The organism is Sphingobium sp. LMA1-1-1.1 (assembly GCF_040676365.1).
Lineage (GTDB): Bacteria > Pseudomonadota > Alphaproteobacteria > Sphingomonadales > Sphingomonadaceae > Sphingobium.
In genome coordinates, this window is sequence record NZ_JBEGHS010000001.1 from 387,017 (window position 1) to 443,308 (window position 56,292).

The window sequence follows — 56,292 nt, forward strand, 5'->3', positions numbered from 1 at the left end:
GAACCGTGCCCGCGACGCTTATGGCAGTGGAACAGCGTGTTGCCGACCCGGATCGCACCGGGGCAGTTCACTGTGTCCATGGGTGAAATCCCCGCCTCCAGCAACGCGAGCGCCACCATCGGCTTGACCGTCGATCCTGGCGGGTAAAGCCCCTGCAGCGTCTTGTTGCGGAGCGGGACATGGTCATCCTTTGACAGCATGTCCCATTCCAGATGGCTGATGCCGTCCGAAAAGCTGTTCGGATCGAAACTCGGCATCGACGCCATCGCCAGCACGTCGCCATTATGGCAGTCGATCACCACCACGGAACCGCTTTGCGTCGCCAGCCGGCGCCCGGCATATTCCTGAAGGCCCGCATCGATGGTGAGCTTGATCGCATTGCCGGGCGTGTCGGGCCGGGTGGTCAGTTCCCGCACGATCTTGCCCCGCGCCGTTACCTCCACGCGCTTGGCGCCCGGCTTGCCCGTCAATTCGCTGTCGAATGCGCGCTCTAGCCCGTCCTTGCCGACCTTGAAACCCGGCGTGATCAACAGCGGGTTCTTGCGCTCTTCATATTCCTTGGCCGACGCCGCGCCGACATAGCCGAGCAGATGCCCCACGGTCGCGCCCGCCGGATAATTGCGGGAAAAGCCCTGGCTTGGCGACACGCCGGGCAGGTCGGGCAGCCGAACGCTGACCGCCGCGAATTGGTCGTAGCTCAGCTTTTCCGCCACCTGGACCGGGCGAAACCCCGCCGATTTGTCGAGTTCCTCCTTGATCCGCTCAACCTCATCATCGCCCAGCGCCAGCAGATGGGCCAGGCTGCGGATCGTATTCTCCGCATCTGTCACCCGTTCCGGGATCAGGTCGACGCGAAAGTCGGTGCGGTTATTGGCGAGGGGGCGTCCATTGCGATCGATGATCCACCCGCGCCGGGGAGGGATCAGCGTCAGGTTGACGCGATTGCTTTCCGACAGGAGGTTGTATTTCTCATTCTCCGCAACGCTTATCCAGCCCATCCGTCCCACAAGCAGCGCGCCGATCGCCCCCTGCAAACCGCCCACCACCATCGCCCGGCGCGTGAAGGTGAAGGACAGGGAGGCTTCGGTAACGGTCTTCTTCTTGAGAAAAGGCAGCTTCATGCCATCACGCGCCAGCGGTCGATCCGGGCGCATTGCCGAACGACGAAGGGAAAGAGCAGGACAGTCCAGACCATTTGCGGTGCGACCAGCAGCAGTTTGATGTCTCCTCCGCCGGTGATCCGCGCGAAGAAGACGCCGCCGGCGATGCAGAAGATAATGGCGATGGCCGCGATTAACCAGTCCTGCCGATAGCTGCGCCAGACCATGCGATGTTCGATGGCGTCGATGCCGATCAGCATTATGGTCCACAGGCACATGGCCGAACCGATGGGTTGGCCGCTGGCGATATCGTCGAACAGGCCGAGCGGGACGCCGATCCAGGTGCGCCACAATTCGGGGCGCAACAACCGCCAGGAAAGCAGCAGCAGCAGACCGAAAGGAGGCATGACGGGCGATTGCGCGATCACCGGCAAAGCCGTCGCCAGCGATCCCAGCATGACCGTGATCACCGGGGTACCCGCCAGCCGAAAACGCGAAGGATGACGGCCAAGGCGCGGCACATGCTGCAAATGGGGATCGATCATGGGGCGGCTGCGTTCTGCGTGGCCTCCGGCACGACCGGAGCAGATGGCTCCCCGCCCTCCGGCCGGGTGACGGCTTCCTCGAAGGAGCGCTCCACCACCACCGCGTCGACCTTGGACGGGTTGGCGAGCGGCACGCCATAAGCGATCTCCCCCGCGATGCGGACGATTACCGCCACGGGAATGTTGGGCTGATAAACTCCGCCCACCCCGGATGTCACGAGCAGGTCACCTGGCTTGAATGGGTTACGCCCCGCAGCCAGCGCGCGAATCTCCAAAGTGCCGTCGCCCAGTCCCGTCGAGATGGCGGGCACGCTGTCATTGGCCCGCCGCACCGGCACGATGTTGCTTGTATCCGTCAGCAGCAGCACTTCGGCCGTATTGGGCGTGGTGGTGTGGATGCGTCCGATCAGCCCCTCCGGCGCGCGCACCGGCATTCCCGGTCGAACGCCCTGCCAGCGTCCGGCGTTGAGCCGCGCCAGCCGCCGCGTGCTGGTGGAGGAAGAGGCGATCAGCCGCGCCGTCAGCAATTCGCTGCCATCATCCTCGACCAGCTTCAGCAGCTTTTTCAGGCGCAGATTTTCCTGCGCCACCGCCTTTGCTTCTATGATGCGGTTGCGATCGTTCTCGACCTGCCGGCGCAGCGCCACATTCTGGGAACCCGCGTGCCAGTAGCTGGCCAGCACCTCGTCGACTGATGAAACGCCGCTCACCATATTCTTGAGCGTGACCGACGCCGGACGAGTGACCTCCGCCGTCGCGATGCGGATCGCGGCGAAGCCCGTCGGATCGAAAATGGCGACAACCACCAGAAGCAGGCCGACGGCGGCGCCCGTCATCGCCACGACATAGGAGGCGAAGAGGCTATATTGCGCCTTCCGGTTATGCCCGGGGCGTCGGCTGGGTGGCCGCGCCATGCTGCCCCCTTCAAGCGGTCTGGAGAACGCCCCGGAAGATCGGGTCCTCCATCGCCCGGCCAGTGCCGATGGCGACGCAGGTCAGCGGATCTTCAGCGATAGTGACCGGCAGGCCGGTTTCGTCACGCAGTTCATCGTCGAGCCCCTTGAGCAGCGCGCCCCCGCCGGTCAGGACGATGCCCTGGTCGACGATATCCGCAGCCAGTTCCGGCGCGGTATTTTCCAGCGCAATGCGGACGCCTTCGACGATGGTGCTGATCGGTTCGGCCAGCGCGTCCGCGATCTGTCCCTGATTGATCGAGATTTCCTTGGGCACGCCGTTCACCAGGTCACGGCCCTTGATATGGATCGTCTCGCCAACACCGTCTTCGGGTGGTTGCGCGACGCCGAACTGCTTCTTGATCCGCTCGGCTGTCGCCTCGCCGATGAGCAGATTATGGTGGCGGCGAACGAAGGAAACGATCGCTTCGTCCATCTTGTCGCCGCCCACGCGAACGGAGGTGGTATAGGCCAGGCCGCGCAGAGAAAGTACGGCGACTTCCGTCGTGCCGCCGCCAATGTCGACCACCATCGAACCAATGGGTTCCGTCACGGGCATGTCGGCACCGATGGCGGCGGCCATAGGTTCCTCGATCAGGAACACCTGGCTGGCGCCGGCATTGCTCGCCGCGTCGCGAATCGCGCGGCGCTCGACGCTGGTCGATCCCGACGGCACGCAGATCACGATCTCGGGGAAGCGCCACGGCCGCGACTTGCCGCCATGCACCTTGGTGATGAAATGCTTGATCATCTGCTCGGCCACGTCAATGTCCGCAATCACGCCGTCGCGCAGGGGGCGGATCGCCTCGATCGAATCGGGTGTCTTGCCCATCATCAGCTTGGCGTCGTCACCGACGGCCTTGACCCGCTTCACGCCGTTCAGCGTCTCTACCGCCACGACGGAGGGTTCATTGAGCACGATGCCGCGCCCCCGCACATAGACCACGGTGTTCGCCGTGCCGAGATCGATGGCCATGTCCTGAGAGGAAAGTTTGAAGAGACGCGAGAAGATCGACATGCCTGTTCCTGTGCAGCCCGCATGCCCCGGCGAAGCGAACCGGGACAGTCGGAAAGTTCGCCCCGCAATTCACATGCCCCGCAGTCGATTTTGGTTGACCAAAATTTATGGGGCTTGCGTCTCGCGGAAAGCGCTCGCTTGGGCTAGTCACTAATCAATGTCAATACGCCGTCTGCCCGAACATCTGGTCAATCGCATCGCCGCGGGCGAAGTGGTCGAAAGGCCTGCCAGCGCGCTCAAGGAAATCGTGGAAAATGCGTTGGATGCGGGATCGCGCCGGATCGCCATTCGCATCTCCAGCGGCGGGCTCGACCGGATAGAGGTAAGCGATGACGGCTGCGGCATGGCTCCCGACGAAATCGCGCTGGCGCTGGAGCGCCATGCGACGTCGAAATTGCCCGACGACGCGATCGAGAATGTCGCGACGCTCGGTTTCCGGGGCGAAGCCTTGCCTTCCATCGCCAGTGTCGCCCGTCTCTCCATCGACAGCCGTCCGCAGGGGCAGGACGGTTGGAACCGCACCGTCGACAATGGCGCTGTTGTGAACGAAGGGCCTGCCGCGCTGCCTCCAGGCACGCGCGTCACGGTCGAGCAGCTTTTCGCCCGCGTTCCCGCCCGCCGCAAGTTCCTGCGTTCGGCCAAGGCGGAATATGCCGCATGCCTCGACGTCGTTCGCCGCCTTGCCATGGCGCATCCGTCTGTCGCCTTCAGCATGGAGCATGACGGACGGCGCGTGCTGGGCGTGCAGGGGGGCGAGGCGCGGGAGGATCGCGTTGCCGCACTCACCGACCGGGCGCTGGCCGACAATCATGTCATCGTCTCGCTGGAAAGGGAGGGGGTGCGCCTGTCCGGCGTGGCCTCGCTGCCGACCTATAATCGCGGGGTGGGCGATCATCAGTTCCTGTTCGTGAATGGCCGTCCGGTGCGCGACCGGCTGCTCGTCGGGGCGGTCAGGGGTGCCTATGCCGACATGCTGGCGCGGGACCGGCATCCTGTCGTCGCGCTTTTCCTGGATGTCCCGCCGCTGGAAGTGGACGTCAACGTTCATCCCGCCAAAACCGAAGTGCGCTTTCGCGACCCGGCGCTGATCCGGGGTATGATCGTGTCCGGATTGCGCAGGGCACTGGATGCGGAGGGCTTTCGCGCCGTCCAGCATGCCGACCCCGCCGCCCTCTCCGCGTGGAAGCCGGAGCCGATCTCGCCCACACCCATCGGCGCGATGCCGATCTTCGAGGCGGTCGGCACGACCACGCCGACCTATTCGGTGGCGGAACGTCGCCCCACTTTCCTGACGCCGCCGCCCCAGGCACGTGCGGAACCCGCCGCCGCGCCAGCGCCGGAAAGCGCGAGTTTCCCTCTCGGCGTCGCTCGTGGACAGGTTGCCCGCACCTATATCGTCGCGGAGGCGGAAGATGGCCTCGTCATCGTTGACCAGCATGCCGCGCACGAAAGGCTCACGCTGGAGCGGATGCGCCGCGCCATGGAGGGGCAGGGCGTCGCCGCGCAGGCGCTGCTGCTGCCCGAAGTGGTCGAACTGGACGAGCCGGCATGCGACCGGCTGGAGGCGCGGATCGAGGAGCTCAAGGAATTCGGGCTGGAGTTGGAGCGGTTCGGTCCCGCGGCCATTCTGGTCCGCGCCACGCCTGCCATGTTGGGGCAGGGGGATGTGCAGGGTCTGGTGTCCGACCTCGCTGATGATCTGGCTGCGTATGACAGCGCCCTTGCCCTGAAGGAAAGGCTGGATCTGGTCGCTGCGACCATGGCCTGTCACGGCTCCGTGCGCGCCGGCCGCATGCTGAGCGTGACCGAAATGAACGCTCTGCTGCGCGAGATGGAGATCACCCCACGCAGCGGCCAATGCAATCACGGCCGCCCGACCTGGGTGAAACTCGGCCATGGCGACATAGAAAAGCTCTTCGGCAGGAAATAGTGCCGATATTCTTCCAGAAGGACTTGCCCTGGCACTCGCCCCTTGCGCCCGCCGCCGGTTGAGGCAAGTTTCAAGCATTGCTTGGCCAGGGACAACGGAAATGAAGCGACTCCTCCTACTCCTGACGGTCCTGCCTCTGAGTGCGCAGGCTGCCCCAGACACCTGCGCCAACCCGCTGCCCCTGGCCGAGCCATGGACAAGCTGGCCGCAAAGCGGCGACGTCATGGCCGGAGCCACGGTTTCCACAGCGCCGCGCATCATCCTCGGCAAGCCGGTGACTGCAACGCTCCGCCCCGGCGCGCAGGTTCAGTTCGCCGTTCGATCCGGCAAGTCCGCTGCGAAAAGCTATGGCGGCCTGTTTACACTGGCGGTCAAGGACGCCGCGCGTATCGGTGTGGCCCTGTCTGCCGCCGGATGGGTGGATGTCGCAACCGGAACGACCGTGCGCGCATCCGTCGGCCACGGCCATGGTCCGGACTGTTCCGGTATCCGCAAGATCGTATGGTTCGACCTTCCGCCTGGCCTGCATATCATCCAGCTAAGCGGCGCGATGGCATCCTCTATCCGCATCATGGCCGCCGACTCCCGCGCCAACCAACCGCGCTAGGTAAAAGATGTTTCCTGCCGATCCGAAACCTGCGAGTGGGGAGAGCCGGGCAATCCAGACCCGGCGGCAATCATTCGGAATCAGCCCGATCGCGTCCGGAACATGGCAATGGGCTTCATCGACAGAACCGGTTCGTCGCGCTGGTTGAACAGGGTGATGTGGGTCTTCACTATTCCCATTTCCGGCCTGCTGCGCGAAGCCTTGAGATCGATCACCTCCGAAACGCCGCGCAGCGTATCGCCTGGCCGAACCGGCTGTAACCAGCGCAACTCGTCCACGCCCAGCGCGCCCAGACTGGCCGCCTGAACGCCGGGATTGCGCTGCCACATCGCCACCATCATCTTCATCGACAGGGCCGTCGTATGCCAGCCGCTGGAGGCGAGGCTGCCGAAGTGGGTTGCTGCCGCAGCTTCATCGGACAGGTGAAAGGGCTGGGGATCGAATTCGCGCGCGAAGGCAATGATCTCCTCCCGGCTGATGGTGACCGGCCCGAACTCGTTTCGGTCGCCCAGCTTCACATCTTCGAAATAGACGATCTCACTCATACCCGTTTCCTTCCGCAACGGGTGTACAGATAGTTTCCGTTTACGAAAACGTCAATTCTTGACGAGCCCGGCCAGAACCGCCGGATCCCCGTCACTCGGACGCACTGAGATGTCCAGCAGGCGCGCCAGAACCGGATAGACATCGACATTGGTGAAGTCGGCGGGCATCCTGAACGCCGTGTCGAAGGCGGGCCCGCTGGCGATGAACAGCGCTTGCATCTCCGGCGCCCGGTCGTCCCAACCATGATCCCCGCCGGTGAAAGGCTTGGCCGGCGCAGTTTGCTGTATGGTCCAACCGGTTTCGGCGAGGCAGAAATAGGGCGGAATGCGCCGATGCGTTCCATAGTGGAAGCGCGTCGGCATCGCGCCCTTGCGCCAGCATTGCATATGCGGCTGTGGCTTCAGCAGTGCAGCTTCCAGCGCTGCTTCATGACCCGGTTGCGCGCTGAGGCTGGCATAAGGTCCGCTTTCCACGATGCGATAGTCCGCCGGGTTCGCAATCTTGTCCAACGCGACGACCCTTTCGCTCGATTTCTGCGCCATGCCATGATCGGAAAGGATGAGAAGATTGGCTGATTGTCCCAGCGTCCTCAACCCGTTCACCAATTGGCCGATCTCGCCATCGACCTCTGCCACCGCCTGCGTCGTCTCCGCCGCATCTGGCCCAGCCGCATGCCCGGCAGTATCTACCGCGTCGAAATAGAGCGTGAGGAAGCGTGGCCGGATCGCAGCGGGACGCCGCAACAGGTCCAGAACGCCATTCACCCGCTGCGTCCCGGAAATGGCCTGGTTGAATTGTGCCCAATCGCTGGGCCGTGTGCCGCCGCTGATCTTGTGCGGCCATTCCGTCGCTTCGGTCCCGCCCCACGCTACATTGGAACCAGGCCAGAACAGTGTCCCTGTCCGAACGCCGGCCTTTTCGGCCGTGACCCAGATCGGTTCGGCTTCGTTCCACCAGAAGGGATCGTCCGTAGCCATCGTGAAGGTTTCACCGGGACGCGAGGCATCCTCCATCTTGTTGGCGACGATGCCGCTGCGGTCGGGCCGGTCCCCGGTCACGATGGCCCAATGGTTCGGAAAGGTCTTGGTCGGAAAGGAAGGCCGCATGGCTGCCGAGACCCCGGCGGCTGCGAGAGCCGACAGATGCGGCGTCACGCTCCGCTTCAGATAATCGGGCCTGAAGCCGTCAATGGACACCAATATCGTCACTGGCTCCCGTTGCTCGACCTGCGCGGCGGCGGATACCGGCCGTTCGCGAGCCGGCGTGCAGCCGGCCAGCGTTGAGAGGATGAGGAGGCTGGCGAGCGAAGAACGGCGTGAAAACATGTCCCGCCTTACCAGACGGACCATGACGGTAAAGTGACGAGCGCCCTATGCGTCCCCAATATGCGGCGCCATCGCCATCCATGCGCTCCGCTTCGCTTCCCGCGACATGCTGGCAAAGGCGCCGCTGGAGGAGGGAAGGTCGATCAGCACCAGCCCCGGCCGCAGCCCGATCTGCCGTCGCCCGTGCAGCGCCGCCGTCCTGCCGTTGAACGCCACCACCTCCAGCGCTGGAAGCCTGTCGATGAAAGCCGCCAGGTCACGCAGTTCCGCGCCCCGGATCGCGCTGTCCAGGCTTCCCTCCCGGTCGGCGCTCTCGATCACGTCCCACAGGCCCACGCGCCGGGCCTTCAATCGTTTCAGCCGCATGGCGTAGGGCTGGCCGCGCAGATCCTCGCCCAATACGTCGCCCATCAGCGCCCAGAAGGCATTGCCACGATGAGCATAATATTCGCCCTGCCTGATCGACGCATCGCCCGGCAGGCTTCCCAGTATCAGCAGCCGCGTGCTTTCATCGACGCTGGGCGGAAAGGCCGCCTTGCGCCTGGCGGGCATTTGTCCCGGCCGCAGCATCAGTCGTCAGACATTGAAGCGGAACAGCATGATGTCGCCATCCTGCGTCACATATTCCTTGCCTTCGGAGCGCCACTTGCCCGCTTCCTTTGCCCCGGCCTCCCCGTTGAACTGGACATAGTCCGCATAGGCCATGGTTTCGGCGCGGATGAATCCCTTTTCGAAATCGGTATGGATCGCGCCGGCCGCCTGGGGCGCTTTCGATCCCTTGGCCACAGTCCAGGCGCGTGCCTCCTTGGGGCCCACGGTGAAGAAGGTGATGAGGCCCAGCAGTTCGTAACCCGCGCGGATGATGCGCGCCAGGCCCGCTTCCTCCAGCCCCAGGGCCTCCAGATATTCAGCGCGCTCCTCCACCGGCATGGTGATGAGTTCCGCTTCGATCGCGGCCGATACGATCACCGCCTTCGCGCCTTCGGCGGCAGCCTTCTCGAACACCCGCGCCGAATGGGCATTGCCTGCGGCCGCGCTCTCCTCCTCGACATTGCAGACATAGAGGACGGGCTTGGCGGTCAGCAGTTGCGCCTGGCGAAAGATGCGCTCCTCCTCATCGTCGGCCGGCTGGGTCAGCCGCGCCGGCTTGCCGTCCCGCAGCAGGTCCAGCGCCTTGCCCAGCACGGAAGCCGCCGCCTTTGCCTCCTTGTCGCCCTGCGCAGCCTTCTTGGCGAAATTGGGGACGCGCTTCTCCAGGCTCTCCAGATCAGACAGCATCAACTCGGTCTCGACCGTATCGGCATCGGCGATGGGATCGACCTTCCCCTCGACATGGGTGATGTCGTCATCCTCGAAGCAGCGCAGCACATGGACGATGGCGTCCACCTCGCGGATATTGGCCAGGAACTGGTTGCCCAGCCCTTCGCCCTTGGACGCGCCGCGCACCAGCCCGGCAATATCGACGAAGGCGAGCTGCGTCTCGATGATCTTGGCCGAACCGCCAATCTTCGCGATGGTCTGCAGGCGCTGGTCGGGTACCGCGACCTGACCGACATTGGGCTCGATCGTGCAGAAGGGATAGTTCGCGGCCTGCGCAGCCTGCGTCTCCGTCAGCGCATTGAAGAGGGTGGACTTGCCCACATTGGGAAGCCCGACGATACCGCAACGAAAACCCATGATAATGCCTTCACGTCAAAACCTATGGCGGCGCCGATAGCGCTTTCGCCGCGGCTTGGCCAGAGCGCGTGCAGAGCCTGTGACGATGTCAGCGGCGGAAGAACAGCGTGACGGACGCGACGTGATTGATGCGCCGGTTGCCGCCTCGCTGGTCGATCAACTGGTTGAGATAGCCGATCTCCGCCGTCGATGCGCCGCCCAGTCCAATCTCGGCCCCGGCAAAGCTGCGCAACTGGTCGAACCCGCCCTTAGCGCCCCAGTCCGTGCTGTTGAGCGCCACAAAGCCCTCGCCATAGATGAGCGCGTTGACAGCCGTCCTGCCCAGCGGCTTTTCGTAACGCAGCATCTCCCGCAGGCGCCACCCCATGTCTCCGCCGTCGGAGCGCCAGCGCTGTTCCAGCCGCGTGCGTGATGAAAGTTCCCCGCCCCAGGGCTTGCCGATCGCCCAATTGGCCTGCTGGAAGCTGCGCTCCTCATTCACGTCACGACCGTCCCTTACCGGCAGCACGACATGGGCATAGCCCTGATAAACGGTGACGCTGGACGAGAGCTTCCAGCCCAGGGCGCCGCGCAGGAGGGTCTGATCGGCCCGCGATATGCCGTCCCCGATGCGCGGCTGAATCTCCGCAAAATAGACGAGTTTCCCGGATATCGGCCCCATGGCGGTGAGGTTCAGCCAGAACTGCTCATCCTGAACGGTCCGGGCGTTGGCGGGCATGGCGGTGGCGAACAGGGCCGAGAAGAGAGAAGGGAGCAGGCGCCGCATCAAATCCTCGAAAAAAGGAAACATGCCGCTCCTGGTGGATATTCCCGCAAAGGCAGGGACACGAAGAGCGCCGGTCATTGCCCGCGCTCTAATGGCCCATTATTTCTCCGTGATTTCCAGAAGGTAAGCTTTGGCGGCTGGCCTCAGGTAATGACGCTCGGCCGCTCCATGCCGGTGAAGCCCGATATATCGGCAACCTCCTGTGCTGCCTTCACCAGCGGCGCGAGCGCTTCGCCCGTCTCCAGCGCCAGATCGCCGTCCTTGCCCACAAAGCGTTCGATATAGACGCGCAGGGTGGCGCCCTCGGTCCCCGTTCCGGACAGCCGGAACACCACCCGCGAGCCATCCTCGAACAGGACGCGCACGCCCTGGTTGCGGCTGACGGACTGGTCGGTAGGATCACTATAGGCAAAGTCGTCGGCGCTCATCACCGTGCCGCCGCTGTTCGTCGTACCCGGCAGCGTTCCCAGCCCGTCCCGCAGCGCCACCATCAGGGCGTCGGCATTGTCCTTCGCGATCGCTTCATAATCATGCCGCGCATAATAGTTGCGGCCAAAGGCGGCCCAATGCTCTGCCATGATCTGGGCGACGCTCTGTCGCCGGACGGCCAGGATGTTGAGCCACAGCAGCACCGCCCAGATGCCATCCTTTTCGCGCACATGGTCGGAGCCGGTGCCGGCGCTTTCCTCGCCGCAGATGGTGGCCATGCCGGCATCCAGCAGATTGCCGAAAAATTTCCACCCCGTCGGCGTCTCATAGAGCGGGATACCCAGCTTTTCCGCGACGCGATCGGCCGCGCCACTGGTCGGCATGGACCGTGCAATGCCCTTGAGGCCCGTCGCATAGCCGGGTGCCAGATGCGCATTGGCCGCCAGCACGGCGAGCGAATCCGAAGGCGTGACGTAACAATGTCGCCCGATGATCAGATTGCGATCGCCGTCGCCATCCGAAGCTGCGCCGAAATCCGGTGCGTCCGGCGCCATCATCCGGTCGTACAATTCCCTGGCGTGAACCAGATTGGGATCGGGATGATGATGGCCGAAGTCGGGAAGGGGGGTTGCGTTGCGCACCGTGCCCGCTGGCGCGCCGAGCCGCTTCTCGAAAATCTCCACCGCATAGGGGCCCGTCACCGCGCTCATCGAGTCGAAAGAGAGGGTGAAGCCTTCCGCAATCATTGCCCGGATCGCGCCAAAGTCGAACAGCTTTTCCATCAGATCGGCATAGCTGGCGACCGGATCGACCACCTCGACCGTCATGCCGCCCAGGGTGGCGATGCCCAACGTATCGATGTCGACATCGTCCGCCTCCCATATCCGATAGCTGTCTATGGCAAGCGTTCGGGCATGAACGGCGTCGGTCACCTTTTCGGGTGCCGGGCCGCCGTTCGAGACATTATATTTGATCCCGAAATCCTCGTCCGGCCCGCCGGGATTATGGCTGGCCGACAGCACCAATCCGCCAAAAGCGCCCGACGAGCGGATCAGATGCGACGCCGCCGGGGTCGAAAGGATGCCGCCGCGTCCCACCAGCACCCGGCCGAACCCGTTGGCCGCAGCCATCTTCAGGACGATCTGGATGACTTCCCGATTGAGGTAGCGGCCATCGCCGCCGACGATCAGGGCGTGGCCTTCGAAACCTTCCAGGCTATCGAACACCGACTGGACGAAATTTTCCGCATAATGAGGCTGCTGGAAAATCCGCACTTTCTTGCGCAGGCCGGATGTGCCCGGCTTCTGATCGCTGAAAGGCTTCGTCGCGATGGTCTGTATCACCCGGATCCCCTTGGAGAGTGGAAAGTCAGGCTTACTCTATGGCGCGGGAGTGCGACATTCCGCAATCCACTCCGGCCATTTTACCGCGAGGGCGGGGCGGGCGGGCGCGCATCGCTGCCATTCGCCGCTCTGGTTTGGGACTGCGGAAGGGCAGGGCGGCGCCTAATCCGCCAATCGCAGCGCGACTTCATTCATGAACCGCGCATCGTCTCCCTGCGCCAGCCACGCCGCCTCGGCCCCGATCGCGCCGAGCATGTCGGCCAGCGCATCCATTTCGCTCTTGTGATAGTTGCCTAGCACATAGCCGTGCACCCGGTCCTTGTGACCCGGATGGCCAATGCCGATCCGCACGCGCCGAAACTCCGCCCCGATATGCGCGTCGGTCGAGCGCAGGCCATTGTGTCCCGCATTGCCGCCGCCACGCTTCACCTTGACCTTCATCGGCGCCAGATCGAGTTCGTCGTGAAAGACGGTCACATCCTGCGGCGCCAGCTTGTAGAAGCGCATCACCTCGCCCACCGATCGTCCGCTCTCGTTCATGAAGGTCGCGGGTTTCAGCAGGATGATCTTCTCCGTTCCGATGCGTCCTTCCTGCACCCAGCCCTGGAACTGCTTCTTAGGCGGCGAAAACCGATGCATGTCCGCGATCAGGTCGATCGCCATGAAACCGACATTGTGCCGGTTCATCGCATATTGGGTGCCAGGATTGCCGAGGCCCACCCAGATCTGCATCGCCTGTCTTCTCCCAAGAAAAATCCCGCCCGCCGGTTAGGCGAGCGGGACCGTGATTTCCAGCCCGGAAAGGCTTGACCGTAAAGCGATCAGGCGCCTTCGGCGGGGGTTTCGTTGTCGCCTTCGGCGCTCTTGAGTGCCGATGGCGCAACGATGGTCGCGACGGTGAAGTCGGTTTCGTCATGCGCGGCCTTGGCGCCCTTGGGCAGCTTCACGGCGCTGATGTGGATCGATTCGCCCACGTCGAGACCGGTCAGGTCGACAACGACATCATCGGGAATTTCGGCCGCATCGACGATCAGTTCGATCTCATGCGCGACGATGTTGAGCACGCCGCCCCGCTTCAGGCCCGGCGAGGCCTCTTCATTCTTGAAGATGACCGGCACATTGACGTGAACGGTGGCATGTTCCGAAACGCGCAGGAAGTCGGCGTGCAGCGGACGGTCGGTCACGGGATGGAACGCAACGTCCTTCGGCAGGGTGCGGACGGACTTGCCGCCGACCTCGACCATGACGACCGAATTGAAGAAGTGGCCGGTGCCGAGCAGCTTGTTGAGGAGTTTTTCCTCGACATGAATCGACTGCGGTTCTTCATTGTTACCATAGATGACGGCGGGTACGCGGCCCTCACGGCGGAGAGCGCGGGAGGCTCCCTTGCCTGCCCGATCGCGTGCCTCTGCCGACAGCGTAAGCTGCTCGCTCATTGCGTGTCTCCAAAAGCAAATTGATGTAGGTGCCCGCCACGCCTCCAGGGATGACCATGCCGGGACCGCGGCCCAATAGCAGAAACATGTGGGAAAGCAAGGGCCGGCACTACTGCACCCGCGTCACCCTGTACCCATCGGTCCGCAACAGGTCGACCAGATTGTCCTTGCCTGCTAGATGCCCCGCACCCACGGCGATGAAGGGGCAGCCCTTTAATGTGGCTACCGACTTCACCCAGCTGCGGTTGCGATCGACGAGCACGGCTTGTTCGACCACCGGATCGGCTTCCTCGCTCAGCCTGTCGACCTTCGCCAGCGCCGGCACATCACCCATGATCCAGGCATGGAGGATGCGGTCGAAGAGCGGCCGCATCTCCTTCGCCTCCCGAACCGTGTCGACCAGCAGTCGCTGCTGCGCGTCAGCAGGGAGCGTGTCGAAGGCCCGGAATTGCCGCTCGACCGTCTCCAGCCCGCTTATCGGCTTGCCCGCTCCTTCGAACGCCGCAATCAGCACCGGTTCCACGCCATGATCCTGGCTGACATGCAGGGACTGCTGCGCCGCTGCCGACAGGAGCATAGCCGCCGCCCAATTTTCATAGGCCGAGAGGGTCTGGGTGCTGGTGCCGCCATCTTTGACGATTGTCTCCAGCGTGGCCCGGTCCTGTTCTGGAACGCGGCTCTCCAACAGTGGCAGTCCCTGGCTCCGTCCCATCTTCTCGAACTGCGCCAGGGTTCGCGCCCGATCGCGTATCTCGGCTGATTCCAGCACCAGCCTGTCGGCCTGTCCGATGGCGTCCCGGATCCGCTGCGTCTGCCATTCGACACCCGCGGGGAGCACATGGATGGTGCCGAACAGCCAGCCGTCGATGCCTTTGCCCTCCACCCGCCAAAGCGCAGGCCCTCCGCCCAGCGGCGGGGCAGGGGGATTTTCCCCACATGCCGACAACAGGCACAGGGCGGCCAGCCCCAGCCAGCACGCCAGAACGCGGATCATCCTATTGCGTCACCCGCGCCGAAGCGACTCCCAGCGCTTTCAACTGCTCCTGCACGCTGCCCTTGCCCGCCAGATGTCCGGCGCCCACGGCAATGAAGACCGTGCCGGGCTGATCGAGCCGCTGCCTGATCCACCTGACCCAATTGGCATTGCGCTGGATCAACAGCACGCGGGCCAGTTCCGGCGTCGCCTCCAGCGATTCGTTCATTTCTGCCGCCAGCTTGTCCGGCTCCCCGCCCTGCCAGTGCGTGACAAGGCTGGCGAATTCCCGGTCCATGTCCGGCAGGCCCTCGACGGTGGCTGTCAGGAACTTGACCTGTTGTTCCATCGGCAGGCCGGCGAAATAGCCCAGTTGCTGCTCCACCGTTTCCAGCGCGCCGACCTTCTTGCCGGACGCATTGGCCGCCGCCGTCAGCACCCTTTCCGCGCCGAGATCAGATTTATAGCCCAGCGTTTCCAGCGGTTTGACCGAAAGGGCCATGCCGGCCATCCAGGGATTGAACATCTCGAACGCCTGCCAGGGAAGCCCGTTCGTGCTCATTGCGGCCTGATAGCTGGCGCGATCCGCGGTGCCCAGTCGATCCGACAGCTTCACGCCATCCCGCGCCAGCGCAGCACCGGCCATGGTGGACGCCAGCCCATTGGGATCTTCCGGCTCGACGATCTCCAGGACCAGTTCGTCCGATCGATCGAAGGCGGATTTGACGCCGCCCTTGAACCAGTCGACGCCCGGCTTCATTACATGAACGGTACCGAACAGATAGATGGTTGTGTCGGCATCTTTAACCTCCCACAAGGCCGGCGTCACATAAGTGGAGCGCGCCGTGGCATCGCGGGCCGAGACGGGCTGTTCGAGCGCGCATCCGCCAAGCAGCATCATGGCGGGCGCCAGCCAACGGAAAGAGAGCCATTTCATCGGAGTTGCGGGTCCGTTTCCTGAAGGGTTTTTACTTCCATGCGTGCCGCCGCCCGCCAGGGCAAGCGGATTTACGGTTAAGGCCGCCCTCTTTTCCTTGACCCTGCGTCCTTGCTGCGCCAAGGCGCGCCGCATCAAACCGTCATTTTTATAGCCATGATTTCTGGGGACCGCCGGTGGCGACAAGCAAAGCGCTTTCCTTTCAGGACCTGATCCTGACCCTGCACGCCTATTGGGGACGGCAGGGCTGCGTGATCCTGCAACCCTATGACATGGAAGTAGGCGCGGGGACTTTTCACCCGGCGACCACGCTGCGCAGCCTTGGCCCCGATGCATGGAACGCCGCCTATGTCCAGCCCAGTCGGCGCCCGACCGACGGCCGCTATGGCGAGAACCCCAACCGGCTCCAGCATTATTACCAGTATCAGGTGATCATGAAGCCGAGCCCGGCCAACCTTCAGGAACTCTATCTGGGATCGCTGGCGGAAATCGGCATCGATCCGCTGGTCCACGACATCCGCTTTGTCGAGGATGATTGGGAAAGCCCCACCTTGGGCGCCTGGGGTCTTGGCTGGGAGGTGTGGTGCGACGGCATGGAAGTCACCCAGTTTACCTATTTCCAGCAGATGGGCGGTTTCGACTGCAAGCCGGTGGCGGGCGAGCTGACCTATGGTCTTGAACGTCTGGCCATGTACATTCAGGGCGTCGACAGTGTGTACGACCTGCGCTTCAACGACGCGGGCGTCACCTATGGCGACGTGTTCCTCGCCAATGAGCAGCAGATGTCGAAATGGAATTTCGAGATCGCCGATACGGAAAAGCTGTTCCGCTGGTTCAAGGATGCAGAGGCCGAGTGCAAGGCGTCGCTGGAGGCTGGCGTTCCGCTCGCCGCCTATGACCAGGCGATCAAGGCGAGCCACGTCTTCAACCTGCTTCAGGCGCGCGGCGTCATCTCGGTGCAGGAACGCGCCAGCTATATCGGCCGCGTGCGCGATCTTGCGAAGGGCGCCTGCGAAAAGTGGATGGAAGTGAACGGGTGGGCCGCGTGATGACCGATTTCCTGCTCGAACTGCGTTGCGAGGAAATTCCGGCGCGGATGCAGTTGAAGGCGTCGGACGACCTCGCCCGCCTCTTCACCGAGGAACTGGCGAAGGCCGGGTTGAAGCCCGAAAGTATCGACAGCTTCGTCACGCCGCGCCGCCTTGCACTGATCGCTCGCAACCTGCCGCTGGAAACGGCGGCTGTCAGCGAGGAGTTCAAAGGGCCGCGCACCGCTGCTCCGGCACAGGCGCTGGAAGGTTTCCTCCGCAAGACCGGCCTGACCCAGGACCAGCTTGAGGACCGCGACGGCGTGTGGTTCGCAACCGTCAACAAAGCCGGCCGCGCAACAGCAGAGGTGCTGGCCGAAGCGATTCCCACCATCATCCGCGCCTTTCCCTGGCCCAAGTCCATGCGCTGGGGCACCGCCTCGCAGACCACCGAAAGCCTGCGCTGGGTCCGCCCGCTGCAAGGCATCGTCGCGATCCTTGGCGAGGATCTTGTGAATATGGAGATAGAAGGCGTCCGCAGCGGCTACGCCACGCTCGGCCATCGCTTCCATCATCCTGGTGAGATCACCATAGGCAGCGCGCATGACTATGTCGAAAAGCTGCGCGCCTGCCATGTGATCGTCAGCCACCAGGAACGCCAGTTGATCATCGAGGCGAAGGCCGCCGACGCCGCTGCCGCCCATGGCTATAGCGTGATCGAGGACAAAGGCCTCGTTGCCGAAAATGCAGGGCTCACCGAATGGCCGGTGCCGCTGCTGGGCGATTTCGACCCGGCTTTCCTTGAGGTTCCACCTGAAGTCATTCAGCTAACCCTTCGTATCAACCAGAAATATTTTGTCCTGCGTGATGCGTCGGGTCAGCTCGCACCTGCCTTCATCTGCACCGCCAATATCGAGGCGAAGGATGGCGGCGCGGCGATCATCGCGGGTAATCGCAAGGTCCTTGCCGCGCGTCTGTCAGACGCCCGCTTCTTCTGGGACCAGGATCGCAAGACGAAGCTGGAGGATCACGCCAGGAAGCTGGAACGCATCACCTTTCACGAAAAGCTCGGCACTGTGGCCGACAAGGTGGAACGGGTCGCAAAGCTTGCCCGCTGGCTGGTGGAAGAGGGGATCGTCAAGGGCGCGGACGCCGATCTGGCCGAGCAGGCGGCGCGCCTTGCAAAAGCAGACCTTGTCACCGAGATGGTGGGCGAATTCCCTGAACTGCAGGGCGTGATGGGCGGCTATTACGCGCGGGCCGAAGGGTTGCCTGATGCGGTGGCGGATGCCATCCGCGATCATTACAAGCCGATCGGGCAGGGCGATGAAATCCCCTGTGCGGCTACGACGGTCGCGGTTTCCCTTGCCGACAAGCTGGATACGCTGGTCGCCTTCTTCGCGGCCGGCATGTTCCCGACAGGGTCGAAGGATCCTTTCGCCCTGCGCCGCTCGGCGCTCGCGATCCTCAGCCTGCTGACGGAAAACGGCCTGCGCATGCCGCTGGCGTCGGCCATCTCCTACAGCTTCGATCTCATTCGCCGCTCCTTTCTGAACACGCAGTTGATGACCGAACTTTCCAAGCTTCGGGGCAAGGATATTGCGGGGAATCAGGAGCATCTGGACCGCCTGATGGTCAGCATCATGGCCGGCTTCAATCCAGATCGGGCCTGGACGGATATGGAACGTGACGCGGCGACGGCACTTGTCGGCGAACTGCTCGACTTTTTCGCCGATCGGCTCAAGGTGCAGCAGCGCGAGGCCGGCGTCCGTCATGATCTGATCGATGCGGTGTTTGCCTTGGGCGGCGAGGATGATCTTGTCCGCCTGCTGGCCCGCGTTACCGCTCTCCAATCGTTGGTTGCCACTGATGACGGCATCAATTTGCTCGCGGGATATAAGCGCGCCGCGAATATCCTGAAAAAGGAAGGCGTCAAAACCGCCGCTAAGGTCGAACTCACCTATGTCCCCGAGCAGGCGGAGGCGGGCCTGATCGCCGCGCTTGATATCGCCGAACCGCGTGCCACGGCCGCGGTCAGGGCTGAGGATTTCGAAGGGGCCATGGCCGCACTTGCAACATTGCGAGCGCCAATCGACGCATTTTTCGAGGCCGTTACGGTCAATGACGCCGATCCGGCCAAGCGCTCTGCGCGCCTGGCGCTGCTTGCAAGAGTGCGCGAGGCGGTTCATGCGGTCGCGGACTTTTCGAAAATTACGGGCTGAAACCGAAAGATACCCGGACAACCGGGAAAATCAGTGAAGTAAGAGAGCAATTATCGTAAAAGCAGGTGCGTTTGTCGCCTGCTTGTTGTTTAAATTTTGTTGCATCGCACAAATACACGGCAATCAGTGCAGGAGAGCCGCGATTATGTTGACAATGGAAGAGGCCAGCATGAGCACGACCGCTACCCGTTATGTTTATCGTTTCGGCGGTGGCGTCGATGACGGCGGCAAAGGTGACAAGAACCTTCTTGGTGGCAAGGGCGCAAATCTGGACGGCATGGCCGCCATTGGCCTGCCGGTGCCTCCAGGCTTCACCATCACGACCGAAATGTGCACCCGCTATTATCAGGACGGCGGCGTCTATCCTGAAAGCCTGAAGGCCGAAGTCGCCAACGGAATTGTGCATATCGAGGGCATCACCGGCAAGAAATTTGGCGACAAGGCCGACCCGCTGCTCGTGTCCGTCCGCTCCGGCGCGCGCATTTCGATGCCCGGCATGATGGACACGGTGCTGAACCTTGGTCTCAATGATGAAACTGTGCTTGGTCTGGCTGCTACCTCGGGCGACGAGCGGTTCGCCTGGGACAGCTACCGACGGTTCATCCAGATGTATTCCGACGTGGTCCTGGAACTCGACCATGGCGCCTTCGAAGAGGCGCTGGAGATCGCCAAGGAAGACCAGGGATACACGCTCGACACCGAAATGACCGCCGACGATTGGAAGGCGCTCGTTGCGGAATATAAGGGGCTTGTTTCAAAGCTTTGGAACAAGCCTTTCCCGCAGGATGTCAATGACCAGCTATGGGGCGCGATCAGCGCCGTGTTCGGATCGTGGCAGGCTGATCGCGCCAAGGTCTATCGCCGCCTGAACTCGATCCCGCATGATTGGGGCACCGCCGTCAATGTGCAGGCGATGGTGTTCGGCAATATGGGCGATAGCTCGGCCACCGGCGTGGCCTTCACCCGCGACCCGGCCACTGGTGAGAATGCCTATTATGGCGAATATCTGATCAACGCCCAGGGCGAGGACGTGGTGGCGGGCATCCGCACGCCGCAATATCTCACCAAGCAGGCGCGCGAACGGGCAGGGGCCAAGCCGCTGTCGATGGAAGAGGCGATGCCGGAAACCTATGCCGAGCTGGCGCGGGTGTTCCATATCCTCGAAACCCATTATCGCGACATGCAGGACATCGAATTCACGGTGCAGCAGGGCAAGCTCTGGATGCTCCAGACCCGGTCGGGCAAGCGCACTGCCAAGGCTGCGCTCAAGATCGCGGTGGACATGGCGAGTGAGGGCTTGATCACGGAGGAAGAAGCCGTGGCCCGCGTTGATCCCGCCGCGCTCGACCAGCTCCTGCACCCGACGCTCGACCCCAAGGCGCCTCGCGATGTGCTGACCAAGGGCCTGCCTGCTTCTCCGGGCGCGGCTTCGGGCGCGATCGTGTTTGACGCCGATACCGCCGAGCGCCGGAATGAACTGGGTGATTCCGTCATCCTCGTCCGCGTCGAAACCAGCCCTGAGGACATTCATGGCATGCATGCGGCCAAGGGCATCCTGACCGCGCGAGGCGGCATGACCAGCCACGCCGCCGTGGTCGCGCGCGGCATGGGCCGTCCCTGCGTCTCCGGGGCGGGCAGCCTGTCGATCGACAATGCCGCCAGGACTTTGCGCATCGATGGCCGGACGCTGAAGGAAGGCGACATCCTCACCATCGATGGTTCGACAGGCGAAGTGATGGCCGGTGAGGTCCCGACCGTGCAGCCCGAACTGGCGGGCGATTTCGGCACGCTGATGGGCTGGGCCGACAAGGTCCGTCGCCTCAAGGTCCGCGCGAATGCCGAAACTCCGCTGGATTGTCAGACAGCCCGGGATTTTGGCGCGGAAGGCGTCGGTCTCTGCCGCACCGAGCATATGTTCTTCGACGCCGCCCGCATCACCGCGGTCCGCGAGATGATCCTCGCCGACACGGAAAAGGGACGCCGGACTGCGCTGGAAAAGCTGTTGCCGGAACAGCGCGACGATTTCGCGCAGATTTTCATGGTGATGGCCGGTCTGCCCGTTACCATACGCCTGCTCGACCCGCCGCTGCATGAATTCCTGCCGCATGGCGAAGCCGAGTTCGAGGAAGTGGCGAAGGCAGCCGGCGTGGGTGTGGAAGCGCTGAAACGCCGCGCCGCAGAACTGCATGAATTCAACCCGATGCTGGGCCATCGTGGTTGCCGTCTGGGCGTCACCTATCCTGAAATCTATGAGATGCAGGCCCGCGCCATCTTCGAAGCCGCGCTGATCATCAAGCAGCGTAGCGGCGACGCCCCGATCCCGGAGATCATGATCCCGCTCGTGGCTACGAAGAAGGAACTGGAACTGATGAAGGCGATCGTCGACAGCGTCGCCAAGCAGGTTTTCGAGGAACAGGGCGCCAGCGTCGAATATCTGGTCGGCACCATGATCGAGCTGCCCCGCGCTGCACTCAAGGCCGGCGAGATCGCTGAAGTCGGCGAATTCTTCTCCTTCGGCACCAACGACCTGACGCAGACCACGATCGGCATCAGCCGCGATGACGCCGGGCGTTTCCTGACGCAATATGTCGACAAGGGCATATTCGCCCGCGACCCCTTCGTCAGCATCGACGTGGAGGGCGTGGGCGAATTGATCGAGCTTGCCGCCGAGCGCGGCCGCGCCACGCGCGACGGCATCAAGCTCGGCATCTGCGGCGAACATGGCGGCGATCCGGCGTCTATCGCCTTTTGCGAAAAGACGGGTCTCGATTACGTATCGGCCTCGCCTTATCGTGTGCCGATTGCCCGCCTTGCTGCCGCTCAGGCAGCGCTGGCGAACCGGAAGTGACAGGAAAGGGGGCGGTTTTCCGCCCCCTTTCCTTTTAAACTGGCGTGGCGCGATGATCATGGTCCCGTGCACGGCCATGTTCGGTGCGTCCATCTAATAATCGGGCCTGTTCCCGCCATTCCTCACGGGAAATAACGCCGGGTTTGAGGCCGAGGCGTGTTTCCAGCGCGGCTTCTTGCTCTGCGCTGATTGCCGCGATCTGGTCATAGCGGTGGTAGCCGGCTTTATTGAGCGCGATTTCGTCCTGTGGCGTAATGCCGCTTATGCGGCTGAAATCGTCCCGGTCATGCGCGCGCTCAATGGTACCGACGGCAGTGCTTCCATGAACAGGAACGGATTGCCGTTCCAGTTCCGCAATCCTCTGCTGCGCAGCGGTCAGCCGGACATCCCGGTCTTTGGCCGTCTGGGCATGGGCAAGCTGTTCATCGCGCCACCAGCGCTTGTACTTGCCACGCCCGCTCATGATAAGGCCCAGCAGGAGCCCGATCAGCAGCGCAATCGCCAGCAGCGCGATTTCGTTGGGGGTAAAGGTCATTTCAGCATCCTTTCCTGCCCGTCGAACGACCGGCGCCGAACAAGGTTGCGGTTGGACATCTCCAATCGGGCAGCCTGCCAAAAAAGTGCAAAAAGAGCTTGCCCAAATGTCTGGTCGCTTCTATCTGCGCCACTCCAACGCACCCGTAGCTCAGCTGGATAGAGCATCAGACTACGAATCTGAGGGTCGGACGTTCGAATCGTTCCGGGTGCGCCATTTCCCTTGTAATCATCATTACCGCTGGCATCCGGCATGAGTTCGCCGGCACTATGCGTGCTCTGCTGCGGCATCATTTTTTTAATTGGGGACGGGCGTGTTTTGGGCTTGCCAGACTGTCCGGCCCCTTCTATCTGCCCATCCACAACGCACCCGTAGCTCAGCTGGATAGAGCATCAGACTACGAATCTGAGGGTCGGACGTTCGAATCGTTCCGGGTGCGCCATTTCCCTTGAAACGTTAAAGCAGGCGCATTCCCGTCAGGCGTTTGCGATCCGGATCAGGCCTTCCAAGTCGGCATGATCTTCCAACTGCATTGCAATCTGGTCCAGGGCATCATTTACAGATGCCTGATAATCGCCGGACGCAGCCTTGTGACCCAATCGCGCGAGAAAGGCGGAGCGCAGCGCGGTGCTGGCGAACAGGCCGTGGATATAGCTCCCCATCACCGTGCCATCGCCGTTTGATGCGCCGTCCGGACGATCGCCCTCCAGCAGCGCGAACGGGTGCAAGCAATCGGGGCCGTCGGTGCGTCCGACATGCATCTCATAGCCAGAAAAGGCCTGCCCCAGCGCGACTCCGTTCGTTCTTTCCAATATCTTGATCGCTGTGAGCCGGGTTTCCACGTTCAGCAGGCCAAGCCCTTCGACGCTGCCGGGCGATCCCTCGATCCCGTCCGGGTCTTCAATCCTGCGGCCCAGCATCTGGTAACCCCCGCAAATCCCCAATATCGGTCGCCCGCGCCGATGATGGGCGCGAATGTCGATGTCCCATCCCTGATCGCGAACCGCCTGCAGATCGGCGATCGTCGCCTTGGAACCCGGCAGGATGATGAGCGTGGCCTCAGCCGGAATGGGCTGTCCCGGCGGCACCATCATGACCTCCACCCCCGGCTCCAGTTTCAGGGGATCCAGATCGTCGAAGTTGGCGATCCGCGGCAGGATGGGGCAAGCGATCAGCAGCTTTTCGTCCAGTCCCCCCCGCCGGCGTTCGAGCACCACCGCATCCTCGCTGGGCAGGCGGCTGGCCTCGCCAAGCCAGGGAATGACGCCAAAGCCCTGCCAGCCGGTCAAATGCTCGATATGGCGATAGCCATCCTCGAACAGCGCCGGATCGCCCCGGAACTTGTTTATCAGAAAACCTCGGATCATAGCCGCATCGGCGGGATCGATCACGGCCTTGGTTCCGGCGATGGCGGCGATCACGCCGCCGCGGTCGATGTCCCCGACCAGGATCACCGGCACATCGGCTGCCCGGGCGAAGCCCATATTGGCGATGTCGCCCGCCCGCAGGTTCACTTCAGCCGGTGATCCGGCGCCCTCCACGACGACGACGTCGCATTGCGCCTGCAACCGATGATAGCTGGCGAGCACAGCCTCCAGCAATTCTCCGCGCGCCGACCGGAAATTCCCGCTGCCGAGCTTGCCGCGAACCTGGCCGTGGACGACAAGCTGTGACGTCCGGTCGGCCTGAGGCTTCAACAGTACCGGGTTCATGTCCGTATGCGGCTCGACGCCCGCGGCCATGGCCTGAAGCGCCTGCGCGCGCCCGATCTCTCCGCCATCACTGGTGACGGCAGCATTGTTGGACATGTTTTGCGGCTTGAAAGGCCGGACGCTATATCCACGCCGAACCAGTGCCCGGCAAAGGCCGGCCACCAGCAAGGATTTGCCGACGTCCGAGCCTGTTCCCTGAAGCATGATTGCAGCCATGGAGCCGCTCCTGCATGGAGCAGGCGGCAGATACAAGTCTGCAGAGAGTTAAAGGGCGCTGCGTCGCAGTTCTACCGCATCCAATATCATGCCGCCGGCCATGAACACGCTGCCGGTGCAGGCCAGGGCAAGCAGATGTCCACCCGTGCCCGGATATTGCTGCATATAGACGAATCCGCGCTCGGTCGCGCCCAAGGCCAGGGCGTAGATCACCAGAAACGCCTCGAACTTCGTCTTGATCGTGAAGAGGCGCTTGATCCGTTCCATTTGGTCCCACCCGGCCTGCTTGCCGTCAGGGAACTAGATCGCCCGAAAGTTGCAAATGGTCAACAAGGGTTAACCATGATTGTTCGATGCGGGCGATCAAACGGGTATCGACAAGATCGTCGGGCACAATGGTTTCGGGCCAGTAATTTCGGACGATGTCGGCAATGCCGTCCAGCTTTGCCTCATCGACCAGGAAGCGGGGATCGATATTCGCCGGATCGGCCACCACGCGCAGGCGAAGGCAGGCGGGACCGCCGCCATTGGCCATGGACTGCCGCACGTCGACGGGGACGAGCCTGCGGATCGGACCGTTGCCCGCCACCATCTGTTCCAGCCATGCCCAGATGGCCGGCATGTCTCGCGCCTCGGTCGGCAGGATCAGCGCCATGCCTGCCCCGGGCGAAGACGAGCCGCCGTCATCGGGCAGGGTCACGAGTTGCGCATTGAAGATATAGCTGCGGATTGCGTCGGAGAGGCTTATGGCACTGGCTGGAACCTCCACGATTTCAACCGACGGCAGCTTGGCGCGGAGATCGGCGTAGAAACGCTCCTTGTCGGCAAAGGCGTGCTCATGGGTGAAAAGCACGCGCTCGTTGGCGACGGCGACGACATCATTGTGGAACGCGCCCGCCGCGATCGCTTCTTCCGACTGCATGACGAACAGGGTGCGATCCGGATCCAGCCGATGCAGCCGGGCGACAGCCTTGCTTGCCTCTATATGCTGGCGAGCGGGAAAGGGGCCGCCCGATTGGCCATAGACGAATATTTCCACTCCCGCTTCGCCATGGCTGTTACACAGGCGCATATGATTGGCCGCGCCCTCGTCGCCAAAGGGGGCGGGGACGGGGCCATGGACGGCAAAGGCCCGGCGGTCGGAAAAGACGAGTCGCAACTGAGCGAGCGTTTGCGGCCATTCATGGCTGCGATGTGGCATGGTGACGAGATTGGCGACGGTCAGATGCGTGCGCCCATCCGCCGTATCGGGAGCGGGTGAGACGGTCGCGGCATTGGCCGCCCACATGGAGGATGCCGACATCGCGGCCGCCCGGATATGCGCCTCCGCATTGCCGACATCAGTCCCCAGCGCCGACAGCCAGGCGCCATCCGGGCGCCATTGGGGCAGGAATAGGCCCTGCGTCAGTCCAAGCCGCAGGTTGGACCGCATCTTTTCTATGCCCTGCAACGCCGCCGCCCTGGGATAGGAGATCGCTCCCGCATTGCGCGCCGACGCCAGATTGCCTGGGCTGAGGCCGGCATAATTGTGGCTGGGACCGACCAGGCCGTCGAAATTGATCTCTCTTGCCCTCATGCCCGTTCCGCCATGGTGAATGACTGGCCCGGCTCCAGCCCCAGCAGTTCCGCAGACGCCCGGTCGAGCGAGATGCCGCCATCGTCGCACTCCATCACGAAGGCGTAGGTGCAGCGGAAATCCGCGAGCCGTCCGGTGGTCACCAGCATCTTTTCTCCGCCCTTCTCATGCACGGCCCCCAATAGCGCATCAGAGGCGTGGGCTATGGTGCGCAGCGCGTTGATCTGCCCCACCATCGTCGGGCCGCCATCGAATATGTCGACATAACCGGGATTGGTGAAACCTTCCGTCTCCAGCATGCGCATGGCCGCGCGGCCATTGGGATGGGGCATACCGATGACGCCGCGGGCACTGTCGGTCAGCATGGCGGTGTAGATCGGCGTCTTGGGCATCAGGTCGGCAATGAACTGGTTACCGTTCACTGCATTGAACTCGTCCGCTTCCTGAAAGCTCATGCCGAAAAAGCGACCCGCGAGACCATCCCAGAAGGGGGAACCGCCCGCCTCGTCGATGACCCCCCGCAGTTCCGCGATGATCCGTTCCCCAAAGCGCGCCCGATGGTTGCGGATATAGAGATAGCGGCTGCGCGCCAGCAGCAGGCCAAGGCCCTCGGCGCGCTCGCGGGGGTGCAGGAAGAGGCCGCCAACCTCCGTCGACCCTTCCAGATCGGTGACGAGCGAGAGCATTTCCGCCCTGAAGGTGCGCGACAGTTCCCGGCTGTGTTGGGTCAAAACGCCCAGCCGATAGGAATAGAAGGGCCAGCTTTGCCCTACCTTGCTGAAAATCTGGCAAGTGCCGCGGACCTGCCCTGTCTGGCCGTTTTCCAGCACCATGACGATCAGTTCGTCCTCAACCCCCTCGCTTTGCCGGGCCAGCGCCTGTTCCGTACGCTCCAGCTTCGCGACCAGCGACTTCCGGTCCGGCGGCAGATTGGTGAAGCCGCCGCCGGTCAGCTTCGCCATTTCATAGAGGGTCTGCAGATCGTCGGCGCGCGCCGTACGCATGAAAAAACTCACGCTTTCACCCCCGTCGTGAAATGTCCTTGCGCAATGCGAAGCAACGTCAGCGCCGATAATTGCGCCCGTTCGGCCAGGCTGTCGACGATCAGATATTCCTTATCGCTGTGAATATCGCCGCCGCGTACACCCATGGTGTCGACCACGGGCACGCCGCAGGCCGCAATATTATTCCCATCGCACACCCCGCCGGTATCGCGCCAGGCAATGGAAATACCCAGATCGGCACCGCATTGCCGGACCAGTCCGAAAAGGGCTTCCGCCTGCGCATCCATCGGCTTGGGCGGCCGGCCGAAGCCGCCATGCAGGTGGAGCATGACTTCGTGCTCCCGCGCGATCATCGCCATGACGTCTTTCAACAGCAGGTCGGCAGCCTGTTGGTCCGCGAAGGTCTTTGGCCGGAAATTGACGTGCAGAACCGCATAATCGGGCACGACATTATTGGGACTGCCACCCTCGATCCGTGCGGGATTGCAGGAAAAGCCGGCACCGCTCGCCGCTTTCAGCCGCAGCGCCAGGTCGGCTGCGGCGACGATGGCGTTGCGGCCCTCCTGTGGATTGCGGCCAGCGTGCGCGCTGCGCCCGGTGATGACAATGGCAAAATTGCCGCTACCGGCGCGTGCCCCCGCCAGCGTGCCGTCAGGCAATGCCGGTTCATAGGTGAGGGCGGCGAGCTTGCCCGTTGCAACCTGCTGCAACAACGCCGCCGATGAAGGGCTGCCGACCTCCTCATCGCTGTTGATGATGACGTCATAGCCCAACTGCATTGCATCCGGTGCGGTTTCCACGGCACGCAAGGCTGCCAGCATGACGGCCAGCCCGCCCTTCATATCCGCCACGCCCGGTCCATTCAGCGTGACCGGATCGATCCATCGCAACGCCTGAAAGCTGTGGTCGGCGGGAAACACCGTATCCATATGGCCGGTGAGCAGGATCTGCACCGGGGCTTCAGGCCTCACCGACAGGCGCAGGTGGCTGCCATGCGCGACCATGGCCAGAGCGCCGTCGGGCCGGACTGTCTCCACCGGCGCTGGATCGACAAGGGAAATGGCGCCAGGAAGGCTGGCAAAGGCGTCGGCGAGCATGGTTGTCATGGCGGCAAGCCCGGGAAGATTGCGCGACCCGCTGTTTACCGCCGCCCATTTTTCAGTCTGGGCGAGCATGGGCGCATCTGCCGCGCTTTCCATGACGCTCTGTTCGAACGACGAAAGACCTCTCATCCTGCGAACCCTATCAGAGCGGAGGGCGCCCCTCCACCCCGCTTCTAAAAGTCGTAGGTAAGGGTCAGGCGGCTCATCGTGTCGGAATCCCGAGCCGACAGCAGCGTTTCCGATTCATATTGCACATTGTAGGAAAAGGCGGCCGACCAGCGTGTTCCGACCTTCGTCACCAGCGAAGTCAGCGAATTGAGCGTGTAGACGTCACTTTCCGCATAGCCGGACGCTGTCTGCTTGAATGTCAGCACCGGCGTCAGTCGCCAGGCGACATCCATCGATGCACGGGCGCCCAACTTGGTTTCCTGTTCACCTGCCACATATCGCGCATGCCGAATCGACGGGCCGGCATCCAGCGCCAGATCGACCGGATCGCTGACAATCAGCTTGTAACCGATACCCGCCGACGCGGTGTATCGCGCGTCATAGCCGATCGATGTGTCCCGTTCGAATTGAGTCAAGCCATAGGCAAAGCCTCTGGGATCGAACTCATAACGCGGCTCATAGCTGGCGGTGTAGCGTTCGCGCGACGTAATCCCGTTGGCGCGACGGTAATCGACGCTGGCGGCCAGCTTGTGCGACCACTGGATTCCGTTGCGCTTGACTGCGGCACTGGCGCTGATGCCGATCTCTCTTGTGGAGCCGGTGGAACGGAATCCGCCCGCTTCGAACTTGCCGGTCCACAAATCGGTAAAGCGCGCTTCTCGGATCACGGCTTCGTGCGTGGCCTTGGTCCGCGCCTTCCAACTGTTGACCATTCGCTGGATTTCGTCGGCGGAACCGGGGTTGGTCTGCTTGGCGATCTTGGCGACGGTCGCGATCTCGGTCTCATTGCCGTTGGCAATCGCGGCTTCCATCATTTCCCGGACCGACGGCGGCAGAAGCACGGGATAATCGGCCAGCGCCGGGGTGGAGAGAAGGAGAGGGAGAGGGGCCAGCCAATAACGCATGCGCCCCTTCATACCGAGACGGCAGAGGATTTTAATCCCTGTTTTCAGATCAGATCCCTGAATTCCTGAAGAATATCCCGATACAGCTTGCGCTTGAAGGGCACGATCAGGTCCGGCAGGCTGTCCGGCTCGGTCCATTTCCATTCGCGAAATTCCGGATGCGCCGTCTGGATATCGATATCCTCGTCCGAACCCAGGAAGCGGGCGAGAAACCAATATTGCCGCTGGCCACGATATTTGCCGCCCCACAGCTTGCCGACCAATTCGGGCGGAAGGTCATAAAAATGCTCTTCGCGCGCCTTGGCTATGATCTCGACATGATCGCGGACGATGCCGGTTTCTTCGTTCAGTTCGCGAAGGGCAGCGGTCTTCATGTCTTCACCGTCATCGATGCCACCCTGCGGCATCTGCCAGGCCTCCACCGCATTGTCGATGCGCTGGCCGACGAACACCTTGCCCTCCATGTTGACGAGCATGATACCCACACATGGCCGATAGGCGAGTTCTGATTCATTTGGCATCGACGCCATCATAGTCCCTGGTCGTTAATCCCGAAAAGCCGGATCCGGCTCGTTGATTGTGCAGTGCAAGAATAGGCGGCAAGCGGCCGCACGTCCATGCCGGAAAAAACCCGACGCGGCGATTTGTGCTTTGCTTCGCTTCAAATGGGCGAGGGCTTGGAACAGCAGGCGGGTCATGGCATGGCCGCGTGCATGTCGGATCCCGTCATCCTCTGGTTTCGCCAGGACCTGCGTCTTGCCGATCAGGCCGCACTGGCGGCCGCCGTGCGTGATGGGCCGGTGATTCCCGTCTATGTGCTGGACGATCACGCGCCGCGCCAATGGAAAATGGGCGGCGCATCGCGCTGGTGGCTGCATCACAGCCTGGAAAGCCTGGACAATGATCTTCGGGAAAAGGGATCGCGCCTGATCCGGAGGCAGGGCAGAAGCATCGATCAGATTATCCAGTTCGCAGAAGAAACGGGCGCCCGCCGTGTCCACGCACTGCATCATTATGAGCCTTGGTGGCGCAATGCGGAGAAGGCGATCGCCAAAAAGCTGGACCTCTGCCTGCATGACGGCGCATTGCTGCTTCCGCCCGGCGCTGTGCGGACCGGCACGGGGACCAGTTACCGCATCTACACGCCGTTTGCCCGCGCCGTGATGGAGCATATGCCGCCGGCCGGGCCGGTTCGGGCACCTTCGCGGATCGATGGGCCACGACATTGGCCCCAGGGTGATTCGCTGGAGCAGTGGGCGCTTCTACCCACGAAGCCTGACTGGGCTGCCGCCTTTTCGCAGGATTGGACGCCGGGGGAGGCTGGCGCGCGGGCCAATGTCGCCGCATTCCTGGATGAGGTGGCCCAATATGACCATGCCAGAAACCTGCCGTCGCGGGAGGGAAGTTCGCGCCTGTCGCCTCATCTTCATTTCGGGGAAGTCTCACCCGCCCATGTCTGGCACCGTGTTGCCAAAGCGCCCGGCGATGCGACGACTTTCCTCAAGGAACTGATCTGGCGCGACTATGCCCATAACCAGATCTGGGCCATGCCCACCTATGGTTCGGAAAATGCGAGGCCAGCTTTCAATCACCTGCCCTGGCGCGATCTCCGCGAGGCGGGAGGCGACTTCAGCGCCTGGAAGACCGGGCGCACCGGCTATCCCATCGTCGATGCGGGCATGCGGCAGCTTTGGGCCACCGGCTGGATGCATAATCGCGTCCGCATGATCACGGCCAGCTTTCTGATCAAGCATCTGTTGATCGACTGGCGGCATGGCGCGCGCTGGTTCTGGGACACGCTGGTCGATGCGAGCTACGCCAACAACAGCGTCAATTGGCAGTGGGTTGCAGGCAGCGGCGTGGATGCCAATATATTTTCCCGGATCATGGCGCCCTTGACCCAGTCGGAGAAGTTCGATGCCGCGGCCTATATCAGGACCTGGGTGCCGGAACTGGCGCATCTGGAAGATGACATCATTCACGATCCCGACGCCCATGATGCCAGACCGCCCGATTATCCGGCCAAGTGCATCGGTCATCGGGAGGGGCGCGAAAGGGCGCTCGCCGCCTGGCGCGGGATCAAGCCATGATTGCGACGCAGTAGACCATTGGGCAGAGTGAAGGCATGAACGTCATGGAACCCCGCCGCGGCCGGGCGGCAGTGCCGATCAAGCGGCCGCTGGAGCGCCGTGCTCACGGCTGGCCGGATCATCTCGTCGCGCGGCAGTTTCACAAACTGCTCGACCGCATTGATTTGGGGCTGGAGCAGGGGGCTCTGCATGCCATTCTGCCCGACGGCAGCCAGCGCCTGCTGGGTGGTCGTGCGCCGGGGCCGGAATGCGAGGTCCATCTTCGGCTCTGGCGTGCGTTGCTTCGTCTGGCCGCGGGAGGATCGGCGGGCTGGTACCGTGCCTGGGCGCGAGGGGAGTGGACCAGCCCCGACCCGGTTCCGCTGTTCGCCCTGTTCATGGCCAACGCCGCCAGTCTGGGCAATGTCGCCCGGCCGCATGGACCAGCGCGCTGGATCGGCCGATCGCTCCATTGGGCAAGGCGCAACAGCCGCAAGGGATCGCGGCGCAACATCGCCTATCATTATGATCTGGGGAATGACTTTTACCAGCTATGGCTGGACAAGGGCATGCATTATTCCAGCGCCCTTTTTCGCGACCCTGATGATCGGATCGAAAGCCTGGAACGTGCGCAACATCGAAAGGTTGATGCCATTCTCGACAGGCTCGACCTTCGTGAAGGGGATGCGCTGCTGGAAATCGGCTGTGGCTGGGGTGGCTTGGCCGAACAGGCGATGGCGCGTTGTCCGATCCGCTATGATGGCCTCACCCTTTCGGTTGAGCAGGCCGATTTCGCGCGTGACCGCCTGGGGTCGGGCGCGAATATCATATTGCGCGACTATCGCGATGCCCAGGGCCAATATGACGCCATCGCCAGCGTGGAAATGGTGGAGGCGGTAGGGCAACGCTACTGGCCTGCCTATGTTGAGGCGATCGAGCGGCTGCTCAAACCGGGCGGCCGGGCGGCGATCCAGTATATATTGATCGATGATGCGATATTCGAAGGCTATGCCAGAGGCGCGGATTTCATCCAGACCTATATTTTCCCCGGCGGCATGCTCATGTCGGAAAGCCGGTTTCGGGCGCTGGCCGAAGCGAAAGGCCTGGTGTGGCGCGATGTACGCCGTTTTGGCCTGCATTATGCTGAAACGCTGCGGCGCTGGCGCGAACGCTTTGATCGAGCTGTGGACAAAGGCTGGTTGCCGCCCGGTTTCGACCAGCATTTCGTCGACCTCTGGCGCTATTATCTGATGTATTGCGAGGGCGGCTTTCGCGGTGGAACTATCGACGTGGCGCAGGTTACGCTGGTGAAACCGGATGAGGTGAGGATTGGCGGATAGCCGGTGCTGTCCGCCGGACATGGCGCGTTACGGCAGAACCATGGCCCAATCCTGCCGGCCCGCCCTCAATCCATGCGGGTCCGAAAACCGCCCGGTGTATCGGCAATCACCAGATCGACGATAGCCTGTCCCACCAGTTCAGGCGCCTTGAGCGCCGACGGATCTTCGCCGGGGAACGCACGTGCCCGCATGGCGGTGCGGGTGGCGCCAGGATCCACGATATGGGTGCGAATGGCAGAGATGTTCTTCACCTCCTCGCCATAGGCTCCCACCAGCGTTTCGAGCGCCGCCTTCGAAGCACCATAGGCGCCCCAATAAGCCCGCGGTTGTGCCCCTACCGAAGAGGTGATCGCCACCACGCGTGCATCGCCGCTCGCCCTCAGCATGCCGTCGAAAGCAGCGATCAAGGCCTGAGGCGCCGCGACGTTGAGGGTGAGCAACCGGGCAAATTCCTTGGCGTCGATGGCCGGGACCGAAGCCAGGCTGCCCAGCGTCGCGGCATTCAGCACCAATATGTCGAGCGCCTGCCACCGGCCGGAAATCGCTTGCGCCAGCCGCCCGATGCTTTCGCCGTCGATCAGGTCGAGGGGCGCGATCGTCGCGCTGCCCCCCGCCCGATGAATGCGCTCCTCCACCTCTTCCAGTCCGCCCGTGGTGCGCGCGGTCAGGATGACATGGGCGCCCGCGGCGGCAAGCGCCTCCGCAGTGGCGGCGCCGATGCCGCGGCTTGCGCCCGTGATGAGGGCGAGCTTACCGGAAAGGGACTGGGACGACATGAATATCCCTCTTGGAATCAGGAAGAAGCGAGCCCCGGAGTGGTAAAGCGCCGGGTCATCGGTATCGAGGTGGGAAAGACGATCAGACCACGCGCTCGGCCAGCAGTTCGAGCTGGTTCTGCACCACAGCTTCATCCTGGTCGGTCAGCGTCGTGGGATAGTCGCCGGTGAAGCAGGCATCGCAATATTGCGGCCGGATGTCGGCGCGCTTCGCTTCACCCAGCGCCTTGTACAAACCATCGATGGATATGAACGACAGGCTGTCGGCATGGATGAAGTCCTGCATCCCGCCGATATCCAGGCGATGCGCCAGCAACTTGGTGCGCTCTGGCGTATCGACGCCATAGAAGCAGCTATGCTTCGTCGGCGGGCTGGCGATGCGCATGTGCACTTCCTTGGCGCCTGCTTCACGCATCATTTGAACGATTTTCAGCGAGGTAGTTCCGCGCACGATGGAATCATCGATCAGGACGATGCGCTTGCCCTCGATCAGCGCGCGATTGGCATTATGCTTCAGCTTTACGCCAAGGTGCCGGACCTTGTCGCCCGGCTGGATGAAGGTGCGGCCGATATAATGTGAACGGATGATGCCCAGCTCGAAAGGAATGCTCGATTGCTGGGCATAGCCGATCGCCGCCGGCACACCGCTGTCGGGCACGGGAATGACGAAGTCCGCCTCGACCGGGTTTTCGATGGCGAGCTGCGCGCCGATGGCCTTGCGGACTGAATAGACGCTGGACCCGTCGACGACGGAATCGGGGCGGCTGAAATAGACATGTTCGAATATGCAGGGGCGTGCATGCGTGTCGCCAAAGGGACGATGACTGCGTACTTCGCCGTCATGGGTGACGATGACGAGTTCGCCTGGGTCGATCGAACGGACATGTTCCGCGCCCACGACGTCGAACGCCACGGTTTCCGAAGCGAAGATGATCGACTCGCCCAGCTTGCCCATGACCAGCGGACGGATGCCCAGCGGGTCACGGCAGGCGACCATGCCTTCGGGCGTCATCACGATCAGCGAATAGGCGCCCTCGACCTGCTTCAGCGCGTCGATGAACTTGTCGAGCAGCGTCCGGTAAGTGGACGTCGCCACCAGATGGATGATGACCTCCGTATCGGAGGTGGACTGAAAGATGGAACCTCGGCGGATCAATTCGCGACGCAGTTTCATGGCATTGGAGATATTGCCGTTGTGCGCGACGGCGAAACCCCCTGAACTCAATTCCGCGTAAAGCGGCTGGACATTGCGGAGCGATGTCTCGCCTGTAGTGGAATAGCGGACATGGCCGCAGGCGGCGGTACCGGGAAGGGCCCGAATCACTTCGTCCCGATCGAAATTGCCGGCCACATGTCCCATTGCCCGATGGGTATGGAAATCATGGCCGTCCCAGCTGGTTATGCCTGCGGCTTCCTGACCACGATGCTGGAGGGCATGAAGGCCAAGGGCGACCATGGCAGAAGCGGTTTCAGCGTTGAAGACGCCGAAAATGCCGCATTCCTCACGCAGTTTGTCGTCGTCGAACGGGTTGGTCGTAAACATGGGTTCTTGATGGTCCACTGCCGATCCTGTCCGCACCTGTCGGGCGGCTTTCGCGCGCATATAGTGCGTCAGGGACAGTTTGTCGCCTGCCTGTCACAAAAAAGGGGGGAGGTGGTTCCGGCCGGCCGCCGTTTTCGGGCGATGAAATTGGGAAAAAGGCCTACTGGCCTTGAGCCCACGGGGAAGCTAATAGCCTCGTCTCATGCATCGTTTCGCCAATCCTGCACGCTTCCTCAAAATTGCCCGGCCGTTGACCGCCTGGCTGTTCTGGCCGGGGCTTGTCCTGTTGCTGACAGGCGCGGCATGCGGCCTGTTCGTGACGCCCGCGGACTATCTGCAGGGCGATACGGTGCGCATTCTCTATATTCATGTGCCTGCAGCATGGCTGGGGATGGGTGGATGGACCGGGATCGCCATCGCGGCCCTCATGCAACTCGTCTGGCGTCATCCTCTGGCGTCGATCGCGGGCCGCGCCATCGCCATGCCCGGCGCATTCTTCACGGCGATCTGTCTCATCACCGGATCGATCTGGGGGCGGCCGACCTGGGGAACCTGGTGGGAATGGGACGGGCGGATGACATCCATGCTCGTGCTGTTGTTCCTTTATCTGGGCTATATCGCGCTCGCCAACGCCAGCGCGCGACAGGGCAACGGCGGAGTGAGCCCGGTGACCGCCATTTTCGGGCTCGTCGGCGCGATCAATATCCCGATCATCAACCGCTCGGTCGTGTGGTGGAACAGCCTGCATCAGGGGCCCAGCATCACGTTGCGGGGATCAAGCATCGATGGAGCGCTTCTCTGGCCGCTCGGCTTTACCTTGATCGGATTCACCTTGCTTTTCGCCGCGATCGTGTTGATGCGCATGCGCGCCATATTGGCGCAGAACAAGATCGAAGCGCGCATGCAAAGGCTGGCGCGGGGGTGAGGATATGAACCAGTGGGCTTTCGTGATCGGCGCCTATGCGCTCACCTTTCTGGGTACGGGCTTAATCAGCCTGCTCAGCTGGCGGGCGATGCAGGGCGCTGAAAGCAGGGCATCGGCGGACAGGCCATGAAGGCAAAGCATCAAAGGCTGGTCCTTGCCGTGGTGGCGCTCGTCGCGCTCATTGGTGCGGGTCTGCTCGCCGCTTCCGCGCTGAAGGATGAGGCGGCCTATTTCTACGCGCCCTACGACGTGAAGACGAAGGGTGTCGAGCCGGGCAAGGCGATCAGGCTGGGCGGAATGGTGGTGAAGGGGAGCCTGAAGCGCGCCAGCGACGGCGTCACCATCCGTTTCAACGTCACCGATGGCAAGTCCACCGTTCCCGCGAGCTTCAAGGGAATCACCCCCGACCTTTTCCGCGAAGGATCCGGCGTCGTCGCTGAAGGAGCGTTCGATGCCGCCGGCACTTTCCAGGCGACAAACCTGCTGGCCAAGCATGACGAACGTTACATGCCTCGTGAGCTGGAAGGCATGAGCTATGATGAGAAGACCCACAAGATGAAGGTGGATCGGTGAAGCGAGGCGCACATGATCGCTGAATCCGGCCTGGCCGCATTATGGTTGGCCGCATCGTTGGCGCTGCTGCAACTGGCTCTCGCGGCGATCGGCCTGGCAGGGGGCAAGAGCGATCTGCTCGGCGCGGTCCGTCCCGTGGCGGTGGCGCAGGGCGTGCTGACGGCACTGGCGTTCGCCCTGCTGATAACCCTGTTCCTGCGGTCCGACATGTCGGTCCTGCTGGTCGCCAGCAACAGTCATTCCATGAAACCATGGCTGTACAAATTCGCCGGGACCTGGGGCAATCATGAAGGGTCGATGCTGCTGTGGGTCACGGTGATGGGCGTCGCTGGTTCGGCCGTCGCCCTGTTTGAGCGCGCCTTGCGACGCGACACGCATATGGCGACGTTGGGCGGGCAGGCTGCGATCAGCCTCGGCTTCTATGCATTTCTGCTTTTCGCCTCCAATCCCTTTGCGCGGATCGATCCGCCTGCCCCGGATGGGCAGGGGTTGAACCCGCTGTTGCAGGACCCCGGCCTGGCGTTTCACCCACCGACGCTTTATCTCGGCTATGTCGGCTTGTCCGTCGCCTTCTCCTTTGCGGTCGGCGCCTTGTTGACCCGGCAGGTCGACGCGGCCTTTGCGCGCGCAATGCGGCCTTGGGTGCTGGGCGCATGGATATTGCTGACGCTTGGTATCACGGCAGGCAGCTATTGGGCCTATTATGAGCTGGGTTGGGGTGGCTGGTGGTTCTGGGATCCCGTGGAAAACGCCTCGCTCATGCCGTGGCTGGCGGCGACAGCGCTACTGCATAGCGTAACGGTGCTGGCAACTCGGGACGCGCTACGGGCCTGGACAGTGATGCTGGCGGTGATCGCCTTCTCCATGTCGATGGTGGGCACGTTCCTCGTCCGGTCGGGCATTTTGACCAGCGTTCATGCCTTTGCCGTCGATCCGGAGCGCGGAACCTTCATCCTGGCGCTTTTGGGCATCTACATTGGTGGTGCGCTGGCGCTGTTCGGCTGGCGCGTGGGCGCAGTCCGCGAGGGTGCGCCGTTCGAACTGGTCAGCCGGGAAACCATGCTGGTCGTCAACAACCTGCTGCTGTCCGTGATTTTAGGGCTGGTGCTGGTCGGCACGCTCTATCCGCTGCTGACTGAGGCCTTTGGGCACAAGGTGTCGGTGGGCGCACCCTATTTCGACCGTATCGCCGGACCCGTGGCGTTGGTGCTGATGATCGCCATGGTGCTGGGGCCGCTGACTCGCTGGCGGCGTGACCGGATGCGGGAGGTGACCCGCCGCATTACCGTTCCAATGGTGGCGGCCGGGCTGGTGTTCCTCGCCCTGGCGGTATTTGCCTGGGGCCGGATCGGCATATTGCCCTTTCTTGGTCTGGTGATCGCTCTGGCCGTCGCGGTGGGCAGCGTCGCACCGCTTTGGAAGCGCAATCTGTGGCGGACGCCACTTTTCACCTGGGGCATGGTGATCGCGCATCTGGGCTGCGCGGTCAGCCTTGCCGGCATGGCTTGCGATTCGGCGTTCACCTTGGAAAAGCTGGTCGCTGCCCGGCCGGGCGATCGGGTGGAGATCGCGGGCTGGACGCTTCGCTTCAGGCAGATCCTGCCGATCGCGGGCGATAACTGGACCGCGCTCCAGGCGGATATGGAAGCCAGTCGAGGCGGTGGGGAGCCGGTCCTTATCCATCCGCAGTCGCGCTTCTTTGCTTCGCCACCGACCACCACGACGGAGGCGGCTCTGCTCACGCGCTGGGACGGGCAGCTTTATGTCGTATTGGGGCAGGAGGCGGACGAAGGCCGCTGGCAGCTTCGCGTCTGGTGGAAGCCGTTCGTGACGCTGATCTGGTTCGGTGGCTTCCTGATCGCCCTTGGCGGAGCGCTGGCGCTGGTCGGACGCGAACGACGCGGATGGCTGCTCAAATGGCGCGCGCGCAAGGCTGCGGAGAATGCCGCATGAAAAAGCTGCTGATCTGGCTGCCGCTGGCGCTGTTTCTTGGATTTTTCGGGCTGTTTGCAAGCGGGCTGCTGCGCCCGGACGATCGGATCATCAGCTCGAAACTGGTGGGCAAGCCATTGCCGGCCTTCGTCCTGCCTGCCGCCGCGAGCGACCGCCCACCGCTGCAAAGCGGGGAATTTGCGACCGGTAAACCGCGCCTGCTCAACATCTTCGCGAGCTGGTGCGTGCCTTGCGCCGCCGAAGCGCCGCAGTTGCTGGCGCTCAAGCGGGCTGGTGTGGAAATAGACGCCATCGCCATCCGCGACGCCCGGCCCGATGTCGATGCCTTCCTCAACCGTTACGGCAATCCCTATTCCCGCATTGGGCTGGATGCACGCAGCGAGGTGCAGATCGCCATGGGATCGTCCGGCGTTCCCGAAAGCTTCATCATCGATGGCAAAGGGCGCATCGCATATCAGCATGTCGGCGACATTCGCGAGGATGACGTTCCGATGATCCTCGACCGACTGAGGAATGCCCAATGAGGATGCTGATCGTCCTCCTGGCGCTGCTGCTGAATGCGCCTGCGCTTGCGCAGTCGGCGCTGCCGCCCGCGCCCTATGCCGACCGGCAGATCGAGGATCCGGCGCTGGAAAGAAAGGCGCGGACGCTGATGGAAACGATTCGCTGCCTTACCTGTCAGAGCCAGTCCATAGCCGACAGTAACGCCAGCATGGCCGGTGACATGCGTTCCCAGATTCGCGAACGCATCATGGCCGGCGAGGCGCCGGAACATATCCGCGCCTGGCTGATCGAACGCTATGGCGACTGGGTGAGCTATGAGCCGACGGCCGATCCGATCCTCTGGCCGCTCTGGGCCGCGCCGCTGATTCTCCTGGGATTGGGGCTGCTGCTGCTGCGCGGGCGGATCAGGCGGAGACGCCGGTCATGATCGGCTGGATCATCGCCATTGGGTTGTTGGCCCTGGTCAGCATCGCGCTGGTCGCAATCGGCCGCATACCGCGGACAGCTTGGGAAATTACGGCCGCTGCGCTGTTGTTGGGACTGGCCGGCTATGCCTGGCAGGGGCGTCCGGGGCTGGCGGGTTCGCCCCGGCAGCCGGCAGCAGAGGGCGCTGTCGCCTTCGACGAAAGACTCGCCGAGCAGCGCCGCGGCCTTGCCGAACGCTATGGCAAGGCAGGCCCGTGGCTCATGGTCTCGGACGGTCTCGGGCGGCAGGGGAAAACGAAGGAAGCGGCCAATGTGTTGCTGTCCGGCCTGCGCGAGGCGCCAGACGACCCCAATCTTTGGCTGGGATTTGGTAATGCGCTGGTCGCGCATGCGGGCGGCGTGCTCTCTCCCGCTGCCGATTTTGCCTATCGCCGGTCGATGGCGATTGATCCTGAAGGGCCAGCGCCGCGTTATTTCTACGGATTGGCGCTGGCCCGCGCGGGCCAGCTCAAGGAAGCCCGGGCGCTTTGGGCGCCACTTGCCGCCAGCGCGCCTGAAGACAGCGAGGTCAAGAAGGAACTCGAAGCCAATATTGCGCGTATCGATGCCATGCTGGCGTCTGGAAGCCAGTAGCCGGTTGCGGCGTCTGCGGCATCATTGCCACCATCCCGCAGCCGTGATAGGGCGCGGCGGTTTGCGGGGGCTTATGGAATGACAAGACGGGCCGCTTCCCCGTTCGGGTATCCAAAGATCATGACAATTCGGCATTTTCTTCATGGCTGACGAGATCGCGGGCGCCGCGCGCGCCGATGACGAAAGCGCCCAGGATCACGGCCATGCCGGGCAAAAAGCGACAATGAAGCTGGTCGTCGGCGCGATCGGCATCGTGTTCGGCGACATCGGCACCAGTCCGCTCTACGCATTCCGGGAAACCTTTGCCGGGCATCATCATCTGGATCTCGATCCAGACCATATATTGGGCGTCATCAGCCTCATGTTCTGGTCGATGATGCTGGTTGTGACGCTCAAATATGTGACCGTCATCATGCGTGCCGACAACAAGGGGGAAGGGGGCAGTCTGGCCCTGCTTGCCCTCATCAACGGTCAAACCAGGACTCAGCGATGGTCCCGCGGTATCGTCCTGCTGGGCGTCTTTGCGACGTCACTGTTCTACGGCGATTCGATGATAACACCGGCGGTGTCGGTGCTGTCCGCGGTCGAAGGGCTGGCGGTTTACAACAGCAACCTTGCACCCCTCATTCTGCCGGCCGCGATCATCATCCTTCTCGGCCTGTTCTGGATACAGGGATTGGGGACCAACCGCGTGGCATCGCTGTTCGGGCCGATCATGATGTTCTATTTCGTCACCATCGCGGTCTTGGGCATCATCAGCATCGTCAGGACACCGGGCATTCTTTATGCCTTCAATCCCTATTGGGCGGTCATGTTCTTCGTCACCGACCCGCTGCCCGCATTCCTGGCATTGGGTGCTGTCGTGCTGGCGGTTACGGGCGCCGAAGCACTTTACGCAGATATGGGCCATTTCGGGCGCAGCCCGATCCGCGTGTCGTGGCTGGCCTTCGTGCTCCCGGCGCTGATGATGAACTATATGGGGCAGGGCGCGCTGTTGTTCCGCGAGGGTACGGCAGCTCTTCATAGCCCCTTCTATTATCTGGCGCCGCAATGGGCGCAATTGCCGCTGGTCGGTCTGGCGACGCTTGCGGCGATCATCGCCAGCCAGGCGGTGATCTCCGGCGCTTTTTCAGTCACGCAGCAGGCGATCCAGCTTGGTTTCATGCCGCGTCTGCGGATCGCGCACACCAATGCCTCGACCGCCGGGCAGATCTACATACCCCTGATCAATTGGGGGCTGATGGTCATGGTGATCCTGCTGGTACTGGTGTTCCAGACCTCGTCCAATCTCACCGCAGCCTATGGCATCGCGGTGACGGGTGCGATGTTCATCGACAATGTTCTGCTGACGGTGCTGCTCTATCGCCTGTGGAAATGGCCGTGGTATTATTCTGCGCCGCTGTTGACCGTGCTGTTCCTGGTGGACGGCGCCTATCTTGCGGCCAATTTCACGAAGGTGCCGGCCGGCGGCTGGTTCCCGTTGTTAATTGGTTTCGTGATCTTCACCCTGCTCACCACCTGGTCGCGCGGGCGCCGGCTGGTGCAGGATCGTTTGCGCGAAGCCGCCATGCCTATCCCGGTCTTCGTCGCTTCCGCTGCGAACAGCGCGGTTCGCGTGCCCGGGACGGCGGTGTTCATGACCTCCACGCCCGATGGCGTGCCCCACGCCCTGTTGCATAATCTCAAGCACAACAAGGTGCTGCATGAGCGCGTCATCCTTCTGACCGTCAAGATCAGGGACGTGCCGGCCGTCGAGGATGACGGACGCTGCAAGCTGGAGGATCTGGGTCGCGGATTCTTCCGGCTGGTCCTGCAATATGGCTTCATGCAGGAACCCGACGTTCCCGCCGCGCTCAAGAATGTCACGGGCTGCGGTCAGGCGTTCAGGATGATGGACACCAGCTTCTTCCTGGCCCGCCAGACTCTGCTGCCGTCCGCCAAGCCCGGCATGCCGCTATGGCGTGAGAAGATTTTCGCGTGGATGCTGCGCAATGCGGAAAGTGCGATGGAATTTTTCCGCCTGCCGACCAATCGCGTGGTCGAATTGGGTAGTCAGGTCGAAATCTGAGAAAAGGCGCGGCAAGAGCTGCCGCGCCCCATCGTTCAAAGCGGCGTATCAGGCCGCGTCGCGGTCGGCATTGATTTCAACTAGCTGACCGCCGTTGATCGCAATCTTCTTCGGCTTCATGGCCTCTGGCACTTCGCGGACGAGTTCGATCGTCAGCAGACCATCAGCCAGATCGGCCTTTTCGACCCGCACGAAATCAGCGAGTTCAAAGCGGCGCTCGAAGCTGCGATTGGCGATGCCGACATGTAGGAAACGCGAGCGGTCGCCGCCCTGCGAATCTTCCTTGCGCCCGGTGACCTGAAGCAGGTTCTGCTGGGCAGTGATGTCGATCTCGTCCGTACGGAAGCCTGCGACGGCCAGCGTAACGCGATAGCGATCTTCGGAAATCCGTTCGATGTTGAACGGGGGATAATTGTCGCCCTGGCTCAACCTGGCGTTGTTTTCGATAAGGTCGAAAAGACGGTCGAAGCCGACGGTCGAGCGACGATAGGGGGTAAGGTCAAAACCACGCATTGTCATAATCTCCCAAAGAGCAAAATGAACATGCCGGACCCAGAACAAGGCATCCGGCGGTACCATGTCCAACCCCATGTGGCGGCCGGACGGATGGGATATGGTTTGGGAGAAAAGGGTTTCAAGTGGTCGGATAACGGGATTTTCGATGGCAGGACGAAGGTCATGTCAGGACGCAATACTCGTTATGCCTGCGTCAGAAAGCGTCCGGATGGCGGGCTGTTCAGGTTTGAAAATAAAAGTACCCGGGCCGCGCTGCCACGACCCGGGTACTGATGGACGATTTCTCGTCTCCCCCTTGGCCTGCCTCAACCACTTCTCAGCCCCCTAAGCTTGAAGCGGGATGCAGTATCCCTGAACCACGGCCATTTACCTGTGCTTCGCAGCATGTGCTATGGATAGAGCAGGCCGCTGTCACGGGCTATTTCCGGGCGCCGATATTTTCCCTGAGAGGCTGTGGCCCCATTGCAACAATTCGGCAATGCTTGCCGTCGGTCGAGAGCATGCTAGACGGGCTGCCTGTCCCTATCGAGAGGCCATTCGCGCCATCATGATTCTGACCCGATACGAACGCATGATTGCAAAGCGATATCTGCTGCCCGGAAAGGGGGAGGGTTTCATCTTCCTCGTCGCCGGCATCAGCCTGGTCGCGGTGATGCTGGGCGTTGCGGCGCTGATCATTGTGATGAGCGTGATGAACGGTTTTCGCGCGGAACTTTTCGACAAGATTGTCGGCCTCAACGGCCATGCCGTCGTCCAGGGCTATGGCGGGCGGTTGCCTGACTGGAAGGCCATATTGAAGGAAGCGAAGGCGACGCCCGGCGTCACCAGCGCCACGCCCCTGATCGAGCAGCCGCTGCTCGGCAGCTTTCAGGGGCGGGTCGAAGCGGTGCTGGTGCGGGGCATGACCGTGAACGACATCCGCAATAATGCAACACTCAAGGCAAAGGTCGTCGCGGGCAGCCTGAGCGCGCTCACGCCCAATAGCGGCAAGGTGGCGATTGGATCGCGCCTAGCCGAAAATCTGGGCATCCAGTTGGGCGACAATATCACCATCATCAATCCGGCTGGCCGTTCGACGCCCTTCGGCACCGTACCGCGACAGGTTTCCTATCAGGTGGCCGCCATTTTCGAGGTCGGCATCTACGATTATGACAAGGCCTTTGTCGTCATGCCGGTGGAGGATGCGCAGACATTGCTGCTGCTGGGTGACGTTGTCAGCATGATCGAGGTCGAGACGGTGAACGCCGATCAGGTGGCCGCCATATTGGAGCCGCTGGCAGGAAAGGTCGCCGGTCGCGCAATCATCACCGACTGGCGGCAGATGAATGCGTCCCTGTTCGAAGCGCTTGCGGTGGAGCGCGTCGCGATGTTCGTCGTGCTTTCCATCATCGTGCTGGTGGCCGTGTTCAACATCCTCTCCTCCTTGATCATGCTGGTGCGCGCCAAGACGCGCGATATCGCGATCCTGCGTACGATGGGTGCCAGCCGCGGAGGCCTGGTGAAGATCTTCATGACCGTCGGCGTGACGATCGGCGCGCTGGGCATGGCGGCCGGGATGGTGTTGGGATTCACGTTCCTGTTCTTCCGTCAGAGCGTGGTGAACGCCATCCAGTTCCTTACGGGACAGAATCTCTGGGATCCCTCGATCCGCTTTCTCACCGAATTGCCTGCCAAGCCCGATCCTGTGGAGATTGCCACCATCTGTCTAATGGCGCTGGTCTTCAGCTTCCTGGCGACGCTTTATCCCGCGTTCAAGGCGGCCAACACCGATCCTGTGCAGGTACTGCGTTATGAATGAAATATTGCGGGTCGCCGGCCTGAAGCGCAGCTTCACCCAGGGCGGCGTTACGATTGAAGTGCTGCGGGGCGTCAACCTGTCTGTAGGGCAGGGTGAGATCGTCGCGCTGCTCGGCCCGTCGGGATCGGGAAAGTCGACGCTGCTCCAGGCGGTCGGACTGTTGGAGGGCGGCTTTGACGGGTCGATCCGCATTGCGGGTGAGGAAGCGGCAAAGCTGGACAATGACGGGCGGACTCGGCTGCGGAGGGATGCGCTTGGTTTCGTTTACCAGTTCCACCATCTGCTGCCGGACTTCAACGCAGTGGAGAATGTCATATTGCCGCAGGTGATCCGCGATGCGGAGATGGCGGTAGCCCGCGTCCGCGCAGAATCGCTGCTCGGTTCATTGGGGCTGGGCCATCGGCTGGAGCATCGCCCGAGCCAACTTTCGGGCGGGGAGCAGCAGCGGGTGGCCGTGGCGCGGGCGCTGGCAAATCGGCCGGCACTGGTCCTGGCGGATGAGCCCACCGGCAACCTGGACGAGCGGACCGCCGATGTCGTGCTTGCCGAATTCCTGCGAGTGGTGCGCGAGGAAGGCTCCGCAGCGCTGGTGGCGACGCATAATGAACGACTGGCGGAGAAAATGGACCGGGTCGTGCGTCTTCACGAAGGGCAGCTGGAGGAAAGCTCAGGCGTGATGTGACGCCGCATCGCGGATCGTCGCGATGACGATCTGATCGCGTCCCTGGTTCTTGGCGCGAAGCAATGCTGCATCCGCCGTCCGGACCAGCGTTTCCGCACGGCCATGTTCGGGGAAGACCGCAAGGCCGAAGGAGGCGGTGACCGGCCCCAGTTCTTCGCCCTCATGATGGACGCGCAGCGCCTGCAATTTCTGCTGCACCTGCAGGGCGCGGTCGATGGCCTGATCCTGCGCGAAGCCGGGCATCAGCAGCACAAACTCCTCTCCACCCAGGCGGAAGGCGCAATCCTTCTCCCGCAAGGCGTCGTTCAGCACGCCGCCCACGGCGCGAAGTACAGCGTCGCCCGCATCATGGCCATGCGCATCGTTGAACCGCTTGAAATGGTCTATGTCCACCATCAGGCAGGCCAGCGGTGACAGGGAATTTTCGGCGTGGGCCACCTGCTCCTTGAACACCGCATCGAACCGGCGGCGGTTCGCAAGGCCGGTCAACGGATCCGCCATCGCCATCTGCCGCAATGCATCGCGAAGCCGCAGATTGGCGAGTGCCAGGCCGATATTTTCCGCCAGCATTTCCAGATATTTTTCGGTGCGCCCGATCTGTTCGGCTGTCCGATCCTCGGGTTCCTCGACATAGAGTAGCCCGATGCTTTCACCCTGCGCCGACAGCGGGATGCAGATTGTGCGTATCTGCGGAGCCGCGTCGAAATGTTCGCAGGGAATGTCGATCAGCTCGCCGGTCGGTTTGTGTATCTGCCCGCGCCGCAGCGCCCAGCAGGTCGTCGGCGCGAATTCCTGGCCCGACTCACGGGGCGTCAACCAGTCGCACGCCTGCACCATCATGTTGCGTCGCGCGTCGTGAATGTAGAGCCGTCCGGCGAAACCGGGGGCGATCTCCGGGGCGAAACGCCGGACAACCTCGACCAGGTCGCCGGTGCAGTCACAGCCCTGGAGGCGTTGGGTCATGCGTGAGAGCTGGTCGCGCGTGATCCGGTCGGCATCCCGTTCCTGCTCCAGTCTTTGCCTTTCCAGGCCGTTTTCGCGAAAGATGCGGATGGCCTGGGCCATGTCGCCGATCTCGTCCACCTGAGGAAAGTCCGGCGGAACGGCGGCATAATCCTGCGCGGCGAGGCGCGTGACGACATCGCTCAACCGCACCACCGGCCGCAATATGCGCTGTTTCAGGATGAAGTAGAGCACGCACAGGAACAGCAGGGCGGTTGCACCCATCATGATTTCCGACACGAACCGCCATCGGCGAGCCGCTTCGGTAGCCTGACTGACGATATTCTCTGTCCGCTGGTCCAGCATATACTGGAACTTGCCAATCTGGGCGGCAATCCGATCCAGCTCGCGGCCATATTCGTCACCGAAGAGGATGGTGCGCGCGGTTTCCCCGTCGCCCCTCTGGGCAGCGCTGATCGCCGCTTCCTGCTCAGCCGTCAGCGCATCGGCCCAATGCAGTCCCTGCTGCAATGCTGCGAGTTCGCTGACGCTGGCCCCGCGATCGCGCAGATGGGCGATTCGTTGCTCGACAGAACGGAGCATCGCCTTCTCCCGTTGATAGGCGATGATATGCGACGGATCGCCCGTAATCACATAGGCACGGGCCTGTTCGGTTTGCCTGTAGGCGTCTTCCGCCAGCGTGGCGGTCAACTGGTCGAAAATAGCGCGCTGTTCGACGGCAGCCCGTTCCTTCTCCTCCGCGCTGGACGCCATCAGCATGACCGCACCCGAAGCCAGGGTGAGGGCCACGGTGGCGCCATAAGCATAATTGGTGATGGTAGACAGGCGCATGATCATCCCGAGCGATAGCGTTTGCCGGGCGGATGAGATCACCGGCCGGCTCGGACGATCTTGCGACTCAAAAGTTGGAGATATGTTAACCATCGGGCCAGGGCGGCGTGATTTACCCACGACTTTCTGCATCTGGGGGCTGGTGCCGAATCGACGGCAATGCCTAAATGAGCGCATGCCTCATGCCGGTTTCGTTCCCCTTCGCGTCTTTTCATCTTTCACCATGCTGGAAGGGGCGATCGATCCCAAGAAGATCGCCAAACAGGCAAAGGCACTGGGCTTTCCGGCCGCCGCGATCACGGACCGCAACGGCCTTTATGGCTCCATGGCCTTTTCCGACGCCTGCAAGGACGAAGGGGTGCAACCGATCATCGGCGCCATGGTCGGCATTTCGCGGCCCGATCGGCCGGCCAATGCGGCGCCGGTTCACGACTGGATCGCGCTTTATGCGCAGGATACGGCCGGCTATGACAATCTCTGCGCGCTTGTGTCGATGGCGCATCTTGACCGTCCGGTTGAGGAAGTGCCGCATATCAGCCTCGACATGCTGGCGAGGCGTACCGACGGCCTGATCGCCCTGACGGCTGGAGCGGAAGGCGCGCTGGCGCGGCTCTTTGCCGAGGATCAACCGGTTGCGGCGCTCGCCTATGCCAAGCGGTTGGAAGCGTTGTTCCCGGACCGGCTCTATATCGAGATATGTCGCCGCTTCGACCCGGTCGAGGGAAAGGCGGAACATGAACTGCTCGACCTTGCCTATGCCCGCAACCTGCCGCTGGTCGCGACCAACCCCACCTGCTTTGCCGAGCCGCACTTCCATGAAGCGCATGATGTGATGCTTTGCATCGCCGACAGCGCCTATGTCGAGACGCCCGACCGGCGGACCAGTTCGCCCGACGCCTGGATGAAGCCGGCGGCGGAAATGAAGCGGCTGTTCGAGGACCTGCCCGAAGCACTCGCCAACACGCTGGTGGTCGCACAGCGCTGCGCCGTCGCGGCGCCCAAGCGCAAGCCCATATTGCCCAGCCTGGCCGGAGACATAGAAGGCGAAGCGAAGATGCTGCGCGAGCAGGCGACGGCGGGGCTGGAGGCGCGGCTCGCAAAGGCCGGCATCATCGGGGAGGAAGCGCGAAAGCCCTATTTCGACCGGCTTCAGTTCGAAACCGACATCATCATCCAGATGGGCTTCCCCGGCTATTTCCTGATCGTGGCCGACTTCATCAAATGGGCGAAAGATCATGACATTCCGGTGGGGCCGGGACGTGGTTCGGGTGCGGGATCGGTCGTCGCCTGGGCGCTGACGATCACGGATCTCGATCCGCTGCAACTGGGGTTGCTGTTCGAACGCTTCCTGAACCCCGAACGCGTTTCCATGCCGGACTTCGACATCGACTTCTGCGAAACGCGGCGGGGCGAGGTAATCCGCTACGTCCAGCAGAAATATGGCGCGGACCATGTCGCACAGATCATCACCTTCGGAAAGCTGAAGGCGCGCGCCGTTCTGAAGGATACCGGGCGCGTCCTGCAGATGAGCTACGGCCAGGTCGACCGTCTGGCCAAGCTGGTGCCCAACCATCCGACCGACCCCTGGACGCTGGAGCGCTCCCTGAACGGCGTTGCGGAGTTCAGGGCGGAATATGACAATGACGCGCAGGTCAAACGGCTGATCGATTACGCAATGAAGCTGGAGGGGTTCCCCCGCCACAGTTCGACCCATGCGGCCGGTGTGGTGATCGGCGACAGGCCATTGTCCCAGCTTGTGCCGCTTTACCGAGATCCCCGATCGGACATGCCGGTGACGCAGTTCGACATGAAATATGTCGAGGGCGCGGGGCTGGTGAAATTCGACTTTCTGGGCCTCAAGACGCTGTCCGTCCTGCAGAAGGCGGTACAACTGCTCGCGGGCCGAGGTGTGGCGATCGACCTTGATGCGCTCGGCTGGGATGATCCGGCCGTCTATGAACTGCTTCAGCGGGGCGACACGGTCGGCGTGTTCCAGTTGGAATCGGAGGGCATGCGCAAGACGCTGGCCGCTGTGCGCCCGACCAATTTCGGTGACATCATCGCGCTTGTTTCGCTCTACCGCCCTGGGCCGATGGACAATATCCCGATGTTCGGCCGTCGCAAGAACGGGCAGGAACAGATTGAATATCCCCACATCCTGCTGAAACCGATTCTCGAAGAAACCTATGGCATCTTCGTCTATCAGGAGCAGGTGATGCAGGCCGCGCAGATCCTGGCAGGCTATTCGCTGGGCGACGCCGACCTTCTCCGCCGCGCCATGGGCAAGAAGATCAAGGCGGAGATGGACGCGCAGCGCGCGCGCTTCGTCGAAGGATGCGCACAGAGCGACATCGCGGCCGCGAAGGCAAATGAGCTTTTCGACCTGATCGACAAGTTTGCGGGCTATGGTTTCAACAAGTCGCATGCCGCCGCCTATGCGCTGCTCGCCTATCAGACGGCTTGGCTGAAGGCGCATTTTCCGGCGGAATTCTACGCCGCCTCCATGGCCTTCGACATCCATCTGACGGATAAGCTGACCGTTTTCGTCGATGACATGCGCCGCATGAGGCTGAACTGTCTTGCGCCGGACATCAACCGCAGCCTTGCGGATTTCTCGGTCGAAGCGGTGGAATATGACGGCGACGATCCGCGCCTGGGCTTTGCCGTGCGTTATGCGCTCGGCGGCCTGAAAGGCGTAGGTGAGAAGGCGATGGAGCAACTCGTGGCGGAGCGGGACGCTGGCGGACCGTTCAAGTCCCTGGACGATTTTGCCGATCGGATCGAACCGCGGCTGCTCAATCGACGACAGTTGGAAAGTCTGGCGGCCGCGGGCGCATTTGATGGCGTGCATGCCGACAGGGCGGGTGTCCATGCAGCGGCGGAGACTATCCTCAGTGTTGCCTCCAGCGCTGCAGAGGCGAGGGAAAGCGGGCAGGGCGGCCTGTTTGGAGATGTCGAAACGCCGCATGCCGACGTCCGCATTCCGCCGCATCAGACCTGGTCAACGGCGGATCGCATGGCGCAGGAAAAGGAGGCATTCGGCTTTTATTTCTCCGCGCATCCGGTCGACCGCTACCGGCATCTGGCGGAAGCCCGTGGCGCGAAAAGCTATGGCGCCATATGCACCGAACCTGTGGCGGAGGGCGGGCGCGCCAATGGCGTGATGGCGGCGATGGTCGAGGATGTCCGCTGGCGCGAAACCAAGCGGGGCGCACGCTATGCTTCCGCCACATTTTCCGACAGCAGCGGTCAGTTTCAGGCAAGCTGCTTCGATGAAGATGCGTGCAGGGCGATCGAGGATATGGCGCGCGAAGGCGATTGCGCGCTGTTGATGGTGGAATTGGACCGTATGCCGGGCGAAGAAACGCCGCGCGTTACGATCCGGGGGGTCGAGCCCTTCCGCCAACTGGCCAACAGTTCGCGGATGGAACTGGTGGTCGACGTGAGCGATGCAGCGGCGATCGACACGCTCGCCCAGCTGCTCGGACGGACCAAGGGAGGGCGGAGCGAAGTCTTTCTGCGAGCGCCCGTGGGCGGGGGCAGAGCGGTGCGACTGTTCCTGGGCGACGATTATCTGATCGGCGCCGATCAGGTCGACAGCATCGCGACAATAGCAGGTTTGCGCATCGGATCGTTCGAACGCATGGAGCCCAAGGCCGATGGTTATCGCGCCCGCAACCGCCGTTCGGGTTTGCGACTGGTCGCTGGATAGGTGCCCGTCCGCCGCGGCGTCCCGCAGTGAAATCTGGCGGTTGTCAAAAGAGGCTCATCTGATCGCCCTCCGGTCGTCGGAACAGGTCGGTACGCAACGTCACCCGCTCGCCGGTAAAGCCCGCTCTTCGGCGCGCTTTCTGGAAACGGGCGCGGATCAGGTCGGCCCACACACCGCGTCCGCGCATTCGGCTGCCAAAGTTCGGGTCATTGTCCCGGCCGCCCCTTATGTCGCGAATGATCGCCATCACCTTGGCGGCGCGATCGGGATAATGTTCCTCCAGCCAGGCGCGGAATAGAGGTGCGACTTCATGCGGCAGACGGACGGGAATATAGGTGGCGTCCAGTGCACCGGCTGAGGCGACGCGCTCGATAATATCCTCTATTTCATGATCGGTGATCGCAGGGATGATCGGGGATATGCTGGCCACGACCGGAACGCCCGACTGCGCCAGCGTCCGGATAGCCTCCACGCGCCGGAGCGGATGCGGCGCTCGCGGCTCCAATGTTCGGGCCGTGAGCGGGTTCAGCGAGGTCACCGAAATCATCACCGCGACCAGCCGCTCCTGCGCCAACCGGGTCAACAGATCCAGATCGCGCACTATGCGGTCGGATTTGGTAGTGATATAGACTGGGTGTCGACATTCCCATAATATTTCAAGGCATTGCCTGGTAATCTTCCAATCTCGTTCGATCGGCTGATAAGGATCTGTGTTGGTGCCCATCGCGATCGGGCTGACCAGATGAGACTTTCTGGAAAGCTCCTTGCGGAGAAGTGCCGCAGCATCGGGTTTGGCAAACAGGCGGGTTTCGAAATCGAGGCCCGGGGACAGGTCGTGATAGGCATGGGTCGGACGGGCAAAGCAGTAGATGCAACCATGTTCGCAGCCCCGATAGGCGTTGATCGATTGGCTGAAGGCGATATCGGGAGAATTGTTCCGGCTGATGATGGTGCGAGCGCGTTCGATGGTCACCTCTGTGCGTCGCCTTGGCGGAGCGCCGTCAATCTCGGTCAGGGCATCCAGCCAATCGCCGTCCTCCTTCCGCTCGGACATGTTGAAGCGACGGCTTTCGCCGTTCGCCGTCGCACCTCTGCCTTTCTCCGTCGCCATGGCTCAATTAGAACATACAGAGAACATATTGACAAGGCCCCACCCGAAGGTTCATCTAAACCCTTTGAAAAATGGGGGCATCATGCGGAAGATCATCGTCGCGGCAGGTTTGTGGATGGCGGCGCTGGCGTCGCCTTGTCTGGCGGCCGACAAGGAAGCCTGCGGCACAGGACTGATATGCGCGAGTGATCCGCAGACGGTGGTGCAGGCGTTGCAGGCCGCTGGATACAAGGCGTTGCTGAGCAAGAGCAAGCAGACCGGCAATCCGAAGATCGAAAGCGCGGCGAGCGGCTATGATTATTCGATCTTCTTCTACGAATGCGAGCAGACGCGCCATTGCGGCTCGCTGCAATTTCAGGTGAGTTTCGAGGATGACGGCGGCAATACGCCTGAGCTTGCCAATAAATGGAACAAGGACAAGAGATTCGCGCAGATGTCGGTCTGGGACGACGGGTCTCTGGCGGTTGCCTATGATGTGACGACGGTAGGCGGCCTCAACCAGAAGAATTTCGAGGATGTGATCGATTGGTGGACGGTCATGCTGGGCGAGGCGAGCAAATTCTTCAAGGAAAACCCCGCGCCTGATAAATGAGGCCGCAGCCTGCGGCGATATGTCAGCGCTCGGTCAGACGCGGCATGAGTTCCACGAAATTGCAAGGCCGGAAACGACTGTCCAATTGGCTGACGAGTATGCCATCCCAGGCATCCTTCACCGCGCCGGTGGATCCGGGCAGAGCGAAGATATAGGTACCCCGAGCCACGCAGGCGGTCGCCCGCGACTGGATGGTCGATGTGCCGATGCTCTGATAGCTGAGCCAGCGGAACAGTTCGCCAAAGCCCGGAATCTCCTTGTCCTGCACCTGTGCCAGCGCTTCGGGGGTAATGTCGCGGCCCGTCACGCCCGTTCCCCCGGTTGTGATGATGCAATCGATCTGCGGATCGTCTATCCAGGCATGCAGGCGCGCAACGATGGCCGAGCGTTCGTCCTTCTCTATATGGCGGTCCGCCAGGATATGACCAGCGCCTGTGATGCGTTCCGCCAGTGTGTCGCCGGAACGGTCGTCGGCAACCGTGCGGCTGTCCGACACTGTCAACAATGCGATCCTGACCGGCAGGAAGGCCCGGCTTTCATCGATCGGCATCAGTCGGAACCGCCCGCGATGCTGGAGGCGATGCTGGCGCTCGCCATCGGCCTCTTCGGCGTCAGGCGCACCAGGCGCGACCCCTTGGTCCCCGGAAATGTCGGCCATAGGCCCTGTGCGATGCCGGCCAGGGAGTCCGCACTGCCCTTCGCCTGAATCTGATACATCCAGTAATTGCGCATCACGATGTTCACATAGGCGCGCGTCTCGTAATAAGGCAGGGATTCGATGAACAGCAGCGGATCGCCATTATCCTTCACTTCGCTGTTCCACCGTTCGACAGGTGCCGGACCGGCATTATAGGCGGCCATAACCTTGGGCAGCAGCCCGCCGGTCGCGCTCATGTCGCGCAGGTTTTCAAGATAGCGCTGGCCATATTCCATATTGGTCGACGGCACGAACAATTGGTCGGACGCGGAAAGACCCATCAGGTTGCCTGTGCTGGGCAGTACCTGCATCAGCCCTCTGGCGCCCGCGCTGCTCACGACATCCCGCCGGAAACCCGATTCCTGAAGCGTATGGGCATAGATGAGCGCCGGGTCGACGCGCCACCCGCCATCGGGCCGCCAATTGGGTGCGGGAAAGCGCGCGAAACTGCCAGGCTGCTTGCCGGCTGGTCCGTTATGGGCCAGCCAGAGCTGCGTTTCGGGCATGTTGAGCGTGCTCGCCAGCCGGATCAACGCCTCATACTGGCCGGTACCGCCGATCTTCGCCTGGTAACGGAGGATCTGGTCGGCCCGTGCCGTTTCCCCAATTGCGGAAAGAGCGATCGCAGCCCAGACATTCGGACTATCCTTGAGTTGCTGCCATTCAGCAGCGCCGAAGCGGGTGGCGGAGGGCACGCCGCCCAGCGGTTCCGCCAGCGTTTCCCGGGCCAAGAGGCCATAGAAGCTTTCTTCAGAACGGGCTGCGGTTTTCAGCAGGTTTTCGACGCGCTCTGGCTCCCCGCAGACCATATAGGCACGTGCAGCCCAATAAGCGCCGGCTGCGCGCATGTCGCTGTTGCCGGCAAGCGCAGCGACATTGCCAAAGGCGGAGGCAGCAGCGCGACAGTCATTCTGTCGCCAGGCTGCAAGTCCTGTCGTCCAATGGGCCTGGACTGTCCAATCACCGCCGCCCCGGCTTTCGAGAGCCTTTGCCGCCATGCGCCGCGCGTTCGCATCATCGCTTTCGATATAATAGGCCCAGGCGACGCGCTGTCGCACTTCGGTCAGGCCCTCCGGCGTCAGCCCGGCCTCTCCGGCACCGAGCACAGCTTCGGCGCCGGCTGGATCGTCATTCTTGATGAACGTCTGAATCTGGCCGACCAGCGCCTGGGCCAGAGGATCTGTCTTCACCGCGGCGACATATTCGCGGCGCGGCGCAGCGCCCAGCCAGATCATTTTCTGCACCTGGGGCAGGGTAGGCAGGATCGTGGCGCCGCGCTTTTGCGCGAGGCGGGAAAGCTGATCAGCCTTGTCCAGCCATGGCGCCTTGTTGATGAGGTCGAGCAATTCGAACAGTTCGACCCTGGGCGAATTCTTTGCGAGATAAAGCTCGGCCAAGGCCACCGGACGGAATGCATCCTGCGCATCGAGCGTCGCGATCATCGCCTTCGCATCGATCCACCGCTGGTCCCGCAAAGCCGCGTAGATGGAACTGTACCGGCCTTTGTCCCCATCGCTCAATTGCAGGGGCGAGGACGACATATCCCTGTATGTCGCTGGAATGGAGTCAGCCGTATCGGCCTGTGCCGGCATCACTGTAGCTGCCGTGAAGGCCAGCGCTGCGGCGCATGACGAAAAGGCGGTGGCGCGGATCACTTAGTCATTTCCTCGATCAGACCTTGCATGACACGCCAGCATTCTGCCTTTGCTGCGGGCTGGCCAAGCAGCAAACGCGGGTGAAATGTGGCGAAGGCGGGTAAAGTGCCGCCATCATGGTTAAACTTCCGTAAACCTGAATCGGCCGTGGGCATCAGCGTGCGGATCGTCCGATCGCCCAACAACAGCAATCTTTGCGGTGAAGCAAACATCACATGTGTGCGCATGCGCGTTGCGGCCAATGCAAGATCCGTCGCCTCTACCATCGCACCTGGCGGGCGGGACAGGAAAAGGGAGGCCAGATGGACGTCCTGCCGATCGAGGCCAATCGCCCGCAGCATGGCGTCGAACAATTGTCCCGCACGATCGCTGAACAGGACTCCTGCCTCTAAATCGGCGGGATCGGGCATGTCGGTAATGACCATGAGCGGCGCATTGACAGGCCCCGCAGGCATGATGGCAGCGCCCGGCCAGCGCCGCTCCGGCTGCGCAGCGTCTTCCGCCAGCCAGGTCATGAAGGCTTCGAAAGACTGGGGCCGGGTCAAGGTGGCACCATCATCCGCAGCGGAAATCCGCTGGCGCGCCGCGTCCTGAACAGGGCGCAGCCAATTCATCGGCTCCTCCCCGACGGCGCAATCAACGCCGGCCAGACTCCACCATGCCATATAGGCATTGGCGGTTTCCGCCAGATTTTCCATCAATAATCCCCGCATCGATTGTCTTGGGCCAGAGGTTGACGCCGTGGTCAAGTTTCTTCATCGCCCTGAATGGCAAAACGTTTGGGTAGCGCGGCGACCGGATCGGGAAGGAAAGCCGGCGCTGTCGACGGAATGGAGGGAATATGAGCGAACGGGATTCGATGTCCTATGACATCGTCATCGTCGGTGGCGGGCCGGCGGGCCTGTCTTCGGCCATCAGGCTGAAGCAACTCGCGAACGAGGCGGGGCAGGAACTGTCGGTATGCGTGCTGGAAAAGGGCTCGGAAATCGGCGCCCATATCCTGTCGGGCGCGGTCGTCGATCCCAAGGCGCTGGATGAACTATTCCCTGAATGGCGCGACATGGGCTGCCCGATGGCAGAGGTGCCGGTCACGGACAATCAGCACTGGTTCCTCAGCAAGGGCGGCAAGGTCAGTATGCCGCACATCATGACGCCGGGCTGGATGCACAACAAGGGCACCTATACCGGATCTCTGGGCAATCTCTGCCGTTGGCTGGCCGAACAGGCCGAGGGGCTGGGCGTTGAAATCTTCCCCGGCTTCGCGGCCGCGGAAATCCTCTACAATGAGGACGGGTCAGTCAAAGGCGTGGCGACCGGCGACATGGGCGTTGACCGGGAGGGCAACCGCAAGCCCGACTATCAGCCTGGGTTGGAATTGCATGCGCGCTACACCTTCTTTGCGGAAGGCGCACGTGGCCATCTCACCAAGATCCTGAAGCGCCAGTTCGCGCTCGACGCCGACAGCGAGCCGCAGGTCTATGGCCTGGGAATGAAGGAATTGTGGGACATCGACCCCGCCAAGCACAAGCCAGGCCTGGTGATCCATACGCAGGGATGGCCGCTGACCGACGCCTATGGGGGCGGCTTCCTCTATCATCAGGCCAATGGGCAGGTGGCGCTCGGCTTTGTGGTGGGCCTTGGCTATCGCAACCCCTATCTGTATCCCTTCGAGGAATTCCAGCGCTGGAAGCAGCATCCGGAAATCCGCAAATATCTGGAGGGCGGCCGTCGCGTTTCCTATGGCGCGCGGGCGATCAACGAGGGCGGTTGGCAGTCTATTCCCAAGCTCGCCTTCCCGGGCGGCGCGCTGATCGGTTGTTCGGCAGGCTTCGTCAACGTCCCTCGCATCAAGGGCACGCACACAGCGATGAAGTCGGGCATGCTGGCGGCCGAAGCGGCGTTCGCTGCTATTCAGGGTGAGCGGTCGAGCGACGTGCTGGACGATTATGAGGCGAATCTTCGGTCGAGTTGGATCGGGACCGAGCTGCAACTGGTGAAGAACGCGGAGCCTTTGCTGTCGAAG

General features: G+C 62.5%; 50 protein-coding genes and 2 tRNA genes (2 of these 52 only partly in view). 22 read left to right on the forward strand and 30 right to left on the reverse strand.

Annotated features, from left to right (window positions below; genetic code table 11):
* The 4 genes in view from mrdA to MRBLMA1_RS01955 are tightly spaced (at most 10 nt apart) and all read right to left on the reverse strand, a layout consistent with a single transcriptional unit that may run on beyond the window.
* Positions 1-1,121, reverse strand: the 5' portion of a protein-coding gene (gene mrdA / locus MRBLMA1_RS01940) for a penicillin-binding protein 2 (RefSeq protein ID WP_363734698.1). It extends 961 nt beyond the left edge of the window; the window shows 1,121 of its 2,082 coding nt (coding positions 1-1,121); it begins with the start codon at positions 1,119-1,121; its stop codon lies off the left edge, out of view.
* A complete protein-coding gene (gene mreD, locus MRBLMA1_RS01945) occupies positions 1,118-1,645 on the reverse strand; it encodes a rod shape-determining protein MreD (RefSeq protein WP_133652103.1) in 528 nt (175 codons plus the stop codon). The genes mrdA and mreD overlap by 4 nt, the downstream gene beginning before the upstream one ends.
* Positions 1,642-2,559: a rod shape-determining protein MreC gene (mreC, locus tag MRBLMA1_RS01950; RefSeq protein WP_363734700.1), complete on the reverse strand. Its 918-nt coding sequence runs from the start codon at positions 2,557-2,559 to the stop codon at positions 1,642-1,644. Before mreC ends, mreD begins: the two co-directional genes overlap by 4 nt.
* Positions 2,560-2,569: 10 nt before the next feature.
* Positions 2,570-3,616, reverse strand: coding sequence for a rod shape-determining protein (locus tag MRBLMA1_RS01955; protein WP_007685698.1), 1,047 nt, complete (start codon positions 3,614-3,616; stop codon positions 2,570-2,572).
* A 157-nt stretch (positions 3,617-3,773) separates the two neighbouring features.
* Between MRBLMA1_RS01955 and mutL the strand changes: the two genes are divergently transcribed.
* Complete coding sequence (gene mutL, locus MRBLMA1_RS01960; RefSeq protein ID WP_363734704.1) at positions 3,774-5,546, forward strand: DNA mismatch repair endonuclease MutL; 1,773 nt, start codon at positions 3,774-3,776, stop codon at positions 5,544-5,546.
* A 100-nt stretch (positions 5,547-5,646) separates the two neighbouring features.
* A complete protein-coding gene (locus MRBLMA1_RS01965; RefSeq protein WP_363734706.1) occupies positions 5,647-6,153 on the forward strand; it encodes a hypothetical protein in 507 nt (168 codons plus the stop codon).
* 80 nt (positions 6,154-6,233) lie between these two features.
* Here MRBLMA1_RS01965 and MRBLMA1_RS01970 read toward each other — a convergent pair whose 3' ends face one another.
* The 10 genes from MRBLMA1_RS01970 to MRBLMA1_RS02015 all read right to left on the reverse strand — a co-directional run bounded on the left by MRBLMA1_RS01970 (position 6,234) and on the right by MRBLMA1_RS02015 (position 15,585).
* On the reverse strand, positions 6,234-6,698 hold the full coding sequence (locus MRBLMA1_RS01970) for a MaoC family dehydratase (RefSeq protein WP_363734708.1): 465 nt from the start codon (positions 6,696-6,698) through the stop codon (positions 6,234-6,236).
* 51 nt (positions 6,699-6,749) lie between these two features.
* Entirely contained in the window at positions 6,750-8,024 is a 1,275-nt protein-coding gene (locus MRBLMA1_RS01975; RefSeq protein ID WP_363734710.1) for an ectonucleotide pyrophosphatase/phosphodiesterase, read from the reverse strand.
* A 45-nt stretch (positions 8,025-8,069) separates the two neighbouring features.
* Positions 8,070-8,594 carry a DNA-deoxyinosine glycosylase gene (locus MRBLMA1_RS01980; RefSeq protein ID WP_363734712.1) on the reverse strand — a complete coding sequence of 175 codons (525 nt, stop codon included), beginning with the start codon at positions 8,592-8,594 and terminating at the stop codon, positions 8,070-8,072.
* A 6-nt stretch (positions 8,595-8,600) separates the two neighbouring features.
* Positions 8,601-9,701, reverse strand: a complete 1,101-nt coding sequence (gene ychF / locus MRBLMA1_RS01985; RefSeq protein WP_363734714.1) for a redox-regulated ATPase YchF — start codon at positions 9,699-9,701, stop codon at positions 8,601-8,603.
* 88 nt (positions 9,702-9,789) lie between these two features.
* Positions 9,790-10,467, reverse strand: coding sequence for a DUF2490 domain-containing protein (locus MRBLMA1_RS01990; protein ID WP_363735372.1), 678 nt, complete (start codon positions 10,465-10,467; stop codon positions 9,790-9,792).
* 143 nt (positions 10,468-10,610) lie between these two features.
* Complete coding sequence (locus MRBLMA1_RS01995; RefSeq protein WP_363734716.1) at positions 10,611-12,239, reverse strand: alpha-D-glucose phosphate-specific phosphoglucomutase; 1,629 nt, start codon at positions 12,237-12,239, stop codon at positions 10,611-10,613.
* A gap of 162 nt (positions 12,240-12,401) precedes the next feature.
* Positions 12,402-12,971 carry an aminoacyl-tRNA hydrolase gene (gene pth, locus MRBLMA1_RS02000; RefSeq protein WP_133652094.1) on the reverse strand — a complete coding sequence of 190 codons (570 nt, stop codon included), beginning with the start codon at positions 12,969-12,971 and terminating at the stop codon, positions 12,402-12,404.
* 89 nt (positions 12,972-13,060) lie between these two features.
* Positions 13,061-13,675 carry a 50S ribosomal protein L25/general stress protein Ctc gene (locus MRBLMA1_RS02005; RefSeq protein ID WP_133652093.1) on the reverse strand — a complete coding sequence of 205 codons (615 nt, stop codon included), beginning with the start codon at positions 13,673-13,675 and terminating at the stop codon, positions 13,061-13,063.
* Positions 13,676-13,784: 109 nt separating this feature from the next.
* Positions 13,785-14,669, reverse strand: a complete 885-nt coding sequence (locus MRBLMA1_RS02010; protein ID WP_363734718.1) for a TraB/GumN family protein — start codon at positions 14,667-14,669, stop codon at positions 13,785-13,787.
* A 1-nt stretch (position 14,670) separates the two neighbouring features.
* Entirely contained in the window at positions 14,671-15,585 is a 915-nt protein-coding gene (locus MRBLMA1_RS02015; RefSeq protein WP_363734720.1) for a TraB/GumN family protein, read from the reverse strand.
* A 176-nt stretch (positions 15,586-15,761) separates the two neighbouring features.
* Between MRBLMA1_RS02015 and MRBLMA1_RS02020 the strand changes: the two genes are divergently transcribed.
* From MRBLMA1_RS02020 to ppdK, 3 genes are all read left to right on the forward strand, one after another.
* Positions 15,762-16,634, forward strand: a complete 873-nt coding sequence (locus MRBLMA1_RS02020) for a glycine--tRNA ligase subunit alpha (RefSeq protein ID WP_133652090.1) — start codon at positions 15,762-15,764, stop codon at positions 16,632-16,634.
* The gene (glyS, locus tag MRBLMA1_RS02025) at positions 16,634-18,835 is read left to right on the forward strand and encodes a glycine--tRNA ligase subunit beta (RefSeq protein ID WP_363735374.1); all 2,202 of its coding nucleotides are present in this window, start codon (positions 16,634-16,636) and stop codon (positions 18,833-18,835) included. Before MRBLMA1_RS02020 ends, glyS begins: the two co-directional genes overlap by 1 nt.
* A gap of 145 nt (positions 18,836-18,980) precedes the next feature.
* Complete coding sequence (gene ppdK, locus MRBLMA1_RS02030; protein WP_363734722.1) at positions 18,981-21,683, forward strand: pyruvate, phosphate dikinase; 2,703 nt, start codon at positions 18,981-18,983, stop codon at positions 21,681-21,683.
* Between the two features lie 34 nt (positions 21,684-21,717).
* Here the strand turns inward: ppdK and MRBLMA1_RS02035 are convergent, their stop codons facing one another.
* The gene (locus MRBLMA1_RS02035; protein WP_363734724.1) at positions 21,718-22,218 is read right to left on the reverse strand and encodes a hypothetical protein; all 501 of its coding nucleotides are present in this window, start codon (positions 22,216-22,218) and stop codon (positions 21,718-21,720) included.
* A 139-nt stretch (positions 22,219-22,357) separates the two neighbouring features.
* Between MRBLMA1_RS02035 and MRBLMA1_RS02040 the strand changes: the two genes are divergently transcribed.
* Positions 22,358-22,434 (forward strand) — tRNA-Arg (locus MRBLMA1_RS02040).
* Positions 22,435-22,583: 149 nt separating this feature from the next.
* A tRNA-Arg gene (locus tag MRBLMA1_RS02045) sits at positions 22,584-22,660 on the forward strand.
* Between the two features lie 34 nt (positions 22,661-22,694).
* Here MRBLMA1_RS02045 and MRBLMA1_RS02050 read toward each other — a convergent pair.
* The 7 genes from MRBLMA1_RS02050 to MRBLMA1_RS02080 are packed head-to-tail and all read right to left on the reverse strand — an operon-like array spanning position 22,695 to position 29,432.
* Positions 22,695-24,146, reverse strand: coding sequence for a cobyric acid synthase (locus tag MRBLMA1_RS02050; RefSeq protein ID WP_363734726.1), 1,452 nt, complete (start codon positions 24,144-24,146; stop codon positions 22,695-22,697).
* Between the two features lie 48 nt (positions 24,147-24,194).
* On the reverse strand, positions 24,195-24,413 hold the full coding sequence (locus MRBLMA1_RS02055; RefSeq protein WP_133652086.1) for a hypothetical protein: 219 nt from the start codon (positions 24,411-24,413) through the stop codon (positions 24,195-24,197).
* A gap of 25 nt (positions 24,414-24,438) precedes the next feature.
* Complete coding sequence (locus tag MRBLMA1_RS02060; RefSeq protein WP_363734728.1) at positions 24,439-25,722, reverse strand: N-succinylarginine dihydrolase; 1,284 nt, start codon at positions 25,720-25,722, stop codon at positions 24,439-24,441.
* A complete protein-coding gene (locus MRBLMA1_RS02065; protein ID WP_363734730.1) occupies positions 25,719-26,738 on the reverse strand; it encodes an arginine N-succinyltransferase in 1,020 nt (339 codons plus the stop codon). Before MRBLMA1_RS02065 ends, MRBLMA1_RS02060 begins: the two co-directional genes overlap by 4 nt.
* Complete coding sequence (locus MRBLMA1_RS02070; protein ID WP_363734732.1) at positions 26,735-27,958, reverse strand: hydrolase; 1,224 nt, start codon at positions 27,956-27,958, stop codon at positions 26,735-26,737. Before MRBLMA1_RS02070 ends, MRBLMA1_RS02065 begins: the two co-directional genes overlap by 4 nt.
* A 44-nt stretch (positions 27,959-28,002) precedes the next feature.
* Positions 28,003-28,902: a DUF481 domain-containing protein gene (locus MRBLMA1_RS02075; protein ID WP_363734734.1), complete on the reverse strand. Its 900-nt coding sequence runs from the start codon at positions 28,900-28,902 to the stop codon at positions 28,003-28,005.
* A 44-nt stretch (positions 28,903-28,946) separates the two neighbouring features.
* A complete protein-coding gene (locus MRBLMA1_RS02080; protein ID WP_363734736.1) occupies positions 28,947-29,432 on the reverse strand; it encodes an RNA pyrophosphohydrolase in 486 nt (161 codons plus the stop codon).
* A 183-nt stretch (positions 29,433-29,615) separates the two neighbouring features.
* Here MRBLMA1_RS02080 and MRBLMA1_RS02085 point away from each other — a divergent pair, with 183 nt between their 5' ends.
* Complete coding sequence (locus MRBLMA1_RS02085; RefSeq protein ID WP_363734738.1) at positions 29,616-30,992, forward strand: cryptochrome/photolyase family protein; 1,377 nt, start codon at positions 29,616-29,618, stop codon at positions 30,990-30,992.
* A 35-nt stretch (positions 30,993-31,027) separates the two neighbouring features.
* Complete coding sequence (locus MRBLMA1_RS02090) at positions 31,028-32,311, forward strand: cyclopropane-fatty-acyl-phospholipid synthase family protein (protein ID WP_363734740.1); 1,284 nt, start codon at positions 31,028-31,030, stop codon at positions 32,309-32,311.
* 65 nt (positions 32,312-32,376) lie between these two features.
* On the opposite strand, the gene MRBLMA1_RS02095 is transcribed toward MRBLMA1_RS02090, so the two are convergent.
* Positions 32,377-33,087 (reverse strand): SDR family NAD(P)-dependent oxidoreductase, encoded by a 711-nt coding sequence (locus MRBLMA1_RS02095; protein WP_363734742.1) that lies wholly within the window; start codon positions 33,085-33,087, stop codon positions 32,377-32,379.
* Between the two features lie 82 nt (positions 33,088-33,169).
* Complete coding sequence (gene purF, locus MRBLMA1_RS02100; RefSeq protein ID WP_363735376.1) at positions 33,170-34,630, reverse strand: amidophosphoribosyltransferase; 1,461 nt, start codon at positions 34,628-34,630, stop codon at positions 33,170-33,172.
* A 202-nt stretch (positions 34,631-34,832) separates the two neighbouring features.
* Between purF and ccmC the strand changes: the two genes are divergently transcribed.
* From ccmC to MRBLMA1_RS02140, 8 genes are all read left to right on the forward strand, one after another.
* Entirely contained in the window at positions 34,833-35,555 is a 723-nt protein-coding gene (gene ccmC / locus MRBLMA1_RS02105; RefSeq protein ID WP_363734743.1) for a heme ABC transporter permease CcmC, read from the forward strand.
* A 4-nt stretch (positions 35,556-35,559) separates the two neighbouring features.
* Positions 35,560-35,685: a hypothetical protein gene (locus tag MRBLMA1_RS02110; RefSeq protein WP_363734745.1), complete on the forward strand. Its 126-nt coding sequence runs from the start codon at positions 35,560-35,562 to the stop codon at positions 35,683-35,685.
* Positions 35,682-36,128 (forward strand): cytochrome c maturation protein CcmE, encoded by a 447-nt coding sequence (gene ccmE, locus MRBLMA1_RS02115; protein ID WP_363734747.1) that lies wholly within the window; start codon positions 35,682-35,684, stop codon positions 36,126-36,128. Before MRBLMA1_RS02110 ends, ccmE begins: the two co-directional genes overlap by 4 nt.
* 12 nt (positions 36,129-36,140) lie before the next feature.
* Positions 36,141-38,081 (forward strand): heme lyase CcmF/NrfE family subunit, encoded by a 1,941-nt coding sequence (locus MRBLMA1_RS02120; protein ID WP_363734748.1) that lies wholly within the window; start codon positions 36,141-36,143, stop codon positions 38,079-38,081.
* Positions 38,078-38,605 carry a redoxin family protein gene (locus MRBLMA1_RS02125; RefSeq protein ID WP_363734749.1) on the forward strand — a complete coding sequence of 176 codons (528 nt, stop codon included), beginning with the start codon at positions 38,078-38,080 and terminating at the stop codon, positions 38,603-38,605. Before MRBLMA1_RS02120 ends, MRBLMA1_RS02125 begins: the two co-directional genes overlap by 4 nt.
* Positions 38,602-39,012, forward strand: coding sequence for a cytochrome c-type biogenesis protein (locus MRBLMA1_RS02130; RefSeq protein ID WP_363734751.1), 411 nt, complete (start codon positions 38,602-38,604; stop codon positions 39,010-39,012). Before MRBLMA1_RS02125 ends, MRBLMA1_RS02130 begins: the two co-directional genes overlap by 4 nt.
* The gene (locus MRBLMA1_RS02135; protein ID WP_363734753.1) at positions 39,009-39,644 is read left to right on the forward strand and encodes a tetratricopeptide repeat protein; all 636 of its coding nucleotides are present in this window, start codon (positions 39,009-39,011) and stop codon (positions 39,642-39,644) included. The genes MRBLMA1_RS02130 and MRBLMA1_RS02135 overlap by 4 nt, the downstream gene beginning before the upstream one ends.
* Positions 39,645-39,786: 142 nt before the next feature.
* On the forward strand, positions 39,787-41,712 hold the full coding sequence (locus MRBLMA1_RS02140; protein ID WP_363734754.1) for a potassium transporter Kup: 1,926 nt from the start codon (positions 39,787-39,789) through the stop codon (positions 41,710-41,712).
* 48 nt (positions 41,713-41,760) lie between these two features.
* Here the strand turns inward: MRBLMA1_RS02140 and MRBLMA1_RS02145 are convergent, their stop codons facing one another.
* Positions 41,761-42,225, reverse strand: a complete 465-nt coding sequence (locus tag MRBLMA1_RS02145; RefSeq protein ID WP_363734755.1) for an Hsp20 family protein — start codon at positions 42,223-42,225, stop codon at positions 41,761-41,763.
* A 550-nt stretch (positions 42,226-42,775) separates the two neighbouring features.
* Between MRBLMA1_RS02145 and MRBLMA1_RS02150 the strand changes: the two genes are divergently transcribed.
* Both MRBLMA1_RS02150 and MRBLMA1_RS02155 read left to right on the forward strand, forming a co-directional pair.
* Positions 42,776-44,026: a lipoprotein-releasing ABC transporter permease subunit gene (locus MRBLMA1_RS02150; RefSeq protein WP_363734756.1), complete on the forward strand. Its 1,251-nt coding sequence runs from the start codon at positions 42,776-42,778 to the stop codon at positions 44,024-44,026.
* Positions 44,019-44,708: an ABC transporter ATP-binding protein gene (locus tag MRBLMA1_RS02155; protein ID WP_363734757.1), complete on the forward strand. Its 690-nt coding sequence runs from the start codon at positions 44,019-44,021 to the stop codon at positions 44,706-44,708. The genes MRBLMA1_RS02150 and MRBLMA1_RS02155 overlap by 8 nt, the downstream gene beginning before the upstream one ends.
* On the opposite strand, the gene MRBLMA1_RS02160 is transcribed toward MRBLMA1_RS02155, so the two are convergent.
* Positions 44,694-46,502, reverse strand: a complete 1,809-nt coding sequence (locus MRBLMA1_RS02160) for a diguanylate cyclase (protein WP_363734758.1) — start codon at positions 46,500-46,502, stop codon at positions 44,694-44,696. The genes MRBLMA1_RS02155 and MRBLMA1_RS02160 overlap by 15 nt on opposite strands.
* A gap of 175 nt (positions 46,503-46,677) precedes the next feature.
* Here MRBLMA1_RS02160 and dnaE point away from each other — a divergent pair, with 175 nt between their 5' ends.
* Positions 46,678-50,214 (forward strand): DNA polymerase III subunit alpha, encoded by a 3,537-nt coding sequence (dnaE, locus tag MRBLMA1_RS02165; protein WP_363734759.1) that lies wholly within the window; start codon positions 46,678-46,680, stop codon positions 50,212-50,214.
* Between the two features lie 43 nt (positions 50,215-50,257).
* On the opposite strand, the gene MRBLMA1_RS02170 is transcribed toward dnaE, so the two are convergent.
* Positions 50,258-51,325, reverse strand: a complete 1,068-nt coding sequence (locus tag MRBLMA1_RS02170; protein WP_363734760.1) for a PA0069 family radical SAM protein — start codon at positions 51,323-51,325, stop codon at positions 50,258-50,260.
* 82 nt (positions 51,326-51,407) lie between these two features.
* Between MRBLMA1_RS02170 and MRBLMA1_RS02175 the strand changes: the two genes are divergently transcribed.
* On the forward strand, positions 51,408-51,917 hold the full coding sequence (locus MRBLMA1_RS02175) for a YbjN domain-containing protein (RefSeq protein WP_363734762.1): 510 nt from the start codon (positions 51,408-51,410) through the stop codon (positions 51,915-51,917).
* Positions 51,918-51,939: 22 nt separating this feature from the next.
* On the opposite strand, the gene moaB is transcribed toward MRBLMA1_RS02175, so the two are convergent.
* Genes moaB through MRBLMA1_RS02190 form a run of 3 tightly spaced genes read right to left on the reverse strand, consistent with a single transcriptional unit; the run spans position 51,940 to position 54,970 of the window.
* Entirely contained in the window at positions 51,940-52,467 is a 528-nt protein-coding gene (gene moaB / locus MRBLMA1_RS02180) for a molybdenum cofactor biosynthesis protein B (RefSeq protein WP_363734763.1), read from the reverse strand.
* A complete protein-coding gene (locus tag MRBLMA1_RS02185; RefSeq protein ID WP_363734764.1) occupies positions 52,467-54,269 on the reverse strand; it encodes a lytic transglycosylase domain-containing protein in 1,803 nt (600 codons plus the stop codon). The genes moaB and MRBLMA1_RS02185 overlap by 1 nt, the downstream gene beginning before the upstream one ends.
* Positions 54,266-54,970 (reverse strand): uracil-DNA glycosylase family protein, encoded by a 705-nt coding sequence (locus MRBLMA1_RS02190; protein ID WP_414714706.1) that lies wholly within the window; start codon positions 54,968-54,970, stop codon positions 54,266-54,268. Before MRBLMA1_RS02190 ends, MRBLMA1_RS02185 begins: the two co-directional genes overlap by 4 nt.
* Positions 54,971-55,110: 140 nt before the next feature.
* On the opposite strand from MRBLMA1_RS02190, the gene MRBLMA1_RS02195 reads away from it, so the two are divergent.
* On the forward strand, positions 55,111-56,292 hold the 5' portion of the coding sequence (locus tag MRBLMA1_RS02195; protein WP_363734766.1) for an electron transfer flavoprotein-ubiquinone oxidoreductase. It continues 471 nt past the right edge of the window; only the first 1,182 of its 1,653 coding nucleotides appear in the window; it begins with the start codon at positions 55,111-55,113; its stop codon lies beyond the right edge, outside the window.

What these genes read in the sequence shown, in the direction of transcription:
- mreD (WP_133652103.1), bottom strand. Translation starts at nt 1,645, where the DNA reads ATGATCGATCCCCATTTGCAGCATGTGCCGCGCCTTGGCCGTCATCCT.
- mreC (WP_363734700.1), bottom strand. Translation starts at nt 2,559, where the DNA reads ATGGCGCGGCCACCCAGCCGACGCCCCGGGCATAACCGGAAGGCGCAA.
- MRBLMA1_RS01955 (WP_007685698.1), bottom strand. Translation starts at nt 3,616, where the DNA reads ATGTCGATCTTCTCGCGTCTCTTCAAACTTTCCTCTCAGGACATGGCC.
- mutL (WP_363734704.1), top strand. Translation starts at nt 3,774, where the DNA reads ATGTCAATACGCCGTCTGCCCGAACATCTGGTCAATCGCATCGCCGCG.
- MRBLMA1_RS01965 (WP_363734706.1), top strand. Translation starts at nt 5,647, where the DNA reads ATGAAGCGACTCCTCCTACTCCTGACGGTCCTGCCTCTGAGTGCGCAG.
- MRBLMA1_RS01970 (WP_363734708.1), bottom strand. Translation starts at nt 6,698, where the DNA reads ATGAGTGAGATCGTCTATTTCGAAGATGTGAAGCTGGGCGACCGAAAC.
- MRBLMA1_RS01975 (WP_363734710.1), bottom strand. Translation starts at nt 8,024, where the DNA reads ATGTTTTCACGCCGTTCTTCGCTCGCCAGCCTCCTCATCCTCTCAACG.
- MRBLMA1_RS01980 (WP_363734712.1), bottom strand. Translation starts at nt 8,594, where the DNA reads ATGCTGCGGCCGGGACAAATGCCCGCCAGGCGCAAGGCGGCCTTTCCG.
- ychF (WP_363734714.1), bottom strand. Translation starts at nt 9,701, where the DNA reads ATGGGTTTTCGTTGCGGTATCGTCGGGCTTCCCAATGTGGGCAAGTCC.
- MRBLMA1_RS01990 (WP_363735372.1), bottom strand. Translation starts at nt 10,467, where the DNA reads ATGCGGCGCCTGCTCCCTTCTCTCTTCTCGGCCCTGTTCGCCACCGCC.
- pth (WP_133652094.1), bottom strand. Translation starts at nt 12,971, where the DNA reads ATGCAGATCTGGGTGGGCCTCGGCAATCCTGGCACCCAATATGCGATG.
- MRBLMA1_RS02005 (WP_133652093.1), bottom strand. Translation starts at nt 13,675, where the DNA reads ATGAGCGAGCAGCTTACGCTGTCGGCAGAGGCACGCGATCGGGCAGGC.
- MRBLMA1_RS02010 (WP_363734718.1), bottom strand. Translation starts at nt 14,669, where the DNA reads ATGATCCGCGTTCTGGCGTGCTGGCTGGGGCTGGCCGCCCTGTGCCTG.
- MRBLMA1_RS02015 (WP_363734720.1), bottom strand. Translation starts at nt 15,585, where the DNA reads ATGAAATGGCTCTCTTTCCGTTGGCTGGCGCCCGCCATGATGCTGCTT.
- glyS (WP_363735374.1), top strand. Translation starts at nt 16,634, where the DNA reads ATGACCGATTTCCTGCTCGAACTGCGTTGCGAGGAAATTCCGGCGCGG.
- ppdK (WP_363734722.1), top strand. Translation starts at nt 18,981, where the DNA reads ATGTTGACAATGGAAGAGGCCAGCATGAGCACGACCGCTACCCGTTAT.
- MRBLMA1_RS02035 (WP_363734724.1), bottom strand. Translation starts at nt 22,218, where the DNA reads ATGACCTTTACCCCCAACGAAATCGCGCTGCTGGCGATTGCGCTGCTG.
- MRBLMA1_RS02050 (WP_363734726.1), bottom strand. Translation starts at nt 24,146, where the DNA reads ATGGCTGCAATCATGCTTCAGGGAACAGGCTCGGACGTCGGCAAATCC.
- MRBLMA1_RS02055 (WP_133652086.1), bottom strand. Translation starts at nt 24,413, where the DNA reads ATGGAACGGATCAAGCGCCTCTTCACGATCAAGACGAAGTTCGAGGCG.
- MRBLMA1_RS02060 (WP_363734728.1), bottom strand. Translation starts at nt 25,722, where the DNA reads ATGAGGGCAAGAGAGATCAATTTCGACGGCCTGGTCGGTCCCAGCCAC.
- MRBLMA1_RS02070 (WP_363734732.1), bottom strand. Translation starts at nt 27,958, where the DNA reads ATGAGAGGTCTTTCGTCGTTCGAACAGAGCGTCATGGAAAGCGCGGCA.
- MRBLMA1_RS02075 (WP_363734734.1), bottom strand. Translation starts at nt 28,902, where the DNA reads ATGCGTTATTGGCTGGCCCCTCTCCCTCTCCTTCTCTCCACCCCGGCG.
- MRBLMA1_RS02080 (WP_363734736.1), bottom strand. Translation starts at nt 29,432, where the DNA reads ATGGCGTCGATGCCAAATGAATCAGAACTCGCCTATCGGCCATGTGTG.
- MRBLMA1_RS02085 (WP_363734738.1), top strand. Translation starts at nt 29,616, where the DNA reads ATGTCGGATCCCGTCATCCTCTGGTTTCGCCAGGACCTGCGTCTTGCC.
- MRBLMA1_RS02090 (WP_363734740.1), top strand. Translation starts at nt 31,028, where the DNA reads ATGAACGTCATGGAACCCCGCCGCGGCCGGGCGGCAGTGCCGATCAAG.
- MRBLMA1_RS02095 (WP_363734742.1), bottom strand. Translation starts at nt 33,087, where the DNA reads ATGTCGTCCCAGTCCCTTTCCGGTAAGCTCGCCCTCATCACGGGCGCA.
- purF (WP_363735376.1), bottom strand. Translation starts at nt 34,630, where the DNA reads ATGTTTACGACCAACCCGTTCGACGACGACAAACTGCGTGAGGAATGC.
- ccmC (WP_363734743.1), top strand. Translation starts at nt 34,833, where the DNA reads ATGCATCGTTTCGCCAATCCTGCACGCTTCCTCAAAATTGCCCGGCCG.
- MRBLMA1_RS02110 (WP_363734745.1), top strand. Translation starts at nt 35,560, where the DNA reads ATGAACCAGTGGGCTTTCGTGATCGGCGCCTATGCGCTCACCTTTCTG.
- ccmE (WP_363734747.1), top strand. Translation starts at nt 35,682, where the DNA reads ATGAAGGCAAAGCATCAAAGGCTGGTCCTTGCCGTGGTGGCGCTCGTC.
- MRBLMA1_RS02120 (WP_363734748.1), top strand. Translation starts at nt 36,141, where the DNA reads ATGATCGCTGAATCCGGCCTGGCCGCATTATGGTTGGCCGCATCGTTG.
- MRBLMA1_RS02125 (WP_363734749.1), top strand. Translation starts at nt 38,078, where the DNA reads ATGAAAAAGCTGCTGATCTGGCTGCCGCTGGCGCTGTTTCTTGGATTT.
- MRBLMA1_RS02130 (WP_363734751.1), top strand. Translation starts at nt 38,602, where the DNA reads ATGAGGATGCTGATCGTCCTCCTGGCGCTGCTGCTGAATGCGCCTGCG.
- MRBLMA1_RS02135 (WP_363734753.1), top strand. Translation starts at nt 39,009, where the DNA reads ATGATCGGCTGGATCATCGCCATTGGGTTGTTGGCCCTGGTCAGCATC.
- MRBLMA1_RS02140 (WP_363734754.1), top strand. Translation starts at nt 39,787, where the DNA reads ATGGCTGACGAGATCGCGGGCGCCGCGCGCGCCGATGACGAAAGCGCC.
- MRBLMA1_RS02145 (WP_363734755.1), bottom strand. Translation starts at nt 42,225, where the DNA reads ATGCGTGGTTTTGACCTTACCCCCTATCGTCGCTCGACCGTCGGCTTC.
- MRBLMA1_RS02150 (WP_363734756.1), top strand. Translation starts at nt 42,776, where the DNA reads ATGATTCTGACCCGATACGAACGCATGATTGCAAAGCGATATCTGCTG.
- MRBLMA1_RS02155 (WP_363734757.1), top strand. Translation starts at nt 44,019, where the DNA reads ATGAATGAAATATTGCGGGTCGCCGGCCTGAAGCGCAGCTTCACCCAG.
- MRBLMA1_RS02160 (WP_363734758.1), bottom strand. Translation starts at nt 46,502, where the DNA reads ATGCGCCTGTCTACCATCACCAATTATGCTTATGGCGCCACCGTGGCC.
- dnaE (WP_363734759.1), top strand. Translation starts at nt 46,678, where the DNA reads ATGCCTCATGCCGGTTTCGTTCCCCTTCGCGTCTTTTCATCTTTCACC.
- MRBLMA1_RS02170 (WP_363734760.1), bottom strand. Translation starts at nt 51,325, where the DNA reads ATGGCGACGGAGAAAGGCAGAGGTGCGACGGCGAACGGCGAAAGCCGT.
- MRBLMA1_RS02175 (WP_363734762.1), top strand. Translation starts at nt 51,408, where the DNA reads ATGCGGAAGATCATCGTCGCGGCAGGTTTGTGGATGGCGGCGCTGGCG.
- moaB (WP_363734763.1), bottom strand. Translation starts at nt 52,467, where the DNA reads ATGCCGATCGATGAAAGCCGGGCCTTCCTGCCGGTCAGGATCGCATTG.